Origin of the sequence: Streptomyces albospinus (genome assembly GCF_014648695.1) — a bacterium.
Lineage (GTDB): Bacteria > Actinomycetota > Actinomycetes > Streptomycetales > Streptomycetaceae > Streptomyces > Streptomyces albospinus.
On sequence record NZ_BMRP01000002.1, the window covers coordinates 250883 to 291633 of the forward strand.

Annotated in this window: 30 protein-coding genes (1 of these 30 cut by a window edge); 7 read left to right on the forward strand and 23 right to left on the reverse strand. The window is 71.8% G+C overall.

All coding sequences use genetic code 11. The annotated features are described in order from the left end of the window. The 13 genes from IEZ17_RS04430 to IEZ17_RS04490 all read right to left on the reverse strand — a co-directional run. Positions 1 to 897 carry the 5' end (the start) of a type I polyketide synthase gene (locus tag IEZ17_RS04430; RefSeq protein WP_189296566.1) on the reverse strand. 2163 nt of this gene lie to the left of the window's left edge, so 897 of the gene's 3060 nt are visible here — the first part of the coding sequence; the start codon lies at positions 895 to 897; its stop codon lies off the left edge, out of view. Then, complete coding sequence (locus tag IEZ17_RS04435) at positions 894 to 2093, reverse strand: FAD-dependent oxidoreductase (RefSeq protein ID WP_189296568.1); 1200 nt, start codon at positions 2091 to 2093, stop codon at positions 894 to 896. The genes IEZ17_RS04430 and IEZ17_RS04435 overlap by 4 nt, the downstream gene beginning before the upstream one ends. A 63-nt stretch (positions 2094 to 2156) precedes the next feature. Beyond that, positions 2157 to 2915: a thioesterase II family protein gene (locus IEZ17_RS04440; RefSeq protein WP_189296570.1), complete on the reverse strand. Its 759-nt coding sequence runs from the start codon at positions 2913 to 2915 to the stop codon at positions 2157 to 2159. Positions 2916 to 2985: 70 nt separating this feature from the next. Next, entirely contained in the window at positions 2986 to 4680 is a 1695-nt protein-coding gene (locus IEZ17_RS04445; protein WP_189296573.1) for a (2,3-dihydroxybenzoyl)adenylate synthase, read from the reverse strand. Next, positions 4677 to 4901, reverse strand: coding sequence for an acyl carrier protein (locus IEZ17_RS42000; RefSeq protein ID WP_229851843.1), 225 nt, complete (start codon positions 4899 to 4901; stop codon positions 4677 to 4679). The genes IEZ17_RS04445 and IEZ17_RS42000 overlap by 4 nt, the downstream gene beginning before the upstream one ends. Before the next feature lie 137 nt (positions 4902 to 5038). Beyond that, positions 5039 to 6148 carry a ParB/RepB/Spo0J family partition protein gene (locus IEZ17_RS04455; RefSeq protein WP_189296577.1) on the reverse strand — a complete coding sequence of 370 codons (1110 nt, stop codon included), beginning with the start codon at positions 6146 to 6148 and terminating at the stop codon, positions 5039 to 5041. A 27-nt stretch (positions 6149 to 6175) separates the two neighbouring features. Continuing rightward, positions 6176 to 7447 (reverse strand): DegT/DnrJ/EryC1/StrS family aminotransferase, encoded by a 1272-nt coding sequence (locus IEZ17_RS04460; protein ID WP_189296579.1) that lies wholly within the window; start codon positions 7445 to 7447, stop codon positions 6176 to 6178. A 339-nt stretch (positions 7448 to 7786) separates the two neighbouring features. Further along, a complete protein-coding gene (asnB, locus tag IEZ17_RS04465) occupies positions 7787 to 9628 on the reverse strand; it encodes an asparagine synthase (glutamine-hydrolyzing) (protein WP_189296581.1) in 1842 nt (613 codons plus the stop codon). Positions 9629 to 9878: 250 nt separating this feature from the next. After that, positions 9879 to 11099 carry a cytochrome P450 gene (locus IEZ17_RS04470; RefSeq protein ID WP_229851844.1) on the reverse strand — a complete coding sequence of 407 codons (1221 nt, stop codon included), beginning with the start codon at positions 11097 to 11099 and terminating at the stop codon, positions 9879 to 9881. Positions 11100 to 11144: 45 nt separating this feature from the next. Further along, positions 11145 to 12380 (reverse strand): multidrug effflux MFS transporter, encoded by a 1236-nt coding sequence (locus tag IEZ17_RS04475; protein ID WP_189296585.1) that lies wholly within the window; start codon positions 12378 to 12380, stop codon positions 11145 to 11147. Positions 12381 to 12832: 452 nt separating this feature from the next. Next, positions 12833 to 13846, reverse strand: coding sequence for a helix-turn-helix transcriptional regulator (locus tag IEZ17_RS04480; RefSeq protein ID WP_189296587.1), 1014 nt, complete (start codon positions 13844 to 13846; stop codon positions 12833 to 12835). 487 nt (positions 13847 to 14333) lie between these two features. Next, positions 14334 to 15137: a VOC family protein gene (locus IEZ17_RS04485; protein ID WP_189296589.1), complete on the reverse strand. Its 804-nt coding sequence runs from the start codon at positions 15135 to 15137 to the stop codon at positions 14334 to 14336. A 167-nt stretch (positions 15138 to 15304) separates the two neighbouring features. Continuing rightward, positions 15305 to 16453, reverse strand: a complete 1149-nt coding sequence (locus IEZ17_RS04490; RefSeq protein ID WP_189296591.1) for an acyl-CoA dehydrogenase family protein — start codon at positions 16451 to 16453, stop codon at positions 15305 to 15307. A gap of 301 nt (positions 16454 to 16754) precedes the next feature. On the opposite strand from IEZ17_RS04490, the gene IEZ17_RS04495 reads away from it, so the two are divergent. Both IEZ17_RS04495 and IEZ17_RS04500 read left to right on the forward strand, forming a co-directional pair. Next, complete coding sequence (locus tag IEZ17_RS04495; protein WP_189296593.1) at positions 16755 to 18362, forward strand: AMP-binding protein; 1608 nt, start codon at positions 16755 to 16757, stop codon at positions 18360 to 18362. A 4-nt stretch (positions 18363 to 18366) separates the two neighbouring features. Next, complete coding sequence (locus IEZ17_RS04500; protein WP_189296595.1) at positions 18367 to 19239, forward strand: PaaX family transcriptional regulator; 873 nt, start codon at positions 18367 to 18369, stop codon at positions 19237 to 19239. Between the two features lie 95 nt (positions 19240 to 19334). Here the strand turns inward: IEZ17_RS04500 and IEZ17_RS04505 are convergent, their stop codons facing one another. Beyond that, positions 19335 to 20063 (reverse strand): HAD family hydrolase, encoded by a 729-nt coding sequence (locus tag IEZ17_RS04505; RefSeq protein WP_229851845.1) that lies wholly within the window; start codon positions 20061 to 20063, stop codon positions 19335 to 19337. 494 nt (positions 20064 to 20557) lie between these two features. Here IEZ17_RS04505 and IEZ17_RS04510 point away from each other — a divergent pair, with 494 nt between their 5' ends. Next, positions 20558 to 21211 (forward strand): TetR family transcriptional regulator, encoded by a 654-nt coding sequence (locus tag IEZ17_RS04510; protein WP_189296597.1) that lies wholly within the window; start codon positions 20558 to 20560, stop codon positions 21209 to 21211. Positions 21212 to 21263: 52 nt separating this feature from the next. Here the strand turns inward: IEZ17_RS04510 and IEZ17_RS04515 are convergent, their stop codons facing one another. Beyond that, entirely contained in the window at positions 21264 to 22292 is a 1029-nt protein-coding gene (locus tag IEZ17_RS04515) for an MDR family NADP-dependent oxidoreductase (RefSeq protein ID WP_189296599.1), read from the reverse strand. Between the two features lie 193 nt (positions 22293 to 22485). On the opposite strand from IEZ17_RS04515, the gene IEZ17_RS04520 reads away from it, so the two are divergent. Continuing rightward, positions 22486 to 23103: a ScbR family autoregulator-binding transcription factor gene (locus IEZ17_RS04520; RefSeq protein ID WP_189296601.1), complete on the forward strand. Its 618-nt coding sequence runs from the start codon at positions 22486 to 22488 to the stop codon at positions 23101 to 23103. Positions 23104 to 23247: 144 nt separating this feature from the next. Continuing rightward, positions 23248 to 24228 carry a ScbA/BarX family gamma-butyrolactone biosynthesis protein gene (locus IEZ17_RS04525; RefSeq protein ID WP_189296603.1) on the forward strand — a complete coding sequence of 327 codons (981 nt, stop codon included), beginning with the start codon at positions 23248 to 23250 and terminating at the stop codon, positions 24226 to 24228. A gap of 66 nt (positions 24229 to 24294) precedes the next feature. Here the strand turns inward: IEZ17_RS04525 and IEZ17_RS04530 are convergent, their stop codons facing one another. Continuing rightward, positions 24295 to 26628, reverse strand: coding sequence for a bifunctional salicylyl-CoA 5-hydroxylase/oxidoreductase (locus IEZ17_RS04530; RefSeq protein WP_189296605.1), 2334 nt, complete (start codon positions 26626 to 26628; stop codon positions 24295 to 24297). Between the two features lie 2 nt (positions 26629 to 26630). Next, on the reverse strand, positions 26631 to 27458 hold the full coding sequence (locus IEZ17_RS04535; RefSeq protein ID WP_189296607.1) for an enoyl-CoA hydratase family protein: 828 nt from the start codon (positions 27456 to 27458) through the stop codon (positions 26631 to 26633). A 308-nt stretch (positions 27459 to 27766) separates the two neighbouring features. On the opposite strand from IEZ17_RS04535, the gene IEZ17_RS04540 reads away from it, so the two are divergent. Beyond that, complete coding sequence (locus IEZ17_RS04540; protein WP_229851847.1) at positions 27767 to 28297, forward strand: ATP-binding protein; 531 nt, start codon at positions 27767 to 27769, stop codon at positions 28295 to 28297. A gap of 90 nt (positions 28298 to 28387) precedes the next feature. On the opposite strand, the gene IEZ17_RS04545 is transcribed toward IEZ17_RS04540, so the two are convergent. From IEZ17_RS04545 to IEZ17_RS04560, 4 genes are all read right to left on the reverse strand, one after another. Next, the gene (locus tag IEZ17_RS04545) at positions 28388 to 29914 is read right to left on the reverse strand and encodes an amino acid permease (protein WP_189296610.1); all 1527 of its coding nucleotides are present in this window, start codon (positions 29912 to 29914) and stop codon (positions 28388 to 28390) included. A 238-nt stretch (positions 29915 to 30152) separates the two neighbouring features. Next, on the reverse strand, positions 30153 to 31157 hold the full coding sequence (gene argF / locus IEZ17_RS04550; RefSeq protein WP_189296612.1) for an ornithine carbamoyltransferase: 1005 nt from the start codon (positions 31155 to 31157) through the stop codon (positions 30153 to 30155). A 142-nt stretch (positions 31158 to 31299) separates the two neighbouring features. Next, a complete protein-coding gene (locus tag IEZ17_RS04555) occupies positions 31300 to 32535 on the reverse strand; it encodes an arginine deiminase (RefSeq protein ID WP_189296614.1) in 1236 nt (411 codons plus the stop codon). A 315-nt stretch (positions 32536 to 32850) separates the two neighbouring features. After that, positions 32851 to 34170 (reverse strand): MFS transporter, encoded by a 1320-nt coding sequence (locus tag IEZ17_RS04560; protein ID WP_229851849.1) that lies wholly within the window; start codon positions 34168 to 34170, stop codon positions 32851 to 32853. 473 nt (positions 34171 to 34643) lie between these two features. On the opposite strand from IEZ17_RS04560, the gene IEZ17_RS04565 reads away from it, so the two are divergent. After that, on the forward strand, positions 34644 to 35606 hold the full coding sequence (locus IEZ17_RS04565) for a GlxA family transcriptional regulator (protein WP_189296616.1): 963 nt from the start codon (positions 34644 to 34646) through the stop codon (positions 35604 to 35606). Positions 35607 to 35841: 235 nt separating this feature from the next. Here the strand turns inward: IEZ17_RS04565 and IEZ17_RS04570 are convergent, their stop codons facing one another. Both IEZ17_RS04570 and IEZ17_RS04575 read right to left on the reverse strand, forming a co-directional pair. Continuing rightward, complete coding sequence (locus tag IEZ17_RS04570) at positions 35842 to 38721, reverse strand: polynucleotide kinase-phosphatase (protein WP_229851851.1); 2880 nt, start codon at positions 38719 to 38721, stop codon at positions 35842 to 35844. Beyond that, entirely contained in the window at positions 38718 to 40316 is a 1599-nt protein-coding gene (locus tag IEZ17_RS04575) for a 3' terminal RNA ribose 2'-O-methyltransferase Hen1 (RefSeq protein WP_189296618.1), read from the reverse strand. The genes IEZ17_RS04570 and IEZ17_RS04575 overlap by 4 nt, the downstream gene beginning before the upstream one ends. Between the last annotated feature and the right edge of the window lie 435 nt (positions 40317 to 40751).

The window sequence follows — 40751 nt, forward strand, 5'->3', positions numbered from 1 at the left end:
CTCCTGTCCGGTGACGCCGGGCGAGGTGTAACCGACCTTGTCCGAGCCGTCGTTGTTGACCGCGGAGCCCCTGAGCACGGCCAGAACCCGGTCGCCCTCGGCCACCGCGTCCGTCAGCCGCTTCAGGACGACCACGCCCACGCCGCTGCCGAAAACGGTGCCCCGGGCCTCGGAGTCGAAGGGGCGGCAGTGCCCGTCCGGCGAATAGATGAGACCGCGCTCGTAGCGGTACCCCACCCGGTGCGGCACCCGCACGCACACGCCGCCGGCGAGGGCGACATCGCAGGCCCCGGCGCGCAGCGTCTGCGCGGCCTCGTGCACCGCGACCAGCGAGGTGGAGCAGGCCGTCTGCACCGACAACGCGGGCCCGGTGAAACCGAGTTGATGGGCGGTGCGGGTCGCCAGGTAGTCCTTGTCGTTGTGGATCTGCAGTTCGAAGACGGCCGAGTCGAGCACGATCCGGCGGCCTCCGAGCAGGTTCGACATCAGGTACGCGGGCATGTTGGCACCCGCGAAGACCCCTCCGGAGCGCACTGCCTCCGGGGCGATGCCGGCGTGTTCCAGGGCGTGCCAGGCGCACTCCAGGAAAAGGCGCTGCTGCGGGTCCAGGAGTGCTGCCTCACGCGCGCTGAAGCCGAAGAACCGTGCGTCGAAGAGGTCCACACCGTCCAGGAGCGGGGCGGCCCGTACGTACTCCGGCCGCTCGAACTCCTCCCGCTCGATGCCTTCGGCGAGCAGGTCCCGCTCCGCGAGCCGGGTGACGGACTCCACGCCGTCGCGCAGATTGCGCCAGTAGGCGTCGATGTCCTCGGCGCCGGGAAAGCGCCCCGCCATTCCGACGATCGCGACGGCGCCGGCATCCGGGTCCGCGGTGAAGCCGTCGTCGTGCAGGGTCATTCGACGATCCCGGACTGACCGGCGGGGGTGAGAGCGTGCCTGCTGATGTCGTACGCGGTGGTCCCGTCAAGGGCGAGATCGGCGCAGATCTTCCCCCACAGAGGCGTGAACTTGAAGCCCCAGCCCGCCACGGACACCACGACGTTCTCGCCGCCTTCCACCAGCGCACCGGCGTCACCGAGGAAGAACTGCCGGGCGGGATTCCTGGGCAGCATCGCCAGGCAGGTGGAAAGCTCGGTCGGTCGCGGATCGGCCCACGGCATGTGCGCCGCGGCCCAGTCGGTCACCCGCTCCACCGGCCGCGGGGCCGGCACTCCCTTCGCGTCGTCGGCGTGGTCCAGCGCGTCGACCTCGAACACCGGGCCGAGCCGGATGTCGTCGCTGGTCGACCAGGGGTTGGGCGGGAAGCCGTAGAAGAGGTTGGTGTCCTCTTCCGTGGGTTGCTGGAAGGCGAACCAGAACGGCCTGCCGGGCTCGGCCCGGCGCTGGTGGAGGGTGACCAGCGGCAGCTCGTACATACCCACGCTCAGCGGTGAACCCCACGCTCCCAGGACGTCGTTGGCGTGGGCGCCGTTCGCGAGGACGACTCTGTCCGCGCGGTACGTGCGCTCCTGTGTCCGTACGGTGACGCCGGCCGGGTCCGGGTCCACGGCCAGCACCCGCTCGTTTCCGCGGAGCACGGCACCGTGCTGCTGGGACAGTTGGAAGACCGCGCCGATCGTGCCGCGTACGTCGATGGCACCGCCGTCCCGCTGGAGAAAGCCCTCGTAGTGGCTCGGGAGGCCGGTGAAGCCGTAGCGGCGCTCGATCTCCGCGGCCGTCAGCCACTCGTAGGGCACGTCCAGCGCCTCCATGGCGCGCGCGGTCCCGGAGATCTGTCCCTCGTTGGTCTCCACCTCGGTGTCGCCGAACCACAAGCTGCCCACCTCGTGCAGCAGCTTACGGCCGGTCAGCGACTCCAGCTCCCGCCACATCGGCAGGGCCTCAAGGGTCAGCGCGAAGATGTCCCGCTCGGTGTACTGGAGACGCCAGTGCCGCTCGGCTCCGCTCGTTCCGCCCCGCTCGTTCATGAAGCCGTACCGCTCCAGGACGAGCACCTTGCGTCCGCCGCGCCGGGCGGCCTGCCATGCCGTGGACAGGCCGATCGGCCCGCCGCCGATCACGATCAGGTCGTAGTGCTGGTTGCTCTCGCTCATGTGCATCACTCATTTCTTCACGTAAAGAGGGCGAGCCCTGGGGCACGGGAATCGGCGAAGAGGTCAGGGAGCGGGCCGCGCGATCAGTTCGGCAACCGCGGCCACGGTTTCGACAAGCCGTTCACGGGGGTAGAAGTGGCCGCCGTCGAACACTCGGTGCGTGAATTCGGCCCGGGTGAACGCCGACCACTCGGCTACGTCCTGGGGCGTCACCGCCGGGTCGTCCGCTCCGCAGAAAGCACTCACGGGGAGGTCCAGCGCCGGGGCCTGGGCACCGAACCGGCATGACTCCACCACCTGGTAGTCGTTGCGCACGACCGACACGATCAGCTGCACCAGCTCCGGGTTCTCACGCACGCTCTCCGGGACGCCGCCCAGCCGCACGAGTTCGTCGAGGACCCCGCTGTCGTCGTGACGAAGAAGGTCGCCGGCGTGGATCCGGGGCGGGGCGTACTGGCTGGAGACGATCAGCCGGTCCGGCGTCGGGAAGCCCGACTCCTCCCACCTGCGGGTGATCTCGTACCCCACCGCGGCCCCCATGCTGTGGCCGAAGAAGGTGAACGGCAGGTCCAGCAACGGGGCGAGCTCGGTGGCAAGCAGGCCGGCGAGCTCGTCCATGTCGTCGATCAGCGGAGCGCCGATGCGCTCCTCGCGCCCGGGGTACTGGACCGCCAACAGGTCGACATCCGGCGGGAGTACGTCCCGCCAGGGGCGGTAGAAGGAGGCGCCGCCACCGGCGTACGGGAAACAGACGAGCTGGTGGCGTGGCGGTGAGGCACCGGCGGCTTGCTTGATCAGCGGAGTCGTCCGCACCGGATACATGGATTCACCTCGTGACGGTGTGCGGGGAGTGCGGGGGACCTGCGGCAGATGCGGGCCGCGCCGGGCGAGTTCACTGCGCCCCGGCCGCGAGCCGGCCGGCGATGTCCTCTCGCAGGGCCTTCTTGTCGATCTTCCCGATGCCGGTCAGCGGCAGGGCATCCACGACCTCCAGCCGCTCGGGAAACTTGAATGCGGCCAGGCCCTGCTGCTCCAGGAACCGGCGCAGCTCCCTCAGCCCGACCGTCCCCTGACCGTCGAGGACGGCGTAGAGGCACACCGCCTCGCCGTAGAGTTCGTGCGGCATGGCCACCCCGGCCGCCTGGGCGATCCGCGGGTGGCGCTGTGCCATGGCCTCCAGCTCCTCCGCGGAGATCTTCTCGCCGCCGCGGTTGATGGAGTCCCGTACCCGCCCCTCCAGTACGACGTTGCCGTCGTGGCTCACGCGCACCAGGTCGCCGGTGCGGTAGAACCCGTCGGGCGTGAACGCCGCAGCGGTGGCCTCGGGATTGCGGTAGTAGCCGGCCACGGTGTAAGGGCCGCGGGTCAGCAGCTCGCCCATCTCCCCGCGGGCCACCGGCCTGCCGGCGGCGTCGACGACCCGGAGCTCGTCCGCCGTACTGGCCGGGCTGCCCTGGGTGGTGTGGATGACCTCGGCGGAGTCGTCGAGGCGGGTGAAGCACAGCAGTCCCTCGCTCATGCCGTAGCACTGCTGGAGTGTGGCTCCCAGCTCGGTGCGGACACGGGCGGCCACCGCGGATCCGGGCCGGGCGCCGCCGACCTGGATGACGTGCAGGCTGCTCAGATCGGCTTCGGAGTCCGGCGCGGCGGCCAGCCATTGGAGCAGCAGGGTCGGCACGAGGGTGCAGTGGGTCACCCGCTCCCGCTGGATCAACTCGAAGGCGGCACGAGGGCTGTTGGGGTTCGCGAGAACGACCCGGCCGCCCGCGATGAGCGTGCCGAGCACCCCCGGGCAGTTCATGACGAATCCGTGGGCGGCGGGCATGACCGCCAGATTGACCGACTGTGAGGTGATTCCTGCAATACCGACAGCGGTACGGATCATGTAGCCGTACCCCTCGTGGGCCCGCGGGATGGCCTTCGGCAGTCCGGTGGTGCCGCCGGAGAGGAGGAAGACGGCGGCGTCCTGCGGCGTGGCACCGGGCGTGGCCGCATCGGCGCGGCGGGCCTGCGACGCCGCGCCGCCCGGCTCGGGCCGGCACAACTGGGTCAGGTCCGTCTCGCCCTCGGCGAGCCGTTCCGCTCCCCGTACGAGCAGGTGGCGCAGGCCGGCGTGGCGGTCCCGCAACGTGCGGGCCAGCCCGAGCCGGTCGACACGGCGGGTTCCGGAGTCCACGGCGAGGGCGACGGGCCGGGTGACCGACACGATGTGGTTCAGCTCGTGTTCCCGGAACGCCGGCAGGATCAGCACCGGCGGCGCCCCGACGTGCAGCAGCGCCAGCACCAGGACGACGTACTCCAGGCAGTTGGACAGCTGGACGCAGACCCGGTCGCCCGGGGCGATGCCCTGGGCGCGCAGCCGGCCCGCCGCCTCGTATACCGCCCGCGCCAGTTCCGCGTACGTCATCCGGCGGTCGCCGTCGACGACGGCACACCGATCCGGCTGGGCGCGGCAACGGTCGAGCACGAGGTCGCTCACCAGCTCCTGCCGCCACAGCCCCGCGTCGCGGTATGCCGCGGCACGGTCGGCGGCGACGGTGACCACCTCCGGGTCCAGCGCGGTGGTCTCGCGCACCGGCGCCGTCATGATCCGCTCCGCTGCTCGGCGATGAGCTCGGCCAACCGTCCCAGCGTGTAGTCGTCCTGGTCCCACAGGTCGACCGTCACGCCGAACCGCTGCTTGAGCGCGAGTTGCAGCTCGGTCGTCTCCACCGAGCTGAGCCCGAGCTCGGCACGGAGCCTCCAATCCGCGGTGGCTTCCACCAACTCGGCCTCGTCAAAACCGATTTCGGACAGTGTTTCGGTCACCGTGCTCAGCGGACCGACTGTCTCTTGAGTCGACAAGGGGAAATACCTCCAACATCCGTTGTCATCCGGGGTACAAGGCCGCCTGACGGTTCCAGGGGTGCGCGGGTGTCCGGGACGGTGCCGTCCGGCCCTCGGGGTCAGGACTCCGGGGCGCGTCCGGCCATCTCGCAGGCGAACTCCTGCCATATACGTGCGCACTCGCCCGCGATGTCCGCCACCGTCCTGGCGCAGTGCGGCGGGACCCCGCCAACGAGGGCCTGCCAATGGGCGAGCGGGATCTCGTGAGAGCTGAGCAGCCGGAGCAGAGCACGCCCCATGTCGGTGGAGCGCAGCGCGGGGTCCTGCTTCAGGGGTCGCAGCCGCTCCGGCAACGACGGGCGCCGCACGTCCGGGGCGGTGCGCCGGGACGACGCCCCGGCACGGTGATCTCCGGTCCCGTCGCCGTCGCGGCCGGCACCGCCGGAGCCGTCCATGCCGCCTGCTCCGCCCTGGATGCGCCATGAGACGACCGGCGTGCGAGGAGCAGCGCCGGCCGCCCGATGTGCCCCGTAGCGGGATGCGGGCACGGGATCCTGGCCGTTCTCCAGCCGTTTGCGCACGTCCTGGGCGGTGCCCAGGGATATCCCCGCGGCTCTGGCGATCTCCCGCAGCGAAGCGCTCGGCCGCTCGCCGATCAACCTGCTGGCGTGGATCCGTCCTTCGGTCACGCTGGACGGGTGCGTCCGGCCGTCCCGGCCCAGCCTGCCCGCGTCGTTCAACCGAGGATTTTCCTCGGCTGAACGACGCCGGATGACGCCCACTGTCTTGGGCGACAACCCCGACACCTCGCCGATCGACCGGTCCGACCACTGCGGGTATGCGCGCAGAATGCGGGCGGCTGCCGCCTTCCGTGCCGCGAGCGGCAGCGGCAGTCCGTGTCCGACGTTCGAGCGGACCGCCAGGACGAAGCACTCCTCCTCAGTGCCCTCGAAGAACTCCGCGCGGATCTCCGCACCACCGCGCAGCAGTTCGGCCTGCACCCGGTGCACCCCGTCGAGCACACGCATCGTCGGATGGTGCACCACGATGGGCGGCAGCAGCGAGGCGTCCAGCATGGCCAGCGCCCTGACGTGCTCCGGATCCTGTCCGCTGCGCAGCGGACAGGACATGTCCAGTGCGCTGATCGGCACCGTGACGGCCCGGCCCGGCCGCGCGGCGCCGAGGCCGGGAACGGCCTGCGGTGCCCGTAAGACCGTCTCGACAGTCATCCCACCACTCACGTTCATCCTGGGCCGTCAGCCGGCCGCCAGTGCGGCACCCGGCGTGGGCGCGGCCGTCCCCTCCGCCATGGCCTGGACCTCGGCGAGCGACTCGTCCAGCGCCTCGACGAGGTAGTCCACCTGCGAGGGCCGCAACCCGGGATGGCAGGGAAGGTTGAGGTGCTGGTCGAACCACATGCTCTCGGCGACCGGGCACTCGCCGCGGCCGTGGCCGCGGTGCCGCCACTCCGGGGTCAGGTGCTGCGGGAAGTAGCGCAGCTGGATCTCCACCCCCCGTCGGTCCAGGGCCAGCAGCAGCTGGTCGCGCAGACCGCGGCTGTCCGCGAAACAGGTGTAGAGGTGATAGGCGTGCGTGCTGTGCGCGGGGGCCTGCTGGGGCCGTACCCATGCGTAACGGCGCAGCACCGCATCGAGCCGGGCCGCGACCGAACGGCGGGTCCCCTGGAGGGTGTCCAGCCTGCCCAGCTGCGTCAGGCCGACGGCCGCCGCGGCCTCGGACATCGTGGCGTTGGTGCCGGCCCGCCGGATGCGGGTGACCCGGTCGCTGTACACCGCGGCGGAGTACTTCATCCACGGCAGCACGAGCGGCTCGTCGGGGTCGATCCGCTCTTCCGGCTCGAACTCCGCGTCGACGTCGTTGCCGCGCAGCCGTTCCAGACGCACGGCCCAGTCGTCACGGTCAAAGGTGACCATGCCGCCCTCGCCGAGCGTGGTGATGTTCTTGGCGTTCTGAAAGCTGAAGCAGCCGACGTCGGCCAGCGAACCCGGCCGGCGCCCGCGGTAGTCGGCACCCAGCGCGTGCGCGCAGTCCTCGACGACGAGGATTCCGTGGCGGCGGGCGACCGCCATGATCTCGTCCATCTCGGCCGGGCAGCCGCCGTAGTGCACCAGCACCAGGGCCTTGGTACGCGGGGTGATCAGCGCCTCGACCGCGGCCGGGGCGATGTTGAGCGTCGTCGGGTCGATGTCACAGAAGCGGACCGTCACCTCACGGTCCAGCAATGGCATCACGGTGGCCTGATAGGTCTGGGGGGTCGCGATGACCTCGTCGCCGGGCTCCAGGTCGAGAAGCTGGATAGCCAGCTCCAGTGCGACGGTTCCGCTGGTGGCCGTCATCGCGTACCGGGCGCCGACGAGTTGGGCGAAGGCTCGCTCGAAGCGGTTGCGCCAGCCCCCCATCGACAGCGGGTCCTCGCCCTGCACCAGTTCGGCGAGCGTCGCCACTTCGGCCTCGCCCAGTAAACTGCCCCGTTTTGCACAGGGCACTACGTAGCTCCTGTCCAACATGCGTCCCATCAAACCCGGGCGCTCCGCACGGCATAAGGACCGGCAGCGGTCAGATCGGTCAGGACATGGTCAGAATGGTCAGTCTTGATGCTGACCACTGGATGCTGACGTCGGTACGCCGGTCAGCGGTCGGCGCGCCCCTGCTCCACCGGCGCGGAGGAAGGCGCCTGCCGGAGTACGGGGACGGCCGGCGGGCGCGGATCAGGAGCCGTGCACGACCGCCCCCCTCCTCTCAACTCGCCCATCCCGCCGCGCAGTTGGCCGGCGGTGTACTCGCTGCCGCGCTCCGCGCACGGCCGCAGCGGCGGCCGGGGTGCTCTCCGACGCAGCCGGCCGGCGTCAGATTTTCAGTTCGTGGGTTGCCAGCCAGCTGTTGAGCTGCACCATGAATTCCAGCCCGGTACGGGACGGCCAGCCGTTCGTCTCTTGTCGACGGGCACCGTGCTGTCGGATGCCGGCGTGGTCGACAAGGGAATGCACCGGTGCACTGGGGTCGGCGGCCAGCCGATCGAATTCGGCGCGCAGCGCGGCATCGTAGCGCGGGTCGTGGCTTATCGGGTACGCGCTTTTCTTGCGTTTCACGATGCTGGTGGGGAGCAGATCGCGGGACGCCGCCCGCAACAGACTCTTTTCCCTTCCGTCGAAGGACTTCATCGACCATGGCACGTTGAAGGTGTATTCGACGAGCCGGTGATCGCAGAACGGCACGCGCACTTCGAGGCCGACCGCCATGCTCATCCGGTCCTTCCGGTCGAGCAGGAAGGGCACGAAGCGGGTGATACTGAGATAACTGACCTCCCGAATTCGCCGCTCCGTCGCGTCTTCACCGGGCAGTACCGGCACTTCGGCCAGCGCTTCGGCATAACGCTGAGCCCGATAGCCTTCGATATCCAGCTCGGCGATCAACCCTGGATCCAGCAGCCCGGAAAGCATGGGCATCAGGTCGTATCCGGCAGCCACCCAAGGGAAGTTGTTCGTGTCGCGCAGCTCGGGAGCATGGAACCACACATAGCCCCCGAACAGTTCGTCGGCCGCCTCTCCGGACAGGGCCACCGTCGACCGTTCGCGGATCGCCCGGAACAAGAGGTACAGCGAGGCGTAGCCGTCACCGAGCAGCGCGGCGGGCGAATCGTACGCCTTCGGCACCATGGCGCGGGTTCGCGGGTCGGCGAGTTCTTCCAAGCTGAGCACCAGATTGGTGTGATCGGCGGCCACGTGGCCGGCCATCTCGGCGGCGAACGGGGCATCCGGGGAATTATGCACCACGTTCGCAGCGAAATCCCGCTCGTTCCCTGCGAAGTCGACGGAGAACGAACGGACCGGCCCGCCTCCGCGTTGGGCGAGCGAACGGGAGGCAAGGGCAGTCACCGCACTGGAATCCAGCCCACCGGAAAGCAGTGTGCACAGCGGCACGTCGGCGATGAGTTGACGCTCGATGATGTCTTCGAGCAACTCGCGCACCGTACGCACGGTGGTGTCCACATCGTCGGTGTGCTCACGCGCCTCAAGCGCCCAATAGCGCTGGATACGCAACCCCGCCCGGCCGAGGCGGAGCAGGTGGCCGGGGCGAAGTTCCTTCATGCCATGGAATATCGCGTGTTCCGGGGTCTTGACACCAGCCAACAGTTCGCGCAGCCCTTCTCGGTCCACGATCGGGCGTACCTCAGGATGCGCGAGAATCGTTTTGGCCTCGGAGCCGAACAGCAGCCCGCGCCCTGTTGGGTAGTAGTACAGCGGTTTGACACCGAGCCGGTCGCGCACGAGCACCAGCTCCTCGCTGCGGGCGTCCCAGATCCCGAACGCGAACATCCCGTTCAGCTTGTCCGCTACGGCCGCACCCCATTGCAGATAGGCGTGCAGGACGACCTCGGTATCGCTTTCGGTGTGGAAGCGGTGTCCGAGCGCGCGCAACTCCGTGCGCAACTCACGGTAGTTGTACACCTCGCCGCTGTAGGTGACGGCCACCAGCGTGCGGCCGTCCTGCTCGACGGTCATCGGCTGGACGCCGCCCTCCAGATCGATCACGGCAAGGCGCCGGTGGCCGAAGCCGATATGGGTGCCTGTCCAGTACCCCTGCGCATCCGGCCCCCGGCAGGCCATGGTGTCGGCCATGTCCCGCAGCACACCCTGCGCGCCGCTCATGTCGCGCTCGAAGTCCACCCAGCCGGTTATGCCACACATGAAATCCTCACTCTCCTCGATTCGAGTCGGGCCGGCCAACGCGTTCCGAAAACCGCGCACGTGAACGCGTCGACTCGCCCAAGAACAGCAGAGAAGCCTTCTTCCGTCCGGAAACCAATTGCTCGAAGACCGCGGGGACTGCATGGCGAGCAGCCGGATCCACATCGCAGAATTTCACTGTGCCGCAGTGGTCAGGCAAGGGCTGGACAGTGCCCCGACAGGGCTGCCGGGCAGCGACCACCTCGCTCCGTCACCAGGTGACCGGGAATTCATGGATACCATAGATGTCCGCATCGCACTTGAAGGGTAAATCACCGGTCGGAACCGCGGAGCGCAATGTGGGGATACGCCGGAGCAGAGTCGAGTAGACAATTTCCAGCTCCATCCGTGCAAGATTTTGCCCGAGGCATTGGTGCGCCCCGAAACCGAACGCCAGTTGGTGACGGGCGCCGCGCTGCAAATCCAGGTCGTTGCCGTCAGGAAAAACCACGGGATCACGGTTGGCTACATTACAGAGCGCGACAAGGACATCTCCTGCTTTGATCAGGGAGCCGCCGAGTTCAACGTCCTCGGTGGCCACGCGCGTAGGAATGAATTCGGCAATGGTGAAGTAGCGCAGCAACTCTTCCACGGCGACCGGAATTTTCCTCGGATCCGCGCGCAGGGCCGCCGCGTCATCCGGGCGGTCGATCAAGACCATGGCGCCGAGTGAGATCATGTTCGCGGTGGTCTCGTGCCCGGCGACCAACAGCAGGAACGCCATGCGCACCAAATCTTCGTGCCGGTATGTGCCCGCTTCGCGCAATTTTACGATCTGGCGCCCGAGTAGATCGTCGGTTGGCTCGGCCTCTTTCTTGGTGATGAGGTCGCTGAGAAATGCAAGGAGTTCATCGAGTGCACGCAGACGCTCCTCGGCCGAAGCACCGCGCAACAAGAGCTTATGGGAGCGGGTCTGGAAAAACTCGTGACCTTCGTAGGGCACACCGAGTTGCTCGCAGATCACCAAGGAGGGCACCGGCAGTGAAAACGCGCTGACCAGATCCACCGGTTTCGGACCGGCCAGCATCGCGTCAATGCAGCCATCCACGATTTGCTGAATGCGGGGCTGCAATGACTTCATGCGTTTCAGGGTGAATTCACTGGTCACCGCACGGCGGACGTCCCGGTGTTCCGCCCCGTCCATGGAAATCATGGTGCGACGGAAATTACCCGGCTGCCCGTCGACCTGGAACGGGAATCCCTGCTTTTCCCGGTCGGCACTGAATCGCATGTCGGTGAGCATGGTGCGGATGTCGGCGTGGCTGCTCACCGCCCAGACCGGCGCATCGGGCGTCAAGGTCGTCAAGGTGACCTTGACCGGGCGACCCTGTTGCTGAAATTCGATGTGTTGAGCGTTCGGGGAACAAGGGCAACGGCGGGCGATTTCCAGTTCTTGAACGGACGCTGTCGAGGCACTTTCCGCAGTGGTCACGAGCTTCCCCTTCTCGGGTACGTCGAGAGACACCATGCTGAGAACTCAGGGTTGGCCGGCCGGCTCACCATGGCCCTGCCACGGCCGGGCGAGCGTGATCAGAGCTACCGCAGCGAGGAGAACGAAGCCCAGTACCACGACGGCCGTCGACATGGCGGTGGTGTTGCCCAGAACGCCGGGTAGAGGTGCGGCCACGGCGCCGAGCACGAACTGAGCGCCTCCGAGCATGCCGGAAGCGGCTCCGGGGGCGTCGCTACCGACCGCGAGGATGATGGTGGTCGACGCGGGCAGCAGCAGTCCGAACCCGAACGTGAAGCCGAACAGGCAGGCCCACGTGGTCGGGAACGTACTGATGCCGATGACGAGCAGCGTCGCCAGCGTGATCAGGGAGGCTACGGTGATGACCACGCCGATGGCGAGCAGGGAGTTGAGGCGTACACGCCCGGCCAGCCACCCGAACATCGCACCGGCCGCCACGGTGCCGACGGCGTTCGTGGCGAAGACGAGGCCGTAGCCGATGGGCGACAAGCCGTAGACGCCTTGGAAGACGAAGGGTGAGCCGCTGATGTAGGCGAACAGGGCGGCCAGTCCGCACCCCATGACGAAGAGGTAGCCGACCATCTCGCGACGCCGGAGCAGTCCGCCCATCGCGGCGAGCGCAGCCCGCAGACCACCTGCCCTGCGCCGTTCGACGGGGAGCGATTCGGGAACCCACGCCCAGATCGCGGTCACCAACAACAGCCCGGTCACGGCCAGCGCCACGAAAACCAGACGCCACGAGCCGACACCGAGTATGAGGCCCCCGACCACCGGTGCCAGGACCGGCGCGGTCGACCCGATCACGCTCAGCGTGGTGAGTTGGCGCGCCGCTCGGGTGCCGGTCGACTGGTCGCTGATGACCGCCCGTCCGATGACGATTCCCGCGCTGCCGGCGATCCCTTGCAGCAGTCGGGCGACGTCGAACACGGCGATGGACGGGGCGAGCGCGCAGACCAGGGAGAACACGGTGAACATGCCGGAACCGGCCAGGAGCAGGCGTCGTCGCCCCACCGCGTCGCTGACCGGGCCGAGCACGATCTGACCGACGGCGAGCCCGAAGAGGCAGGCTGTCAGGGACAGTTGTACGGACGTTCTCGAAGTTCCCAACGAGGTGACGATCTCAGGGAAGCCGGGCGCGTACATGTCGATGGCGAACGGCGACACCGCCGAGAGTCCGCCAAGGACGATGACGAGTCGCCCCGTTCCGGTCCGAGGGGGCGCGGAATCGATGCTGACGGTCATCGGTCTCCATCCGAGGAATTCTGTAGTGGGCGACGTGGGCGATGCCGACGTTCCGATGCGCGGGACCGAAGTCGATCAGCGTCGCGACCAGGTACTGCCCGATGACGACCGCGGTTCGCCGAGGCGTGGAACATCCGGGTGGCGGGTGCGCCGGCGCCGCCGCACAGCGACACCGCCCCGTCCCCGGCCCGCACCAGCCGGGTCCCCCTCGCCATGCGGTCGCCCACTGACCGAGCCGCGCCTCCCGGACACGGCAGGCCGCACGCGTATGAGCAGGACGAACCCCCACGGTGCCGGCGGACGAGGGCGGACGGGGGCATCGGGCGCCTTCCTGACGACGTGACGGCCGCGGCCGGTGCGACCGCTGCTCCACATCGTCGGTGCCGGGGCCGCGCCGCAGTGTGGAGCGACCGGCCCGGGAATGTGGAGCGCGGTGCTTGCCCCGTCGGGTGTCAGGAGTGCACCCGCCTGAACCGGGCGGGGGTGATGCCCCGGTCGCGCCGGAAGGCATAGCCGAAATTGCTGGCCGAGGCGTAGCCGACCTCGTGCCCGATCCGGGCCACCGGCCAGTCGGTCTCGACGAGCAGCGCCGCGGCCCGGTCGAGGCAGCGACGCCGGTGGTACTCCATCACCGATGTCCCGTACAGCTCGCGGAACCCGGTGGCGAGACGCCGGACCGACATCGACGACGCGCGGGCCAGATCTGGCAGCGTCGGCGGTGTGTGGCGTTCCCGCCACAGCAACTCGGGAACACGGCGCAACGCGGCCACCTCGTGGTCGTCCAGGGCGAGGTCCGGTCCGTCCGCGGCCGGCCCGTTGACCGTGAGCCCGTCGATCAATGCGGCCAGCGCCGCCACGAACCGCGATTCCATGAACAGCAGGCGCCCCGGGGACGAGCGCCGGTGCAGGAAGATCTCCTCCAGCGGACCGGCGACCGGGCGCAATGCGGCGGACCGGCCCAGGTACCGCTGGCGCGCGACGTCGTCCGGTCCGACGGCCGGCAGGACTCCCGCGCCGAGACCGCCGAGGTACGACCCCAGCCCGGTCCAGGTCCCGCTGATCGACACCGCCCGGTACCGCTCGCCGTCGCCGTGCGCGATGACACCGTCCGTGGCGCACTGCGGGCTCAGCGACACCGAGCGGGCGTGCAGTTCGCCGGCGCCGGTCCGGGACTCGCTGATGTGCATGCGTCCGTCGACGCAGTGCTCCAGCTCGAAGTGGTCGCCCGTGAAGGCGTATCGGACCCGGTGCCCTCCGGCGAAGGCGACGTCGTAGCGGACGATGTGGAACCCGCTGCGCAATGACGTCACCTCGATCGTGCCGTCGCCGACCTCTGGACGGAGCCGGTACCGGACGGTGCCGTCACGGCTCCGGTCGGCCTGGGCGATCGACTCGTAGTACGCCGCGTACGTCGCGTCCAACGCGGTGGAACCGGCCACGCCGGCGAGCTGGTGAACTCGTGTCACAACTACTTAGGTTAGCCTTCCCTCAACTCCTGGACATGTTCTTGAACATCGCTGAACATCGGTGCGCGGCACGCGCGCCCGTCGACATCGCTGCACGGGCCTCGACCATGTATGCGCCCCGGCCCCCGCCCCCGCCACTGCTCCTGACGCCGTCTCCGGCCCATGGTCGCGCAACGCGTACGCCGGGCGTCGTTCGCCCGACCGCACCGCGCCTCGCCCCGTGGACGTTCGGCCGGGTCAACGGGCGTCTTCCGTGGCGTGGACCCCGAGGCGGAGGGAGGGCCGGGCGCGGTGTCACTTCCCAGTCGGCTGCGGTATGCACGCATCGAGAGCGGGAAGAAGGCCGCGACGATCTCACGGACCCTCACGAGCGCATCCCCTTGTTCAGGTAGGCGAGTACGGCCGGCACCCGGCGGTGGCCGCTGTCGCTCGGCGGCAGGTCCGGCTTCAGGGCAGCTCCACTTCGGTCACCGCCGGCCCCCTGCCGTCATCTGCGCGGTTCCTCCGGGGCGAGGACGACGAATTCCGCACCGGCGGGGTCCGTGCAGACGGCCATCCGGCCGACGCCCTCGGCGGTGTGCGGACCCATGTGCACGGCGCCGCCGTGGTCCTTGACGAGGGTGGCCGTCGCATCGCAGTCGGCGGAGCCGAACACCGGGTGCCAGTACGGTGTTCCGCCGTCCCGGAACATCTCCGGGACCTCCATCAGGCCGCCGTGCATCCGCTCCTCACCGCAGCCGGCGGGCGTGAGCAGGGTGTAGGTGCCTCCCTGGCCGCCGGGGAGCGGCACGTCCTGGGCCGACCAGCCGAACACGCTGCCGTAGAAGCGGCGGGCGGCGGCCCCGTCGGTGGTGTACAGCTCGGTCCAGCTCAACTGGCCGGGGCCGTCCGCCGCTTCGAAGCCCGGATACGCCGCGGGCTGCCAGACGGCGAACCGTGCGCCCTGCGGGTCGGTGAACCGGGCGTAGTGCCCGTCGCCGGCGCCGACCGCGGTGGGCGGGGTGTGCACCTCGCCGCCCGCCTGCCGGACCGTCTCGGCGGTGGCCGCCGCGTCGGAGGTGTGGAAGTAGACCGTCCAGGCGGGGCGGTCGCCCTCCTCGGGGAGCGGGCCGACCGCGGCGACGGCCTTCCCGCCGAGCCGGAAGAGGGTGTACCCGCCCTCCTCCTGGTCGCCGTACGCCGCGGACTCCCAACCGAGGACCGCGCCGTAGAAGGCGGTCGCGGCACGGACATCGGGAGCGCCCAGATCAAGCCAGCACGGCGAGCCGGGGACGAAGTCGGTAGTGATCATGGTGATCGCCTTTCGAGGATGTTCGGATGCTCGGATGCGCCGTGGAAACGCTCCCCGGCGCACACGGATCTCTCCGTGCCTTCAGCGTGACACCCACCACTGACACTCGCCCGCCGGCGGGCAACTGGTCCCCGGCACACCCCCGTTCGCGCCCGCTACGGCGCAGGTCACGCCCGCGCCACCCCGTCGGCCGTCCGGTACAGCTCCTTCGCGATGATCGAGCGCTGGACCTCCGTGGCGCCCTCGTAGATGCGCGGGGCGCGCACCTCCCGGTAGAGGTGCTCCAGCAGATGGCCGCGGCGCAGCGCCCGCGCGCCGTGGATCTGGACGGCCGCGTCGACGACGTACTGCGCGGTCTCGGTGGCCAGCAGTTTGGCCATCGCCGAGCGGCGCGCGATGTCCGGGGCACCGGCGTCGTAGGCCGACGCGGCGGCGTAGACCAGGAGGCGGGCGGACTCGACGCGGGTGGCCATCTCGGCGAGCTGGTGGCCGACGGACTGGAGGTCGCGGAGCGGTCCGCCGAACGCGGTGCGCGCACCGGCGTGCGCCAGCGCGGCGTCCAGCGCGGCCTGCGCCATGCCGACGGCGAACGCGCCCACGCTCGGCCGGAAGAGGTTGAGGGTGCGCATCGCGACCCCGAACCCGCCGCCCACCTCGCCGAGCACATCGTCCTCGGTGACCGGGACCCCGTCGAAGACCAGCGTGCCGATGGGGTGCGGGCTGAGCATGTCCAGGTGCTCGCCCGTCAGGCCCGGCCGGTCGGCGGGGACCAGGAAGGCGGTGATGCCGCGGGCGCCGGCCGCGCCGCCGGTACGGGCGAAGACGGTGGCGAAGTCGGCCTCGGGGGCGTTGGAGATCCAGCACTTCTCGCCGGTCAGCCGCCAGCCGCCGGGGCCGTCGGGTGCCGCGGCCAGGGCCAGTGCGGCGGCGTCCGAGCCGGCGCCCGGCTCGCTCAGCGCGAAGGCGGCGACCGCCCGCCCCGCGGTGACCTCCGGCAGCCAGCGGGCGCGCTGGGCCGCGGTGCCGGACTGCACGACCGGGTAGGCCCCCAGCCCCTGGAGCGCCAGCGCGGTCTCCGCCTCCGTGCACTCCTGGGCGAGGGATTCCCGCAGCAGGCACAGCTCCAGCGCGCGCAGGTCCCCGCCGGCGGGGAAGAGGCGGCGCAGCAGGCCCAGTTCGCCGAGCGCGGCGACCAGCGGGCGGTTGACCCGGCCCGGCTCCCCCTTCTCCGCCAGCGGGCGCAGCCGTTCGGCGGTGTCGGCGCGCAGCCGGGCGCACCATTCCTGTTCGTCCGGTCCCAGCGCGAATGCGGTCACGAGCGGCTCCCCTGGTAGCGGTACCGGTGGCGGCGGTCGGTCCGATGGTCGTCGACGGCGATACCGGGGCGCGGCCGGATGCCGCGGACGGTTATCGCGATCTGTTGACTGCCGTCACGAACACGTTACGCTGACGACCGATCCGTACGGCAGTCCCCGACCCGTCCCCGCCCGCTGACCTTCCCGGCGGGACCGGCCCCGGCAGCGGCCCAGGCACGGCCGTTCCGGCCCGCTCCCCGCCCCTCCTCCACCCCTCTCCCGGCCGCCCGTCGGCCACCCGGCCCAAGGGGGCGCACCCCGCATGGAGCTACGGACCTCGGCCCACACCGACACCTTCGCGCGCGACCGGCTGCCGCCGCCCGGGCAGTGGCCGCACCTCACCGACCTGGGCTATCCCGACCGGCTGAACTGCGGTGCGGAACTGCTCGACGGCACCATCGCGCGGCTGGGCCCGGACCGGCCCGCGGTCCGCGACGCGACCGGCGCCGCGTGGTCGTACGGGCAGCTGCGCGACCGGGTCGACGCCCTCGCGCACGCGCTCAGCGGCCCGCTGGGCGTCCGGCCGGGCAACCGGGTGCTGCTGCGCGGTCCGACCTCGCCCTGGCTGGCCGCGTGCTGGCTCGCGGTGATGAAGGCGGGCGCGGTGGCGGTGACCGTCCTGGCGGCGCAGCGGCCGGACGAACTCGCCACCATCTGCCGGATCGCGCAGGTCGGCCATGCGCTGTGCGATGCGCGGTCTGTGGACGACCTGGTGCGGGCGGGGGTACCGGGGCTGCGGATCACCGAGTTCGGCGGGGACGGTCCGGACGATCTGCGGCAGCTGGCGCGGCCGGGCGGCGCGCCCTACGAGGCGGTGGCGACCGCCGCCGACGACGTCGCGCTGATCGCCTTCACCTCGGGCACCACCGGCCGCCCCAAGGGGTGCATGCACTTCCACCGCGATGTGCTCGCCATCGCGGACACCTTCTCGGCCCAGGTGCTGCGGCCGGAACCGGACGACGTGTTCGCCGGCAGCCCGCCGCTCGGCTTCACCTTCGGGCTCGGCGGTCTGGTCATCTTCCCCTTACGGGCCGGCGCCTCGGCCTATCTGGCGGACTGGGGCGGGCCGGAGCGGCTACTCGGCGACATCGCCGAGCACCGCATCTCGGTCCTGTTCACCGCGCCCACCGCCTACCGGGCGATGCTGCCCGCACTCGACGGGCACGACGTCTCGTCGCTGCGCCGGTGCGTGTCGGCGGGCGAGAACCTGCCCACCGCGACCTGGCAGTCCTGGTACGACGCGACGGGCCTGCGGATCATCAACGGGATCGGCGCCACGGAACTGCTGCACATCTTCCTGTCCGCCGCCGACGACGCGATCCGGCCGGGGACGACGGGGCTGCCGGTGCCGGGCTTCGAGGCCCGGGTGGTGGGCGCCGACGGCATACCGCTGCCGGACGGCGAACCGGGACTCCTCGCCGTCCGGGGGCCGACCGGCTGCCGCTACCTGGCCGACGACCGGCAGCAGGAGTACGTACGGGACGGCTGGAACCTCACCGGCGACACCTATGTCCGGGAGAGCGACGGCTACTTCCGCTATGTGGCCCGCGCGGACGACATGATCATCTCGGCCGGCTACAACATCGCGGGCCCCGAGGTGGAGGACGCGCTGCTGCGGCACCCGGACGTCACCGAGGCGGCCGTGGTGGGGCGGCCCGACGAGGAGCGCGGCCAGGTCGCCGTCGCCCATGTCGTCCTGCGCGCCGGCGTCCCCTCGGGGGACGAGACCGTTGCCGCGTTGCGGGCGTTCGTCAAGAGCCGCATCGCGCCCTACAAATGCCCGCGCGTCTTCGTCTTCCACGCCTCGCTGCCGCGCACCCCCACCGGCAAGCTCCAGCGCTTCCGGCTCCGCGAAGCCGATCTAGAGTGACCCGGTGAGCGACCAGCAAGCGCAGCACACCCCACGGTCCCTGATCGTCACGTTCTACGGCGCCTACGGGCGCGGCGGCCCGGACCGTTCAAGCGGCGTACCCGGGCCGGTGCCGGTGGCGGCGCTGATCCGGCTGCTCGGCGCGCTCGGGGTGGACCCGCCGTCGGTGCGCTCCGCCGTCTCCCGGCTCAAGCGCCGGGGGCTGCTCGTCGCGGGGCGCACCGCCGCCGGCGCCGCCGCGTACGGGCTCTCCGACGACGCCCGGCAGCTGCTGGAGGACGGCGACCGGCGGATATTCGGCCGGCCGGCCGCCCGGCTGTCCGACGGCTGGGTACTGGCCGTGTTCTCGGTCCCCGAGGAGGAGCGGCACAAGCGGCACCTGCTGCGCTCCCGGCTGTCCCGGCTGGGCTTCGGCACCGCGGCACCGGGTGTGTGGATCGCCCCGGCGCACCTCTACGAGGAGACCCGGCACACCCTGGAGCGGCTGGAACTCGCCCCGTACGTGGACCTGTTCACCGGCGCCCACGCCGGTTTCGCGCCCACCGCGCAGGCCGTGGCGCGCTGGTGGGACCTGGACGCCATCGCCGCGCGGCACCGCGCGTTCCTGGCGGAGCATGAACCGGTGCTGGCGCGCTGGGCGCGGCGGCGGTCGGTTCCCCCCGAAGCGGCCTACCGCGACTACCTGCTGGCGCTGGACGCCTGGCGCCGCCTCCCGTACGAGGACCCCGGGCTGCCCTCTCCCCTCCTGCCGGCGGACTGGCCGGGCGGCCGGGCGGCCGAGGTCTTCGGCCGGCTGGACGCCAAGTTGCGGGCGGCGGGCGCCCGTTACGCGCGTGAGGCGACGGCCGGGCCCCACCGCGCCCAGGGAACCGTCTGACCGGCCCGCCCTCGTACGCCCGTTTGCCGTCGCCTCTCCTTGCCCGCGGCCGGTGTTCCCCCTGGACCGCGCGCCCGCCCCCCGTCCCCGTTGTGTCAGCGCCGCCGCTGCTGCGCCCCCACCGTGACGGCGGCCGTCGGCCGCGGCCGGGCGGCGGCGATCACCGAGACCACGTCCTTGAAGGAACTGCACATGCGCGTGCCGGCGACCGCGGCGAGCTCACCGAACGTCCCGATGCCGTAGGTCACCGCGACCGGCTCCATGCGCGCGGTGACCGCCATCCGCATGTCCCCCACGGTGTCCCCGACATACGCGCTCTGCCAGGCCGGGACCCCCAGCCGGCCGGCCGCGCGCAGCACCATCTCCGGGTGCGGTTTGCCGCGCCGGACCATGTCCTGCCCGATGACCGGGCCGACCAGGTCGCGGATGCCCATGACGTCCAGCAGGGCCTCGGCACTGCGGGTGGTCTTGGAGGTGGCGACGGCGAGTTCGACGCCGTGGGCGCGCAGCGCGGACAGCCCGGCGGTCACTCCTGGGAAGAGCAGCGCCGGCCCCTGGCACAGGACCTCGTAGGCGAACAGCTCGCGGTAGCGGGAGATGGCGGCCTGTACCCGGCCGTCCTCCTCGGGGCGGCCCAGCAGCCGTCCGAAGGCGGGGCCCGGGGGCTTGCCGATGGCGGCTGCCGCCTGCCGCGCGGTGACCGAACAGCCCTGTTCCGAGGCCACCTTGACGAGCAGCTTGCTGATCGCGGGAAGGGTGTTGGCGAGGGTGCCGTCGAGGTCGAAGACGGCGGCTCTGATCGTCTCGACGCCGGCGCTCCGCACGCCTCTCACAGGACGTTCGCCGACTTCCATTGATACGCGCATGGGGTGGGGACCTTTCCGGATCCGATGGGTGCGGGGGCTCGGGGTGACGTTGCTGGCACAGCTGGTCGGGCGGCCAGCGGTCGACGGCTGGTGAGGGCAGAGGCGGTCTCGCCACGGCGCACCGCTGTCCAAGGGCGGTACGCGACCGTCGGGGCGGCGGCCACGGAAGGGATCGTCCCGTTTACCGCCTTCGGAGATTTAAAAACCGCCTGCGCTGTTTGTCAATGCACCTTTGTCACACCCTGACGGGTCGACAATCACCCCCGGCCGGGGCGACACTGGTTACCCGCGGGTCTCCCCCCTCCGCCGGAGCCGGATCGCCGGGCGAGCGATGGCTTCGCGACAGCGCCGGGCAGTTCCGGCCATTTACCCCGAGCATACCGAACCGCATGGTTGGTTTTCTATGTAGACTGCAAGAAGGTTGCAGTCGTACGAGAGACGGGACGGACACCGTGCCCACGCAGCATCGCGCCATCCAGAGTCGCCAGGCGCTCATCCGCTCGGCCGCAGAGACCTTCCTGGAAAAGGGAGTGCCCGCCGCGGGCATGGTCGAGATCAGCCGGCGGGCCCGGCTGAGCAAGGGAGCGCTCTACTTCCACTTCACGTCCAAGGACGACCTGACCCTCGCGGTGCGGGACACTGCGCTGGCCACCCTGCGGGAGATCGAGGACGGCTTCCTCCGCTCCCCGAAGCCGCTCCCCTTCGCCGTACGGGACTTCGCCGTCGAGCTGTTCGGCCGGGTGCAGTCGGACGCGGTGCTGCGCGCCGGGCTGCGGCTGCGGCCGGAGACCGCACCGGGCCTGGAGATCTATCCCCTGGAGCAGCGCTGGTACGCGCTGTTCCTCGACAAGGCGGTGACCTGCGGCACCGGCGAGCCCGTCGGCGCCGCGGACGGCCCGCCCGGCCCGCGCCCCTCGGACGCCGAACCGCGGCGCACCGCCCAGCTGCTGACGTCGATGGTGGTCGGGTTGCTGCACCTGGGCGGCGAGGACCGCACATGGTGGGACCAGGAGGCCGTCAGCGGTCTGTGGGCGATGCTGCCGGGCGCGCCGGACCGGGTCGCTGCCGCCTGCATCCCGGCGCCGGCGCAGGCCGCGGCCGGCTGACCCGCCCGTCCCGCCGCGACCGGACGGGCCCGCACCGCGGCCCCCGCCGAGCTCACAACTCGACGAGCACGGCCCCGATATGACGCCCCTGCACGAGCTCGCACAGCGCCCGCGGCACCTGCTCGATGCCCTTCAGCAGGGTGTGCGGGAAGACGAGGGAGCCGTCCCTCAGTCCCCGGCCGAACTCCCCGGTCCACTCCTCGGCCAGGTCGGGGTGCGCGTACAGCCCGAAGCCGCGCAGCGCCACCCGGCGGGTGATGATCAGCCCCGCGTCCAGTTCGACCGGGGCGACCGCGCCGCCGCCCTCGCCCAGCTGACTGGAGAGCGCGCCGACGAGCGCGAACCGGGCGTCCGGGCGGGCCACCGCGAGCGCCGCGGCGAGCTGCTCGCCGCCCACGGTGTCCAGCAGCACGTCGATTCCGTCGGGAGCCGCCCGGCGCAGCTGCTCCTCGATGGGCCCGGCGCCGCGCACGATCGTGTCGTCGTACCCCAACTCGGCCCGCAGCCGGGACGCCTTGCGCTCGGAGCTGGTGCTGCCCACCACCCGCCGGGCGCCCAGCCGCCGCGCCAGCTGCCCGGCCAGGCTGCCCACGCCGCCGGCGGCACCGCTGACGAAGACGGTGTCGCCCGGCCGGACCCCGGCCGCCCGGCGCAGCGCGCCCCAGGCGGTGGCCCCCTGGGAGAGGTGCGCGGCCAATGAGGGCAGCGCGTCCGGGGCCAGTCGCCTTACCCTGCCTTCCTCCACCACCGCAAACTCCCGCCATCCGTAAGGGTGATGGACCAGTTCGCCGGGGGTGAAGCCGCCGCCGGGGGCCGCCACGACCTCGCCGACCGCGGAGCCCCACAGCGCCTCGCCCGGGACGAACGACGGCATCGGCAGCCGCACGCCGGTCAGCTGCGTCCGCATCGCCGCGGTCACCGCCATCACACGGGTGCGTACCAGCACCTGCCCGGGCACCGGCCGGGGCACCGGGGCTTCGCACACAGCGAAGTGACGTTCCGTCAGTTCACGCTCGGGGCGGGCGGCGAGCCGCACTTCCCGGTGCACGGCAGGGACGTCGGACGGGTCGGGGACGGGCATCGGGCAGCTCCTTGAACGCGCGCGGTGCCGCGTGGCACCGCTCCGCCCGGGCACGACACCGGTCCGCGGCGGCGACTCGGCGTGTGAATACCGCATGGTTGGCTTCTTTATGATGCGGAAATAGACTGCGCCGCCACGGCAGCGGGTCGCACTCAGGCACAACAACTCCAAGAGAGCATACGGAGGATGATCGGTGGTCAAGCAGGCACGCGCAGTACGCACCCGGCGCGCCGTCCTCGAAGCCGCGGCCCATGTCATCGGCACCCGCGGGTACCAGGCCGCCACGATGGCCGAGATCATCCAGCGCGCCGGCGTCACCAAGGGCGCCGTCTACTTCCACTTCCACTCGAAGGACGCACTCGCCCGCGCGGTCATCCGGGAGCAGACCGAGCCGTTCGTGCCGCAGGTGAGCGAGTCCCGGCTCCAGGACGCCATCGACTTCACGCACCAGGTGGCGCTGGCGCTGCGCAGCGACCCGTTGCTCCAGGCCGGGACCCGGATCGCGGTCGAGACGACCTTCAGCGAGGATCCGCTGGTCCCGTATCAGGCGTGGACCGACATCATCACCACGATGTTCACCGACGCCCGGGACAACGGGGAGTTACTGCCCGCCGTGGCACCGGACCGGGCCGCCGAGTTCTTCGTCTCCGCCTATATGGGCGTGCAGTTGTTCTCGCGGGCCGCCACCAATCGCGCCGATCTTCCGGAACGGGTCACGACCCTGTGGAAACACACCCTGCCGGGTCTCGCCACGCCGGGTGCGCTGAGTCATCTGGACCCGCACGGCCGCTGCGTGAAGATCGCCGTCTGACCGACCGCCCCTCGTCGCCCTGACGGGGTAACGGCCCGCTCAGCACTGGAAAACAAACCACATGGTTCGTATCTTGGTGGCCCGGGCCGGAGACCGGACTCAGTCCGTCAGGGCGCTGAGCACCGCCCACAGAAAGGGGTCCCTATGGCCAGCGCCACCCTCACCTCGTTCGCACGCGATCACCTCGGCTCCGGCACCGACGCACGGTTCGCCGACGGGAACCGACCGGGGGCCCTGACGATGACCGTGCCCCGCGAGTACGTCCACCGGGCCGCCGTCTCCGAGGTCTTCCTGACCGACTGGCGGCGCGGCAGGTCCGGCAGCTGGCTGGTGAGCGCCCAGTGGCCGCGGGCGCACAGCCTCTACCGTCCGGTGAACGGCCTGCACGACCCGCTGCTGCTGATCGAGACCGTGCGGCAGGCGGGGATATTACTGAGCCACGTCGTGCACGGCGTGCCGCTGGACCACCCGATCGTCTGGCGGAAGCTCCGCTACGACCTCTCGCCGACGGCCCTGCGGGCCACGGACGCGCCGGCCGACGTGCAGCTGCACATCACCGACCGCGACGTGGTGCGGCGCGGCAGGCAGCTCGCCGGTGTCCGCCAGGAGTTCCGCATCGTGTGCGACGGCAGCGACCTGGCCTCCGCGATGCTGGACTACTCCTGCCACAGCCCGGCCGTCTACCGCCGGCTGCGCGGCGAATACGGCGATCTGGTGCTGGCCAACTCCCGGAAGCTGCCGGTGCCGGAGCCGGTCTCGCCGCATCTGGTCGGCCGGGACCGCACCGGTGATGTGGTGCTCTCCCCCGCCGACGGTGCGGGCCGCTGGCAGCTGCGGGTGGACACCTCGCATCCGGTGCTGTTCGACCATCCCGTGGACCATGTGCCCGGCATGCTGATGATCGAGGCCGTCAGGCAGGCCGCGCGGGCGCTGACTCCCGGTGGGGCGCTGCCGGTCACGCTGGAGTGCGCCTTCGAGCGGTTCGCGGAGATGGACGCGCCCTGCTGGGTGACCGCCCGGACCACCGGGCGGTCCGGCGGCGGCTGCCGGGAGGTCGAGGTCGGCATCGAGCAGCACGGCCGGCGGGTGCTCGCCGCCCGGGTCGGCGGCCTGCCGATGCCCTGAGAGCCCGCTCCCGGTGCCGCACCGCCCCCTCGACTGCCCCGCCTCCCGCTGTTTGTGGCCTCCCCGTCAGTGCAGCGTGAGGCGGGGCTTCGGCGCGTCGGTGCGGCCGGTGGGCGGAGTGCGGCTACCGGCCTGGTAGGGCGGCGGCCAGGGGGCGCCGGGTCCTGTGTAGCCCTGGTCGGCGGCGGCGTGCAGGGTCCAGTGCGGGTCGTAGAGGTGCGGGCGGGCCAGCGCGCACAGGTCCGCGCGCCCGGCCAGCACCAGGGAGTTGACGTCGTCCCAGGAGGAGATCGCGCCGACCGCGATGACCGGGATGCCGAGGCTGTTGCGGATGCGGTCGGCGAACGGGGTCTGGTACGAGCGGCCGAAGTCGGGGCGCTCGTCGGGCACGACCTGTCCGGTGGAGACGTCGATCGCGTCGGCTCCGTGCTCGGCGAAGGCGCCCGCCATGGCCACCGCGTCCTCGACGGTGGTGCCGCCGTCGGCCCAGTCGGTGGCGGAGATCCGGACCGTCATGGGCCGGTCGTCCGGCCACTGTTCGCGGACCGCGTCGAAGACTTCGAGGGGGAAGCGGAGACGGCCGGCCAGGGAACCTCCGTACGCGTCGGTGCGTTGGTTGGTCAGCGGCGAGAGGAACCCGGAGAGGAGGTAGCCGTGGGCGCAGTGGAGTTCGAGGAGGTCGAATCCGGCGCGCGCGGCAGCGGCGGCGGACCGGGCGAACTGTTCGCGTACGGAGGTGAGTTCGGCGGTGGTCAGGGCGTGCGGGATCTGGTTGACGCCGGGGCGGTAGGGCAGTGCGGAGGGGGCGACGAGCGGCCAGTTGCCGTCGGGGAGCGGCTGGTCGATGCCGTCCCACATCCGCCGGGTCGAGCCCTTGCGGCCGGAGTGGCCGAGCTGTACGCCGATGGCGGTGCCGGGTGCCGAGGTGTGGACGAAGTCGGTGATCCGGCGCCAGGCCGTCTCGTGTCCGCGGGTGTAGAGGCCGGTGCAGGCGGGGGTGATCCGCCCCTCGGGGCTGACGCACACCATTTCCGTCATGACCAGTCCGGCGCCGCCGAGTGCGCGGGCGCCGAGGTGGACGAGATGGAAGTCGCCGGGGGTGCCCTCGCCGTCGGCGGAGTACATGTCCATCGGGGAGACCACGACGCGGTTGCGCAGGGTCAGTCCGCGCAGCCGGAAGGGGGTGAACATGGGCGGTGTCCCGGTGGGGATGCCCGCCTCCTTCGTCACCGCGTCGACGAACTCCCGGTCGCGCAGCCGCAGGTTGCCGTGGGTGACCCGGCGGCTGCGGGTGAGGAGGTTGAAGGCGAACTGGTGCGGCGGCTGCCCCGTATAGGTGGCCAGGTCCTCGAACCACGCGAGGCTGGCGCGGGCGGCGCGCTGGGTGGAGGCGACGACGGGGCGGCGCTCGGTCTCGTAGGCGGTGAGCGCGTCCGGCACGGTGGGATGCTCCTGGAGGCAGGCGGCGAGGGCGAGGGCGTCCTCGACGGCGAGCTTGGTGCCGGAGCCGATGGAGAAGTGCGCGGTGTGCGCGGCGTCGCCGAGCAGCACGATCCGGCCGTGCGACCAGCGCTCGTTGACGACGGTGCGGAAGGCGGTCCAGCTGGAGTTGTTGGACCGCAGCGGGCGGCCACCGAGCGCGCCCGCGAAGAGCGCCGCGCACCATTCGGCCGAGGCGCGCTCCTCATAGGTGTCCAGGCCGGCGGCCCGCCAGACCTCTTCGCGCATTTCGACGATGACGGTGCTGGCGCCGCCGGCGGGCTCCGTGGTGGCGGCGCCGGGTTGCGGGCGGGCGTACGGGTAGCCGTGCAACTGGGCGGTGCCGTGGCCGGCGTCGGCGATCTCGAAGCGGAAGGCGTCCAGCGCGAAGTCGGCGGACAGCCAGATGTAGCGGCAGCGGTGGGTGGTCAGCCGCGGGCGGAAGACCTCGGCGTGGGCGGTGCGGGTGGCGCTGTGCACGCCGTCGGCGGCGATCACCAGGTCGTGGTCGCGGGCGAGTTCGGCGGCCGGCGGCGCCTCCGTGCGGAAGACGGTGCGCACGCCGAGCGAGCGGCAGCGTTCCTGGAGGACGGCGAGCAGCCGGCGCCGGCCGAGCGCGGCGAAGCCGTGGCCGCCTGACGTCAGGGTGCGGCCGTTGTGCACTATGTCGATGTCGTCCCAGCGGACGAACTCCGCTTGCAGGGCGCGGTAGACGACCGGGTCGGCGTGCTCGATGCCGCCGAGGGTCTCGTCGGAGAGGACGACGCCGAAGCCGAAGGTGTCGTCGGGGGCGTTGCGTTCCCAGACGGTGATCTCGCGGGCCGGGTCGAGGCGTTTGAGCAGCGCCGCCGCGTAGAGCCCGCCGGGGCCGCCGCCGAGGACGGCGACCTTCAGCGGCCGGCCGTCCCTCGCCTCGGACATCGCTATTTCCCCTGCCACTTGGGGGTCCGCTTCTCGGTGAAGGCGGCATGGAATTCGGCGTAGTCGGCGCTGTTCATCAGCAGTGCCTGGGTGGCGGCGTCCATTTCGACGGCGGCGGCCAGCGGCATGTCGAGTTCGGCGGTGAGCAGTGCCTTGGTCTGGGCGTGGGCCAGCGCGGGGCCTTCGGCGAGCCGCCGGGCGAGCGCCGCGGCCGTCTCGTCGGCGCGGCCCTCCTCGGCCAACTCGCTGATCAGGCCGAGCCGTTCGGCCTCGGGCGCGCGGATCGCGTCGCCGAGCATCAGCACCCGGGTGGCGTGCCCGAGGCCGATGACGCGGGGCAGGAGATAGGCCGCGCCCATGTCGCCGCCGGAGAGGCCGACCCGGGTGAAGAGGAACGCGAAGCGGGCGGAGGGGTCGGCGATGCGGAAGTCGGCGGCCAGCGCGAGCACCGCGCCGGCGCCGGCGGCCACCCCGTGCACCGCGGCGATGACGGGGAAGGGGCACTCGCGGACCGCCCGTACGACCTGGCCGGTCATCCGGTTGAAGTCCAGCAGCTGTGCGGTGTCCATGTCCAGGGTGGCGCCGATGATCTCCTCGACGTCGCCGCCGGAGCAGAAGCCGCGGCCTTCCCCGGCGAGGACCAGGGCGCGGACGGAGCGTTCCCTGGACAGCTCCGCGAGCAGGTCGCGGAGGTCGGCGTACGCCTCGAAGGTGAGCGCGTTGAGCTTCTCGGGGCGCGCGAGGGTGACGGTCGCGATGCCGTCTTCCCTGGTCACCCTGATGTGCCGCCAGGCGTCGGTGCTTCGGGCGGATCCTGCGAACGGGCTCATCGGTCTGCCTGCCCCCTTCAGCCGGACGGCTGGTGTGTGCGGTGGCTGCGGATGCGGTGGCGGTGCGCGTGAACCCCTCGAAGCTATCACTGATTTGTGACTGTCGTCAGGAGGGCGCGATACATCGTCAGGCGTGCGCCACCCTCGGTGGGCGGGTGCGCAGGGGCCGAAAGTCCCGTCCATCGGGGCCCGAGGTCCCGGTCCGCCCTGCCGGTCGCCTCTGCTGCGGGGGCCGCACCCGCCCTACGGTGAAGGTGTCCGATGGGGCCTTGAGGGATCCGCCCGGCCCCGGGCGAACGGAACGTCCCATGCCGGAACCACTCCTGCCGGAAGCCAGTGCCCTGCCGCTGCCCGAACCGTCCGACGCCACGTCCTGGCGCCTCGCGCTGCCGCACACCCCGGCCGCCGTGCCCATCGCCCGCGCGCTGACGGGGACCGCGCTGCGGGACCTGGGGGCCACCGCCGACCACGACACCGCGGCGCTGCTGACCGCGGAGCTGGTCGCCAACGCCGTGGCGCACACCGGCGGTTCGGATCCGATCGAGCTGGTGGTGAAGGTGCGGCCGGGGGGCTGCGAGATCGAAGTGCACGACGGGGATCCGGTGCCGCCGGCGGGGCTGGACCGACCGGCGGACGCGGTGTGCGGCGCGGATGCGGCGGGACCGGTTCCGGATGCCGCGAGCGCCGGCGCGGCGGTGGGCCGGCGCCGTTCCGCGCGCCGCGGGCTGCGGCTGGTCCGGGGGCTCAGCTCCGCCGCCGGCTGCCGGCCGACGCCGCACGGCAAGGCCGTGTGGTTCGCCCTTCCCCCGCTGCGGGAGCCGCGGCTGCCGCAGCCCTGACCCGCCTCTTCCCGGGACCGTCGCCGGCTCCGTGCCGGGCCCGCGCTCCGGGGCTCCCGCCGGGCCGCTCCCGGGGCCTTCCCGGACCCGCTACTCCGGGACGGCCCCGACCCGGTCCCGGACCCTTCCCCCGGCCGCGCTGTCGGTCCCGTCGGCACCCGGGCCCGCGTCCGCTCCCCCGGTGGCGTCCGCGCCCGGCTCCGGGGTCCGGCTCCCGAGGCGGGAGTGGCGGCGCCCGTACAGCGCGTAGACCAGCGCGCCGACGATCAGGAACCCGGCGAACTGCATCCAGGTCGACGGGCCGGTGCCGTACATCAGATAGCCGCAGAAGGCGATGCCCAGTACCGGGCTGAGCGGGAAGAGCGGGACGCGGAAGCGGCGCGGCAGGTCGGGCCGGGTGCGGCGGAGGACCAGCACGCTGACATTGACCACGGCCATGATCGCGAGGGTCCCGATGGTGGTCAGGTTCATCACCACGTCGAGCGGGACGACCGCAGCGGGGACCGCGAAGACGGCCGCGACGATCCAGGTGTTGGCGACCGGGGTGGAGGTCCGGGGCGAGATCCGTTCGAAGATCCGGGGGATCAGGCCGTCCCGGGACATCGACATCAGGATGCGGGTCTGCCCGTACATCACGGCGAGGACGACGGAGGCGATGGCGACCACCGCGCCGAAGGCGATCACCCCGCCGCCGAGGGTGGAGTGGGTGACGCGGTTGACGATCAGCGACAGCGCGGCGGGTTGCCCGGCGACCTTCCCCGAGGACAGGGCGCCGATGGCGGCGAGCGCGACCAGGCAGTACAGGACGGTCACCACACCGATGCAGATCATGATCGCGACGGGGATGTTGCGCCGCGGGTTGCGGACCTCTTCACCGGCGGTGGTGATCGCGTCGAAGCCGATGTAGGAGAAGAACGCGACGGACGCTCCGGAGGTGATCCCGGCGATGCCCTCAGGGGCGAACGGCGCAAGGTTGCCGCTGCGGAAGGCGCTGAAGCCGATCACGCTGAACAGCACCAGGACCGCCAGCTTGAGCACCGCCATCGCGGCGGTGGCGCGGGCGCTCTCGCGGACGCCGCGGACGAGCAGCAGCGCGGCGAGCAGCATCACGACGACGGCGGGGATGTTGACGATGCCGCCGGCACCGGGCGGATTGGAGAGCGCGGCGGGCAGCTGCCAGCCGGTCACGCTGGCCAGCAGCTCGTTGAGGTACTGGCCCCAGCCGACGGCGACCGCGGAGATCGAGATGCCGTACTCGAGGAGCAGGCACCAGCCGACGAGGAAGGCGGTGCGCTCGCCGAGGGTGGCGTAGGCGTAGGAGTACGAACTGCCGGAGACCGGTATCGCGCCGCCCAGTTCCGCGAAGGAGAAGGCGGTGAAGACGCAGGTGACGGCGGCCAGGACGAAGGAGACGATGACGGCAGGGCCGGACCGGGCGACGGTGTCGGACAGGCCGACGAAGATGCCGGTGCCGACGATGGCGCCGATGCCGAAGCAGACGAGCTGGAAGAGGCCCATGCTGCGCCGCAGGCCGTTGCCTTCGAGGTCCGCGCCGGATTCGGCGATGAGGAGGTCGGGGGACTTGATGCGCAGTCCGGACGGGCCTGAGCGGGACATGGGGTGGTTCTCTCTCTGGTGGTGCGGTGCGCGCGGCGGGGGTGGCGCCGCGCGCGGAGCGGGGCCCGGACCGGTGGGTCCGGACCCCGTGAGCGGCTCGATGGTAACCGCCGGAACTGCATGATCGCCCATTGGCGCGTATGGCTATGCAAGGGCGAGGGGCCCCAGGGGGCGGCTGCGGCCTTGGCGCGCGGCCCTGGGAGCCGTCGTCGGATTCCCGGGAATTCGACGACAGGCCCTAGCGGGCCAGCGTCGCCACCATCACCGCCTTGATCGTGTGCATCCGGTTCTCCGCCTCGTCGAAGACGACCGAGTGCGCGGACTCGAAGACCTCGTCGGTGACCTCCAGCGACGACAGGCCGTGGCGGGCGTGGATCTCCCGGCCGACCGCCGTACCCAGGTCGTGGTAGGCGGGCAGGCAGTGCAGGAACTTCACCTCGGGCCGGCCCGTGGCACGCAGCACGTCCATCGTGACCGCATACGGGGCGAGCAGCGCGATCCGCTCGTCCCAGACCTCCTTCGGCTCGCCCATGGAGACCCAGACGTCGGTGGCGACGAAGTGCGCGCCGCGGACGCCCTCGGCGACGTCCTCGGTGAGGGTGATCCGGGCGCCGCTGGTCTCGGCCAGCGACCGCGCCTGCGCGATGACCGCCTCCTCGGGCCACAGCTGCTTCGGCGCCACGATCCGTACGTCCATGCCGAGCAGCGCGCCGGTGACGAGGTAGGAGTTGCCCATGTTGTTGCGGGCGTCGCCGAGGTAGGCGAAGGCGGTCTCCTCCAGGGGGCGGCCGTTGCCGTGCTCGACCATGGTGAGCACGTCGGCGAGCATCTGGGTGGGGTGCCAGTCGTCGGTCAGCCCGTTGTAGACGGGCACGCCGGCGTACTCCGCGAGCTCCTCGACGTCGGACTGGCGGCTGCCGCGGAATTCGATACCGTCGAACATCCGGCCGAGGACGCGTGCGGTGTCCTTGACCGACTCCTTGTGCCCGATCTGCGAACCGGACGGGTCCAGGTAGGTGGTCGAGGCGCCCTGGTCCGCTGCGGCGACCTCGAAGGAGCAGCGGGTCCGGGTCGAGGTCTTCTCGAAGATCAGGGCGATGTTGCGGCCCTTCAGGCGGGGGACCTCGGTACCGGCGCGCTTGGCCGCTTTCAGCTCGGCGGCCAGGCCGACGAGTCGGCGGAACTCCTCGGCGCTGAAGTCCAGTTCCTTGAGGAAGTGGTGGCCCGTGAGGTCTATCGCCATGGGTGGGCTCCTGGTTCGCGGCAATCGTGGACGGGATCGAACATTGGAAGTGTATACGACACGCCGTATCCCTATACGGAACCGTCGGGTGGCGCGCGGCGGGGACGCCGCTCCCGAACGCACCGGTGCGGCCCCGCCCCGCTCACGCCGCCCCCGGCACCGCCTCCCTCGTCACCGGGCAGCTCATACAGCGCGGACCGCCGCGCCCCCGCCCCAGCTCGCTCCCGGGGATGGTGATCACCTCGATGCCGCGCTTGCGCAGGAAGGTGTTCGTGGTGACGTTCCGCTCGTACGCCACCACCACGCCCGGCTCCACCGCCAGCACATTGCAACCGTCGTCCCACTGCTCCCGCTCGGCCGAGTGGACGTCCTGGGTCGCGGTCAGCACCCGGATGTCGGAGAGGCCCAGGGAGGCCGCTATGGCGCGGTGCATGTGCTCCGGCGGGTGGTCGGTGACCTTGAGGTCCTGGTCGCCGGAGCCCGGTTCGATGGTGTACGAGCGGAGCATGCCCAGGCCCGCGTACTGGGTGAAGGTATCCCCGTCGATCATCGTCATGACGGTGTCCAGGTGCATGAACGCCCGCCGCTTGGGCATGTCCAGCGCCACGATCGTGCGCGCGGAACCCGCCGCGAACAGTCCGCGCGCCAGCAGTTCGACGGCCTGTGGAGTGGTCCGCTCGCTCATCCCGATCAGCACCGCGCCGCTGCCCATGACCAGCACGTCGCCGCCCTCGATCGTCGAGGGGAAGTCCGCCTGCCCCTCCGACCAGACGTGGAAGCCCTCGCTGCGGAAGAGCGGGTGGTGGCGGTAGATCGCCTCGTAGTGGACGGTCTCGCGCTGCCGGGCGGGCCAGCGCATCGAGTTGATCGACACCCCGTCGTAGATCCAGGCGGAGGTGTCGCGGGTGAAGAGGTGGTTGGGCAGCGGGCCCAGCAGGAAGTCGTCCAGATCCATCACATGGAAGCGGACCGAGGTCGGCTCGGGGTGGCGCTCCAGGAACTCACGCTTGGTCATACCGCCGACCAGCGCCTCCACGAGCTCGGGCACGGGCAGCTCGTCGAACGCCGCCCGCAGATGGTCGGTGGCCAGCGGCCCGTACTCCTTCTCGTCGAAGACCCGGTCCAGGACCAGCGTGCGCGCCTCGGGGATCTGGAGGCTCTCGGCCAGCAGATCCCCGAAGAGATGCACCTCGACGCCGCGGTCCCGGAGCACGTCCGCGAACCCGTCGTGCTCGGCCCGCGCCCGGCGCACCCACAGCACGTCGTCGAACAGCAAGGTGTCCTTGTTGGAGGGCGTGAGCCGCTTCAGCTCCAGATCGGGGCGATGCAGGATGACCCGGCGCAGCCGCCCGGCCTCTGAGTCGACATGGAATCCCATCTCCCCATCTTGTCCGCTCCGGCGGCCCGGTGTCGGGACTCGGCGCGATGTCGGGGAGATGTCGGGGTGAACCTCCGGGAGGTCCCGGGCCCCGACCTCGGGGAGATCCCCGGCCCGAACCTCAGGGAGATCCCAGGGTCCGCCCCGAGGGCCATCCTCCCGCTCCCGGGAAGGATTTGGCGTGGGGGCCGCCATATCCGGAACGGGATCCCCCACCCCCGGAACGGGACCTTCCACCCCCGGAGCACGGACCTCCGCGTCCCGGTCAGCGGCCGTCGTACCGCCTCCGCGCGGCCTCCCCGGCCCGCGCCGGCCTCACCCGGTCCCCCGCGCACCGCCCCGCCGCAGCGTCAGCGCCGCCGCCACCGCCCCCGCCGAGGTCACCGCCGCGATGATCCAGCCGCCCCGCAACGACCCGAAGTCCGGGTGCTGCCGACCGCCCATGACGGCCACCAGCACGGCCACGCCCAGCGCCGTACCGGCCTGCCGCGACACCATCAGGACGCCGGAGCCGAGGGAGAGTTGGCGGCCGGGCAGCAGTCCCGCCGCGGCGAACATCACCGGCTGGTACAGCCCGGTGCCGAACCCGGCGAAGATCAGTCCGGGCAGGAAGTGCGCCACGTAGTGCGTACCCCCGCCGCCCTGCCCGTCGTCGGCCAGCGCGAGCCACCAGAGGGTGGCCGCCACGAAACACAGCGCCCCGATGACGCCCGTCGCCCGCGCCCCGACCGCACCGACGATGCGGCCGGAGAGCGCGGAGACCACCAGCACCGTGAGCGGCCAGGGCGCCAGCGCCAGGCCGGCGGTCCGCACCGGGTAGTGCCACACGTCGGTGAACAGCAGGCTCGCACCGAGCATCATCGCCCCGTAGGCCACGAAGTAGCCGAGCAGCCCCAGCGTGGCCGCCGCGAAACCGGGCGTCCGGAACAGCTCCGGGTGCACGACGGTATCCGCGGCCCGCCGAACGTGGCGTACGCAGAGCGCTGCGGCCAGTACTCCGGCGGCGAGGACCGCCAGTGTGGCGGGGGCGGTGTAACCCCACTCGGGGGCCTCGACGCACGCCGTCACCAGCGCGCCGACGCACACCAGCACCAGCGCCGTCCCCGGCAGGTCCAGCGCCTGCCGCCCGCCGCGTTCGGAGCGGGGCAGCAGCCGGACGCCCGCGCCCACCGCGAGCAGCACCACCGGGACGTTGATCAGGAAGATCAGCCGCCAGTCGGAGGCGGCGAGCAGACCGCCGATCACCGGGCCGGAACTCGCCGCCACCGCGCTGACCGCCGTCCAGGCACCGACCGCCGTCGCGCGTTCCCGCGGCGGGAAGGCGGGCAGCGCGAGGGAGAGGGAGGTGGGGATCAGTACGGCCGCCGCCACGCCCTGCACCACCCGCGCCACGATGAGCAGGGTGAGGGTGGGCGCCATCCCGCAGGCCGCCGAGGCCAGGCCGAACAGCACCATGCCGGTCAGGAAGCAGCGCCGCCGGCCGGCTTCGTCGGCGAGCCGCCCGGCCGGTACCAGGAGCGCGGCGAGCACGACGGTGTAGCCGTTGAGCACCCAGGAGAGCGCGGAGGCGGGCGCCGGCGCGAAGTCCCGGCCGATCGCCGGGAACGCGATGGTGACCGCGATCAGATCGAGCACCGCCAGGAACTGCGCGGCGGAGGCGATGGCCAGGATCGGCCAGCGGCGCGGGTCGGCGGCGTCGCGCCCGGCGTCATGGGCGTCATGGGCGTCATGGGAAGCAGCCTCGGCGTCATGGGAAGCCGTGTCGACGTCAGTGCCGGCGTCACGAGGAGCGGCGCCGACGGTGCACCGGACGGCTGCGGCGGCAGGGTCGGTACGTGCGGGAGCAGTGCGAGCGGCAGGAACGGTACGCGCAGCAGGAACGGTACATACAGGAGCGGTGCGAGCGGCAGGAACGGTACGTGCGGGGGCAGTACGAGCGGCAGGGGCGCCCGGTGAGGAGGCGCCGCATGAGGGCGCACCCGTCCCCCGGCCGCCCGGAAAGGGAGTGGTCATGTCGATCAAGCATCCGCCCCGCGCTCCCCCGTCACGAGTGGCAGCACTGCCACCATCCGCTACATTCCTGCCACTTCCTCTGCCACACTCCCGTCATGCCCTCCCTCGCCATCGCCGTCACCGACGGAATGCCGTTCCTCGAACTCGCCATCCCCTGCCACATCTTCGGCAACGACCGGATCCAGCCGCCCCCGGACTGGTACGACCTGCGGGTGTGCGCGATCGGACCGGCCGGCGAAACCCCCCTCGCCGGGCCGTGGTTCAGCACCCGGACCCCGTACGGCGTCACGGAACTGGTCGCCGCGGACACCGTCCTCGTACCGGCGTCCGCCGATGTGCACGGCGATCCGCCGGACGAACTCGTCGCGGCCCTGCGCACGGCCCACCGCCGCGGCGCACGCGTGGTCTCCCTCTGCTCGGGCGCCTTCACTCTCGCCGCGACCGGTCTGCTGGACGGGCGCACCGCCGCCACCCACTGGATGTACGCGGAGCTGCTCGCCGAGCGCTACCCGGCCGTCGGCGTCGACCCGGCGGTCCTCTACGTCGACCACGGCGATGTGCTCACCGGCGCGGGCTCCACCGCCTCCGTCGACGTCTGCCTGCACCTGATCCGCGAGGACTTCGGCACCGAGGTCGCCAACTCCCTGGCCCGCCAGCTGGTCGCGCCCGCGCACCGCCCCGGCGGACAGGCCCAGTACATCGAGACGCCGCTGCCGGAACGCCGCGACGACTCACTTGCGCCCGTCCTCCATTGGGCCGCGGAACGCCTCCGGCATCCGCTGACCGTGGCGGACCTCGCCCGGCACGCCAACACCAGCCCCCGTACCCTCGTACGCCGGTTCCACGCCGCCACCGGCACCACGCCGATGCAGTGGATCCAGTCCCAACGCATCGCACGCGCACGGGAGTTGCTGGAGAGCACCGATCTGCCCGTGGACCGCGTCGCAGAGATCGCCGGCCTGGGGACGGCGGCCAACCTCCGCCGCCACTTCACCCGGGCGATGGGGGTGCCGCCGGTCGACTACCGGCGGACGTACCGGGCGGCACGCGTGGCGTGAACGGCGAGAACGGCAGGAACGGCAGGAACGGCAGGAACGGCAGGAACGGCGAGAACGGCCAGAACCTTATGAACGGCATGCGCGGTGAGAACGGTGGGAGCCGGAGACGGACCGGGCGGGGCACTCCGTCTGTCTCCCGGGGCACGGCCGTTCCCCGGGACACAGACGGAGTGCCGTCCGGCCCGGGGGCACGCGACGCCCCGGCCCGGCGGGCACGCCACCGGCTCCCGCACGGCTACAGCCGCGGATCCACCGGCTCCGACTCCAGCGCGAGCACCGCGAAGACCGCCTCGTGCACCCGCCACAGCGGCTCCCCGGCCGCCAGCCGGTCCAGCGCCTCCAGCCCCAGCGCATACTCACGCAGGGCCAGCGAGCGCTTGTGGCCGAGATGGCGTATGCGCAGCCGCCGCAGATTCTCCGGACGGGTGTACTCCGGCCCGTAGATGATCCGCAGGTACTCGCGGCCACGGCACTTGATGCCCGGCTGCACGAGCCGGCCGTCCGCCTGCCGGACCAGCGCCTGCACCGGCTTGACGACCATGCCCTCACCGCCGGCAGAGGTCAGATCCAGCCACCACACGACACCGGCCGCGACCGACGCCTCGTCCTCGGTGTCGACGACCAGCCGCCGCGTCGGCGCAAGCAGCCTCGCCCGCTCACCCCGCTCACCCGGCACACCGGCGCCCGCTTCGGCGACACCCCCGACGGCACCCTCGTCCGGAGCCGCCGCACCGCCCCCGGCCACCGCACCGTCCCGCGCCACCAGCGCCTCCTCGGCCGCTATCAGCCGGTCGATCAGCGCCAGTTGCTCGGTGTGCGGCACCCCGGCCAGGCTGCGCCCCTGCACGGCGAGTATCTGGAACGGCGCCAGCCGGATCCCGGCCGGCGCACCGGGCTCGTCACCGCCCGCCGCGCCTTCGGGACCGGCCGCGTCCGCCGTCGCCCCCACCCGCCAGCAGTACCGCCGGTACGCCGCCGTGAACGCCGCGGCATCGGCCGCCCGCCCACGCTGCCGCTCCAGCAGCGCCGACACCTCCACACCACGGGCCTGCGCCGCCTCCAGCGCACCGAGCGCCCCCGGGAAGACCGCCCCGGACGCCGCACCGACCGCCGCGTACTGCCGGCGCAGCAGACCGGTCGCCTTCAAGGACCACGGCATCAACTCGGCATCCAGCAGCAGCCAGTCCGTGTCCAGCTCGGCCCACAGCCCGGCCCCGTCCACACACGCGCCGACCCGCCGCAGGATCCGCTCGGTTATCGCCGCGTCGTCGAAGAACGGCCGTCCCGTACGGGTGTACACCGCGCCCGATACGCCCTTGTGCGCCACCCCGAACCGCTCACCGGCCACCGCCTCGTCGCGGCAGACCAGCACCACCGCACGGGACCCCATGTGCTTCTCCTCGCACACCACTTCCCGGACGCCCGCCGCGCGGTACTCGGCGAACGCCTCCGCCGGGTGCTCCAGGAAGCCCTCCCCCTGCGCCTCCTCCTTGGACGTCGCACACGGCGCCATCGTCGGCGGGAGGTACGGCAGCAGCCGCGGGTCGATCGCGAAGCGGCTCATCACCTCCAGCGCCGCCGCGGAGTTCTCCTCCCTGACCGCGAGCCGGCCCATATGGCGGGTCTCCACCGTGCGCCGGCCCGCCACATCGTTCAGGTCCAGCGGCCGGCCGTCCGCACCGCCCGGCGCCTCCGTGGCGAGCGGCCGGGCGGGCTCGTACCAGACACGCTCCGCCGGTACGTCCACCAGCTCCCGCTCCGGCCAGCGCAGCGCCGTCATCCTGCCGCCGAACACGCAGCCGGTGTCCAGGCAGATGGTGTTGTTCAGCCAGCCGGCCCGCGGTATCGGCGTATGGCCGTAGACCACGGCGGCGCGGCCCCGGTAGTCCTCCGCCCACGGGTAACGCACCGGCAGGCCGAACTCGTCCGTCTCGCCCGTCGTGTCGCCGTACAGGGCGAACGACCGCACCCGGCCCGACGTCCGGCCGTGGTACTTCTCCGGCAAACCCGCGTGGCACACCACCAATCCACCCCCGTCCAGGACGTAGTGGCTGACCAGTCCCCGAATGAACTCCGCGACCCCGGCGCGGAAACCGTCGTCCTCCTTCTCCAGCTGCTCGATCGTCTCGGCAAGGCCGTGCGTGCGCTGAACCTTGCGGCCGTCGAGGTAACGACCGAGCTTGTTCTCATGGTTCCCGGACACACACAGAGCGTGACCGGCCGCGACCATGCCCATCACCAGCCGCAGCACACCCGGGCTGTCGGGCCCCCGGTCGACGAGGTCGCCGACGAAGACCGCCGTACGGCCCTCCGGGTGCACGGCGTCCACGGTCCGGCCCAGCGCATCGTGCACCGGCTCGTACCCCAGCCGGCCGAGCAGGCTCTCCAGCTCCGAACGGCAGCCGTGGATGTCGCCGACGATGTCGAAGGGGCCCGTGCGGTGCCGCAGATCGTTGTACCGCCGCTCCCGGACGATCCCGGCGGTGTCGACCTCCCGCTGCCCCCGCAGGATGTGCACCGTGCGGAACCCCTCGCGCTCCAAATGCCGCACGGAACGCCGCAGTTCCCGCTGGTGCCGCTGGACGACCCGGCGCGGCAGCCCGGCCCGGTCGGCGCGCGCCGCGTTCCGCTCGGCGCAGACCTGCTCGGGCACGTCCAGCACGATCGCCACCGGCAGCACGTCGTGCTCACGGGCCAGCCGCACCAACTGGGCACGCGCCTCCGCCTGCACATTGGTGGCGTCCACCACCGTCAGCCGCCCGGCCGCCAGCCGCTTGCCCACGATGAAATGCAGCACCTCGAACGCGTCACCGCTGACGCTCTGGTCGTTCTCGTCGTCACTGACCAGCCCCCGGCAGAAGTCCGACGAGATCACCTCGGTCGGCTTGAAATGCCGCGCGGCGAACGTCGACTTACCCGATCCGGTGGCCCCGATCAGCACCACCAGCGACAGATCGGGCACGGGGAGCACGCGGCCGTGCGCATCGACGGCGGACGGGGACGGCGGCTGGACGTGAGGCTCCTGCCGGTCCCCCGGCCGCTGCTCACGCGACGGCCCCTGCTGCCGCTCGGCCCCTCGCTCCTGCCGCTGCTCCATACGTTCACCGTCCGTCATGCCGCTGCCCCCTTCCCACTGTCCGCACCGCCACTGGTGTCACACCTGCCACCATTGTCCCTGCTGTCACCCATGCCGCTTTTGCCACCAGGGCTGCCGCTGCCACCGCCCCTACCTGTGCCACCGCCACCGCCGCGGTGCGCCGCGGGAGCACCGCTCTCCTCACGGGTGAAGCGCGCAAACTGAGTGGGCGGCCCCACCTCCGGATCGACGGGCCCCACCGGACCGAACGCCACCGCATAACCGTGCCGCACGGCGACCTCCCCCGCCCACCGGCGGAACTCCTCCCGCGTCCACTCGAACCGGTGGTCCGCGTGCCGCACCTGCCCGGCGGGCAGCGACTCCCAGCGCACGTTGTACTCCGCGTTCGGCGTGGTCACCACGACCGTCCGCGGCCTGGCCGCCCCGAACACCGCGTACTCCAGCGCCGGCAGCCGCGCCGGATCCACATGCTCGACGACCTCGCTCAGCACCGCCGCGTCATACCCGGTGAGCCTGCCGTCGGTGTACGCCAGCGACCCCTGGACGAGCCGTACCCGCGCCGACTGCCGCTCGGGCATCCGCTCCAGCTGCAACCGTCGCCGCGCCTCATGGAGCGCCCGCATCGACACATCCACCCCGACGATCTCGGTGAACTGCCCCTCCTTCAACAGCGCGCCGATCAACTGCCCCTGCCCGCACCCCAGATCGAGCACCCTCGCCGCCCCGGCCGCGCGCAGCTCCCGCAGGATCGCCTCCCGTCGCTGCACGGCCAGCGGCACCGGCTTCTCGTCCGTGTCGGCCTCCTCGTCCACCGCGTTGTCGATCTCCTCGACGGCGGTGTCGTCCGCGTCGGCCAGCCGCTCCAGCTCCAGCCGCGCCATGGCCTCACGGGTCAGCGACCGGCGCCGCGCCAGATAACGGCCGACGATCACCCGCTGCTCGGGGTGGCCCTCCAGCCAGCCCTCGCCGGCCCGCAGCAGCTTGTCGACCTCATCGGCCGCGACCCAGTAGTGCTTGGCGTCGTCCAGCACGGGCAGCAGCACATACAGATGCCGCAACGCCTCGTCGAGCGCGCACTCCCCTTCCAGGACCAGCCGTACATAGCGCGAGTCGCCCCACTCCGGGAACGTCTCGTCCAGCGGCAGCGGCTCGGCCAGCACCGACCAGCCCAACGGCCGGAACAACTTCTCCACCAGCTCCGCACCACCCCGGGCAGGCAGCACCGGCACCTCGATACGCAGCGGCATCGCCCGCCCGACCAACTCCGGCCGCGCCGCACACCGCCCCGTCATCGCGCTCGCGAAAACCGTCCGCAACGCCACCGCCAGCAACGACGAAGCCGCATACGGCCGGTCGTTCACATACCGTGCCAGCGCCGCATCCGGGGCCCCGCCACGCCCGTTGCCCTGCCCACGCCGGACCAGGGCAACGGGATCGACCTCCAACAGCAGCGCCACCGTGCACCGTTCCGCATCCGCCTCGGGGTAGAGGACGTGCGCGGTCCCGTGCGAAGTCGAGAACCGCTGCGCCTTCTCGGGATGCTTGTGCAGCAGAAACCCGAGGTCGGTGGCGGGGCGGTCGGTGGTGCCGGTGGTCGTAATCGTCAGAAACACGGTACGAGTATCGGTGGTCGTGATGCTGATGCCCCAGCGGTTTTCGCCTCCCCCTCCCCCTCCCCGCCCACCCACCTCCGCCCCCGCGCCCCCAAAGCGCCCACGCCCCTACGCCCCGCACCCCCAGCCCTATCCCCGATAGCCCGTGATCCCCTCGCCCGCTCACCCCCGTCAGCCCATCCGCGCCCCTCGCCCCTGCTCCCCCGCCTCGCCCCGCGCGCCCACCTGTCGGCGCCCCCACCACCCATCGGGCGCCCCACCACCCGTCACGCTCCCACCGCACGTCAGACGCTCCCCGGCGATCTCGCGCCGGTCACCGAATGCAGAGACCTCGCGCCGTTCAACGCCCCACGAGCCCTCGGCTCCGGCCCGGTCCGATCCCGCCCCCGCACACCGAGCCTCCGCGCTGTGCTCCTCCCGCACTGCCCACTCCCG

Excerpts from the sequence above, each read along its gene's own strand:
- IEZ17_RS04435 (WP_189296568.1), bottom strand. The coding sequence starts at position 2,093 with ATGAGCGAGAGCAACCAGCACTACGACCTGATCGTGATCGGCGGCGGG.
- IEZ17_RS04440 (WP_189296570.1), bottom strand. The coding sequence starts at position 2,915 with ATGTATCCGGTGCGGACGACTCCGCTGATCAAGCAAGCCGCCGGTGCC.
- IEZ17_RS04445 (WP_189296573.1), bottom strand. The coding sequence starts at position 4,680 with ATGACGGCGCCGGTGCGCGAGACCACCGCGCTGGACCCGGAGGTGGTC.
- IEZ17_RS04455 (WP_189296577.1), bottom strand. The coding sequence starts at position 6,148 with ATGACTGTCGAGACGGTCTTACGGGCACCGCAGGCCGTTCCCGGCCTC.
- IEZ17_RS04460 (WP_189296579.1), bottom strand. The coding sequence starts at position 7,447 with ATGTTGGACAGGAGCTACGTAGTGCCCTGTGCAAAACGGGGCAGTTTA.
- asnB (WP_189296581.1), bottom strand. The coding sequence starts at position 9,628 with ATGTGTGGCATAACCGGCTGGGTGGACTTCGAGCGCGACATGAGCGGC.
- IEZ17_RS04475 (WP_189296585.1), bottom strand. The coding sequence starts at position 12,380 with ATGACCGTCAGCATCGATTCCGCGCCCCCTCGGACCGGAACGGGGCGA.
- IEZ17_RS04485 (WP_189296589.1), bottom strand. The coding sequence starts at position 15,137 with ATGATCACTACCGACTTCGTCCCCGGCTCGCCGTGCTGGCTTGATCTG.
- IEZ17_RS04495 (WP_189296593.1), top strand. The coding sequence starts at position 16,755 with ATGGAGCTACGGACCTCGGCCCACACCGACACCTTCGCGCGCGACCGG.
- IEZ17_RS04515 (WP_189296599.1), bottom strand. The coding sequence starts at position 22,292 with ATGCCCGTCCCCGACCCGTCCGACGTCCCTGCCGTGCACCGGGAAGTG.
- IEZ17_RS04525 (WP_189296603.1), top strand. The coding sequence starts at position 23,248 with ATGGCCAGCGCCACCCTCACCTCGTTCGCACGCGATCACCTCGGCTCC.
- IEZ17_RS04530 (WP_189296605.1), bottom strand. The coding sequence starts at position 26,628 with ATGTCCGAGGCGAGGGACGGCCGGCCGCTGAAGGTCGCCGTCCTCGGC.
- IEZ17_RS04535 (WP_189296607.1), bottom strand. The coding sequence starts at position 27,458 with ATGAGCCCGTTCGCAGGATCCGCCCGAAGCACCGACGCCTGGCGGCAC.
- IEZ17_RS04540 (WP_229851847.1), top strand. The coding sequence starts at position 27,767 with ATGCCGGAACCACTCCTGCCGGAAGCCAGTGCCCTGCCGCTGCCCGAA.
- IEZ17_RS04545 (WP_189296610.1), bottom strand. The coding sequence starts at position 29,914 with ATGTCCCGCTCAGGCCCGTCCGGACTGCGCATCAAGTCCCCCGACCTC.
- argF (WP_189296612.1), bottom strand. The coding sequence starts at position 31,157 with ATGGCGATAGACCTCACGGGCCACCACTTCCTCAAGGAACTGGACTTC.
- IEZ17_RS04555 (WP_189296614.1), bottom strand. The coding sequence starts at position 32,535 with ATGGGATTCCATGTCGACTCAGAGGCCGGGCGGCTGCGCCGGGTCATC.
- IEZ17_RS04565 (WP_189296616.1), top strand. The coding sequence starts at position 34,644 with ATGCCCTCCCTCGCCATCGCCGTCACCGACGGAATGCCGTTCCTCGAA.
- IEZ17_RS04570 (WP_229851851.1), bottom strand. The coding sequence starts at position 38,721 with ATGACGGACGGTGAACGTATGGAGCAGCGGCAGGAGCGAGGGGCCGAG.